Source organism: Microbulbifer sp. ARAS458-1 (genome assembly GCF_045348205.1).
In the GTDB taxonomy this organism is placed as follows: Bacteria; Pseudomonadota; Gammaproteobacteria; order Pseudomonadales; family Cellvibrionaceae; genus Microbulbifer.
This window is the reverse complement of record NZ_CP155838.1, coordinates 533,505-591,175: the sequence shown is the minus strand read 5'-3', so window position 1 is coordinate 591,175 and position 57,671 is coordinate 533,505. Positions and strand designations below refer to the sequence as shown.

The following is a 57,671-nucleotide window of genomic DNA, read 5'->3' as shown; positions in this document are numbered from 1 at the left end:
GTCGCGCCGTTGTCCGGCTGGCACAACCCGGAGAAGGATGCACCCTGTCCCACCTTCCCGCGTATGGATATCGAAAACGATATCGACCTGGCGCTCGATCGCTGGGAGCAGGAAGCGCAGCAGGCGCAACAGTTGGTGGATACCACCCCGGTGGAAGGTGAGCCCGAGTTTGAGGGTGAGAGTTTCGAGACCGAAAAATCTGGCCCGGCGGTACAGAAGCCCAAGGGCAAACTGCCAAACCACAAACGCGACAAGAGCGCCAAGGCGCGCGTGAAAGACAAATCCAGGAGAGAACGCCGATGAATGCACAGGTAAAAATCGACCAGCTGTTATTGCGCCTTACTCCGATTCTGGACCGCGAACGGTTGGGTCTATGCAATCTGGACGAGACACAGTTGCAGAAGCTGTTGCCCGAGTGCCGGTGCATTTTCCGTGAGCGAGAAGGCATCTGTGCTCTGCTGCCGCGCCATATAGCTGAAGATGCAAAACTGGCTGTGGAAGACGATTATCGCCAGATTACCCTGCACTACGCCGCCGGTGTCCAGGTGCCCGGGCTCACCGCGATTATTCTGCGAGAGTTGGCGGATGCCGGGATTCAGGTCAACGTGGTATCCGCGCGCTGTCACGAACATGTTCTGGTGCGAGATTGTGATGCGGCTCAGGCCATGCAGATTCTGTATGGCATCAGCAATCGGCTGCAATACAGCTGAGACCCGGGTACACCGCATTTCCGAAAACCACTGATGGCAGGGAGTGCCGCACAGGAGCTCCTTGCCGACCATGCATATTGCCTATCCGCCGCCACTTCCTCACGGACCTATTCGCCAGCTATTGCCGGATGTTTTTGTCGTGCGGGGGCAGGCCCGTATTGCTCCCGGAGTACTGGTCAATCGCAATATGGGCATAGTGCGCAGCGGAGATGAGTTACTGCTGGTCAACCCGGTGCGCCTCAACGCGGCGCAGGAAGAGCGGCTCACTGAGCTCGGTACGGTGCGCCAGGCCGTGCGTCTGGGCTATTTCCATGGCTGTGACGACCTCTACTACCGGGATCGTTTTAACGTGTTTTTCTGGCGCCAGTCCCACTCCGATCACTATCCGCTTCCACCCGCCGACCAGTTTCTCGTCGACGGTGGCACCTGCCCGGTCACCGGCGGCCGGGTGTTCGAATTCAGTAACAGCAGCGTACCGGAAGCCGCACTGCTGATTCCCCATGCCGGGGGCCTGCTACTGACCTGTGATGCGTTGCAATACTGGAACGGATGGACCGCGTGCAACTGGGCGGGCAAGTGGATGCTACGTCTCAGCGGCGTTCATCAGGGCATGCAGGTGGCGCCGGGCTGGTGCCGGCGCGCCACCCCGGACAGTGAAAACAATCAGCGCTGGCTGGCCGCAGACTTCCAGCGTCTGCTGCAGCTGCCTTTTCAGCATATGCTGGCAGGTCATGGGGACTTCTGCGCGGACCGGGCTCATGAACTGGCCGAGCAGGCGGTCGCCAGCAGCTTCAGCTGCCTGCAACCCGGCCACTGACCCCGATCCTGTTTGCCTTTGTCTACCTTACGCCGATGCTCCACCGGCGAGCGTGATAAGCTGGCGCCGATTCCAAGAATAGGTTTGAGTCCAGCATGCCCCGCGCCGAATTCTCCGATATCCGTATTGCCCGTAAAATCAAAACCGCGCGTTCCGCGCTGCTCACCGCGGCCCTCTGCACCGGCCTGATCAGCGCCTGCAATACGCTGTCGCGACCCGACGCGATTCCCGCCGCGAACATCGCCGCGATGCGCGTAGACGTGGATTACCTCGCCGCCGATGGCCTGCTAGGTCGCGAGACCGGCAGCCCTGGCTATCAACAGGCGGCAGAGTATGTGGCGGACCGCTTCGCCCACCTCGGCCTGGTATCGGTGACTGGCAACGACTACTTTCAGCAGGTGCCTTTCCGCAAAGCGCGCTGGCCACAACAGGGGGAACATCAGGCTACCCTGATGCTGCACAGCCGAGAGGGCGACATCACCTTTGAGCTGGGTACAGACTTTCTCGCCTCGCCGCCCACCATCAGCGAAGATACCGCCACCAGCGGCGGCCTGGTGTTTGTGGGCTACGGCATCGAGGCACCGGAGTTCGGGCTCGACGACTACGCAGGCCTGGACGTGCAGGGCAAGATCGTGGTGATACTGGACGGGCGCCCCCAGCACCTGCCGAACGAAGTGGGGGCCCACTTCGCCTCCGGTCGCACAAAGCGTGAAACCGCTGCCCGACACGGCGCCGTCGGCTATATCACGCTCAACACACCCGCGAGGGAATTTCGTCGCCCGTTTGCCCGCACCGTTGAACACCTGCAGAACCCGAGTTTTGACTGGGTGCGCGCGGACGAAATTCCCGGAAATGCGATTCCCGGTCTGCATCCAGGGGTGTTGTTGGATATGCCGGCGGCCAAGCAGCTGTTTATGGGTGCCGCGCGCAGCCTCGATACCATCTTTACCGAGATGGAAAATGGTCTGGTTCCCGCGGGGTTCCCACTGCCTTACACCGCCACCCTCACCAGTGCTGCCGAGCACCAGAAAATACTGAGCCCTAATGTGGTGGGCCTGCTTCCCGGCAGCGACCCAGACCTACGAGATGAATACGTGGTGTTCTCCGCACACCTGGATCATATCGGTGTCGATAACCAGGATGAGCACGGCGGACATGATGCACAGGAGGGCAACCACGAGCTGATAAACCGCGACCGAAACTCACTCGATCTCATCAACAACGGTGCCCAGGACAATGCCGCGGGTATAGCGGTGATGCTGGAGGTGGCGCGGCTGTTTGTGGAATCCGGCCGCGCTCCGCGCCGCTCCATCCTGTTCGTGGCGGTGACCGCCGAAGAGGAGGGGCTGCTCGGTTCCGACTACTTCGCGCAACATCCACCGGTACCTCCGGGTGCCATGGTGGCCAATATCAACCTGGATATGCCGATGTTGCTCTACCCCTTCCGGGATGTGATCGCCTTCGGCGCCGAGCATTCCAGCCTGGGCAAAACCGCCGCCCGCGCTGTCAAGCGCGCCGGCCTCAAGGTGAGCCCGGACCCTATGCCGGAGCAGGTGATTTTTGTGCGCAGCGACCACTACAGTTTTGTCCGCCAGGGCGTACCGGCGATATACCTGATCACCGGCCGCGACGCCATTGATGACGAGATCGATGGTGCCAGCGCCCAGATCGAATTCCTCAAAACCCGTTACCACCGGCCCAGCGACGAAGCCGACGATCAGATCAGCTATATCGCCGCGCAGCAGTTCGCGGAAGTGAATTACGCGATTGCGCGGGAAGTGACCGATGCCGACGAGAAGCCCCGCTGGAACCGGGGGGATTTTTTTGGGGACTTGTATACGAATTGAGCGAAGCTGGGGTGGCGCCCGAGGTGCATACCATCAAGGATGGCCATAATAACCTTATTAAACCCCGCATCGCTGCCAGGAAATTGCCGCACTTGCTCAGCTTTTCCGGACAACCACAGCGGTGCGGAGTTTCTCCCTGCCAAAACTCGACATCTGCGCAATATCTTCCCGCGCAATAGGCAAGTACTGGCTGTCTAGCGGGTTGTCCTCGTCGTCCACATCCGGGTCGTGCACGTAGAAGCAAATATCATCCATTCCGGTCAGCGTGACCCAGTGCGGTACCTTCTTTCCGTCCAGGCGATAGGTACTGATCAGCAGTAAAACCAGCGCGCCATCTTCCAGCCATTGCTGGCACTGCTCCTGAGTAAAGTCATCGGCAATCACCGGTAAACTCGCTGCCTGTGCCTGCTCCCGGTAGTCCGTATCGACCTGCTCGATCACCCGTTTTTTCTCCTCACTGCGCACACCATTGATAAACAACGGACCGGTCAGATTCAGATGAACCTCACAGGCAAAGCCGCGCTTCTGTAGCGCCAGCGCCAGGCCGATCGGGTGGCAACCACCGTGACCGGAAGTCATGAAGATGGTGGTGGCTTCCCGCCACAGGGCCAGTTCGTCACTGCCGTTGGGTTCGTAACTGGAATCCAGTCCGGCCATCGCCATCATCGCCGCCGCCGGGCCACAGGTAAATTCCGTGCGCTGCCCGTACCAGGGTACCTCTGCGGTATGCAGATTCTCCGGGCGGTAGCGGATGCGCTTCTGCATACGCAGCGCATTACCCGAGTCCTCGTAGTAGTTGGCATAACTGCCGAAGGTGCGGTAACCCAGCTGTTGGTAGAGGGCGATGGCGGCGGTATTCTGCTCGGCCACTTCCAGGCGCATATACAGGCGGCCATTTCGGCTACTCGCATCCTCCGCCGCGCTCAACAGCGCCTTGCCAATCCCCTTGCCCCGCCCAGCAGGCCCCACTGCGAGAGAATACAGCCGTGCAAGCCGGGTTCCCCTACGCAGCAATACCAGCACGTAGCCGAGCAGTGCGCCTTCCTGCTCTGCCACCAGAAATACGCGGTTTTCGGTTTTCAGCCAGTGGCGGAAACGCCGGCGGCTCAGTCGGTCGCCGTCGAAGCTGGCCTCCTCCAGTGCGCACAGCTGATCGAGATCGGCGCTGACGGCGGGACGGATTGAGGGTGTCGGCTGTGAGGATTGGGTCATTTGAGGGGAGCTGATAGGCCGGGATGGCCGGGAAGGTTGTAAAGATAGTGCGATTAAAGCGCCGGTTGCGGGTTTGGGCAATATCTGCACAGAAATATTTTGATGAATATCGGCGACCCTGACCGCCTTTGGATGGCGGTCAGGTCATATCTGCAAAGCTCAGTTGGTGACACGGATATAGCTGACGTCAGTCATGGTGATCTTGGACTTGGTGATCCCCAGATCGTCAAAACAATCGGCAAAAGAGCCGGAGTTTCCGGACTCCCCGCAGTTTTCCAAGGTGTAGGTGTCCTGGGATTGCAGGTAATTACCAAACTTGAAGTAGGATTCCGAATCATCCTCTACCGGAATACCGAAGCTTCTTCCCAGCGCGGTCACGTACACTTCGCCGTAATTATTGAGGACCTTCAGATCAAAGGAATCTCCGCTTCTGATGGTGCCCAGCGCATACTTTTCTTCATTGCCACTGGTGTTACGCAGGCGTACGTAGACGTCAAACACACCGTTGCCCGCCACACTGTCGAAGAAGCCAGACTCCCTGGAGTCGGAAACATAGACTTTCATGATGGTGCCCGTGTCGCTGGCATGGTGCTGAGCGATGATGGTCTTGCCCGCATCGGACATCTCGACTTTCACTCTCGCCGAAAACTCCTCATAGGTGTCTGTCATGGCCACCCGCAGGCTGGATTTGATCTTGTACTCGTGACGCCAGCCGTTGCCATTTGGTGAGGTGTAGCGGGCCTCCAGGGGAAGAAAGACCAGTGTATAGTCATCCACCAGAGGATTGGGGCTACTGCCTTCAAGGTCAAAAATTGTGCCCTGAGCAATACTGGCCGGCACTTTCGTTCCACCGGAACTGGGTGGTGTGGTGGTACCACCGGTTTCTACCAGTGAGAAATTATCAAATCGTACGTCGCTGCTATTGTTATTGTGCTTGGCAAACACCTGTAGCGAGTTGGTGCTGGCGGTTGTGAATGTGCGGGAAACCTTGGTCCAGCTACCGACATCAAATTTCTTGTTCTTGAATAGGCCATTCAAGTCATTGATACCGATTTGACCCTTGCCGTTCACATAAGCACTGAGGGTGTACTCGGTGTTGGGTTTTACGCTCACCACCTGGTGGACCCGACCGGGATTTCCGCCAATTTTCAGCGAGTTTGAACCGCTGTAAGCAACGCCGGAAATAGCAGCCGGATCCTTTTCAGTCCAGCCCTCCCAGCCGTTCTCAAAACCCGCGTTCTGAATCGTCGCCGCCTGGGCAAGCCCGGCCGCGCTTGTCAGTGCCATGCCGGCAAGCATTGATTTGTACATGTGCATCATTGTTTTCTCTCTGATACGGCAATCTATAAAAACCAGTGCCGAGTATTTTTATTTATTTAAGAACGCAAAAATTTCAATGCGCCCTAGAGGTTCGCCATCACACGCCGAATCGAGCGTTGTAAAAGCGGACGGAAGGCTAATGCCTGCGCTGAAAATATGTCAATTCTTGCGGAGAATTGAGAAGTTGAAACAGTGATACCATCAAGCAAAGAAGACTGCAGAATGAGCGTTGTAAGTGCATGAAAAATAAAGAAATTATTTCACATAAAATACGGTTTCTGTTTGTGCGGAATTATCAATAAAAAATACCCTCTACTGGTTCAAAATAATTGGTCTTACACGTGCAAAAATATTGTCGCCAATATCGTCAGTGATTCATAATCATCCATGTACTGAGCGCTGAAGAGAGCCGTGAAAAAGTTATGAATAAACGAGCGAATATGAAAATCTTGAAAGATTTAATGGTTATCTTTGTGTTAGTAATCGCGTCTAAAAGTCAGGCGCGAAACGCTGACTGGATCCTGATCGAAGACTTCGAAGAAAAGGGTGCCGTCACAGCCTGGAAGCTCGCAGACACCAAAAATGAAACAGAACCGCTCGTGGAAAATCCACAGATCACGGTGCGGCGTGTGGAGTCAGAGAATGGCGTAAAGAATGCATATCTGCTGAAAAAGCCTGCCGCTGAAGGCGTAGTGGGAAACCGCAAGGCACTGACTTTCAAGCGGCTGCCCCGCGCGGTGGAAGTCGGTGAAGTCTACACCTTTTACTCTCGCATAAAGGTGGAGTCATTTCCCAATAATCACGTATTCGGGATCAGCAATCTGGATGCTGAAGGTATAAAGCAGCACGACTACAACGCCTTCGAGGCCACATTGCGGGTGACCGACAAAACAGAATCCTCTGGTCTGGTAAACACCGGCGCGCTGATGGTCAAGGTCGATGGTGGATACGCAAATATTGTCGATCTCGAAAGCCGCGCCGAAGCAAAACCACTGAGCCCCGGCGAGTGGTATGAAATCTGGTATGTAGTGAACAACGCACCAGTGTCCCTCGGCGGCCAAACTTATGATGTATTTGTACGGGGTGGGGAGTTTACCCGGCAAACTCAGGTTTATCGACAGGCGGATTTCCGCATGAAGCGGGAAGCTCCGCTTACCCACTTTCTAATGAACTGTAATACCGGGCCGCTGGACGCCCCCTATGGGAATGGAGGGTTAATGTATGACGATTTGTATATGAGTGCAGGGGTTAATTTGCTTGATCCTAAATCCACTAACTGACCCAATGTGTGCCTGCAACTAAACCGCTACTTTGCGTAAACGGTTACACTGGCATCTGTATTTTGCGAATCAAAATCTAGGTCGCGCACATTAAGTATTTTTGAAGCTACAAAGTGCGAATTTCACTTTTGCTTCGCATACTGCCTATTGGCTATTTGAGAAACCAAAAATATTTCTTTCTACTCAGCTTGCGCGCAATCCATTCAGCAAAATAAAGAAATAAAACCGCACCGAAAGTCTCGAGCATCCAAAAGTATTCAGCCATACTTCGGCCTGGCTCGTCCCGGATAGCATGGATTGATGCGAAATAGAAAAGCATTACTAGAAAAATGAAGAAAAATCGTATCATAAGTGCATTCGGTACCCGCCAAAGGAATAAATATAAGCGTCAAGCACAACGCAATAAAGAGCAAGAAACCTATTGGGTAGGATATGAACTTCGACTGGCTATGTTTCAAATACCTAACAGTTGCATAATAATGTAGAAGTGTATGGGAGATAAAGCTGTATAAATTTGTACCAATAAAAAATGCAGAAAAGGCCATATAGATTTATGCCTGTATGTGACTTTGTTGAAATGTTCCAGCGCGTGACCATCTTGATGGTTCAAGGATTTTGGTCAAAGTTTTCTCGGTCAACGTTGTGCTTTCTCGGTAGCATAGCCTTCCCTATCGCACATATAGATCCAATAAATAGGTTGCCTATAAGTGCACACGTAAAAACGTATAGGGCGGTAGATAGATCTGCTTTTTCCAAAACTCTGCAATGATTGTAGGCTGGATCGTCGATGTTGAAGGAGAAACTAAAACCTAGACTCACGACGATGATGGATATGGCTGCAAACTTTTTTTGCAATGGTGTCTTAATTCGGCGAACGGAGTGCCAGCCAATGAGTATCCCGGTCGATAAGCCAAGTGTATAAATTACTATCTCAATAAAGGTACACAAGAAATCTTACTGCCTAACAAGATAAAGTAGGCCCAGATTCTACCGGGGCAGAAATTGGATAATGGTTTATTTCTTGTCCTGACGGTCAATAGGAAACAGAAATATATAAATCAGCAGGAAAGCGACGGCTTGACATATCGACAGTAGAGCTAGCTTTACTGTGACAGCGAGCGACCACTGATGCGGCAAAAAGGATGAGTCCAACAACATCGAAATAAATAACGCTACCGAGAAATATTTTGCCGGTTGAAAATTATCTGATAAATACAGATATACAAATACCAGTGACAGTGCAAGATTCACGTAGCCCCACGTAGAAATGTGTACTTGTGAGAACTCCAGTTGAATCAGTACCACACCTACTATCGGAAGCAAGCCGAAAAAAACACAAGTTAATACTTTGCGCAGCAGCACGGATCTTATTAGCCCAGGATGGCGTGAGAAGAATATTTAGTCTTCGTATTCAGTGTGGCTGTTCTCAAGTGCATAAAAAGTCGCCTGCACATAGTCGCTGTCATCCCCGCTATTATTCTGGTTATACACCCCAGCCTTGAAGTACATATATTGATCCTCGGTGTCATAGCCGCTTTCACTCATATCGACCATCTGAATCACATCGTCTTTCCCTTCGCGGAAAATAGTGACGATGAGTGTGTTGCCCTCGACCTTGATTTCATAACTGAAAATTTCATTCAGCGCGATTCCATCTTCCGGATTTGATGCGCTACTGGAGCGGCTGCCGATCATTTCGTACCAGGTGTCATCACCGCCTTTGATTTCGTGAGCGATGTAGATACTGCCCTTGCTGTTGTCTGGCAGTTTGCGGTAGTAGAGGCGCAGAGGTTCGTCGTCGTTGGCGTGGATCTGGCCGACGATGACGCGGCCTGTCTGGCCGCTGTCCCCGGTTGTGGTGACGTGGTTGACAGCGAGGGTTGCACGCAGCACGCCATCTACGCCACCGGCGGCTTCACGGGCAGCGATGGGAGCGGAGCTGAATACCCAGTTGTTCTTGTTTACTCCTTGCGTGCTGATACTGGTATCGCCACGGCGCAGCATGCCGCGCAATTCGGTGCGGGTATATGAGGTATTGGTGGAGGTTTTAAAGCCGGCGATGGGGCAGCGGAATACCATACCGCCATCTTCGCCGGTGTAGAAATAATTACTGTTTCCGTAGCCGCTGTTCAATTCAGCTTCGTAGATAGAGTCGGCGCGTCCATTGCCGTCATCGTCAGTCGGTACACTGAGATACCAGGCCGCCAGGTCAAAATTGCTGGAGGGCGGGAGCATTGGGTCCAGCCCACTACCTGAACCGCTACCAGAACCACTGGAGCTGGATGACGAACCTGAAGAAGAGCTCGAAGAAGACCCTGATGATGAGCTGGAAGACGAACTACTCGCTCCGGCGTCGGTGGGATTCGGCTCAGAGTTGTCACTGCCGCAACCGGCTAAGCCTAAACTGAAAATACTGGCGAATAAAATTCGGCAGAGAGCTGGCTTCGATACCGCGTGAAGTTTCCAGATAGACACCGGTGGGGTTCCTTGTATTGTTGATTAAAAAGTTGAACGTCTATAAACCAAAAAGCCCGGAGCGGCGGAGATGAAACGACACCGCTCCGGGAAGCTTCCGCTGAGTGACCCCTTCCTTAAAACTACCTTTTGGGGGTAAGAGCCACCCGCATCACGCGCTCGGGGAAAGTTTATTCTGGCAGTTAATCGTGCGACTGCTCCAGGGCATAGAAGGTTGCCTGGACGTAGTCACTGCCATTGCCAGTGTTGTTCTGGTTATACACGCCGGCTTTGAAGTACTGGTATTGATCGGATACGTCGTATCCGCTGTTGCTCATGTCCACAATCTGCACGACATCATCTTTACCATCGCGCATGATGGTGACGGTGAGGGTGTTGCCTACCACCTTGACTTCATAGCTCCAGATTTCATCCAGGGCGATTCCGTCAGACGGGTTGGAGGCGCTGCTGGAGCGGCTGCCAATCATTTCATACCAGCTATCGCTGCCACCGTTGGGCTCGTGTGCGATGTACACAGAACCCTTACTATTACCGGGCAACTTGCGATAGTACAGACGCAGTGGTTCGTCGTCGTTGGCGTGAATCTGGCCGACAATGACGCGCCCGACCTGACCGCTGTCGCCGGTGGTGGTAACGTGGTTGACCGCGAGGGTCGCTCGTAGCACACCATCCACACCACCTGCTGCATCGCGGGCAGATGAAGGCGCTGAGCCAAATACCCAGTTGTTTTTATTCACGCCCTGGGTGGCAATACTGGTATCGCCACGGCGCAGCATCTCGCGGAGTTCGGTTCTTGTATAAGAAGTACCGGAAGAGGTTTTGTACCCGTCAATCGGGCAGCGGAATACCATACCGCCATCATCTGCGGTATAGAAGTAACTGCTATTGGCGTAGCCGCTGTTCAGCTCGTTCTCTTTGATGGAGTCCGCCTTTCCGTCTCCATTGTTGTCGCTGGGTACGCTGAGGTACCAGGCGCTCAGGTCGAAGTTACTGGAAGGGGGCAGATCCGGGTCGAGGCTACCACCGGAGCTTGAGCCTCCAGAGCCCGAGCCACCGCTTGAACCGCCACTGGAGCTGGACGAGGAGCTGGATGACGAACCACCGGAGCTGGACCCGCTACCGCCCTCACCGCAGCCGATGACATCCATCTCCAGCATGCTGTTCCAGCTATTGGCGGAGTTACCGCTACCGGTAACGCGCACGTAACGCGCGTTGGTATCGGCAACGTCATAGCTTTCCATGTCTGCACTGTTGCCGCTGGATTGCCCGCCGGAAAGTACCATCGTCCAGTTACTGTTGTCGGTGGAGGTTTCCACAGTGAAGAAGCTGGAGCGCTGATCCCCTTTAAACCAGGCGATATCCACGCCTTCTACGGTTTTCTCGCTACCGAGGTCCAGGGTGATCCATTTGATCCCCTGGGAAGACCAGCGCGACTCGTCCGCCAGGCTACCGTCAACAACGTTTGCTGGACCGTGGCCATCATTACTGCCGTCGTCAGTGGCGGATGCCACCGGGAGATTACTGCCGGAGGCGCAGGCGCTACCGCCGGAAGATCCGCCGGACGAACTGCTCGATGAACTACCTGATGACGAACCGCCACCGAGATGTTCAAGCGCAAAGGTATCGAAGCGGCCTTCGCTGCCGTTGTAGGTGCCGAATACGGTAATGCTGCTGGCGCTGCCGGAATTGAAGTCCACTTGCAACTGATCCCAGTCGCCATTACTGATACTGCTGTCGTAGGTAGTGCCGTTTACCACGGCGCCGATGGTACCCGCACCGCTGATATGGGCTGTCAGGCGATAGTTAGTATTAGGGCTGACGGAAACCTGTTGTTCCACCTTGCCACCGCTACCGGAAATTTTTGCGGACTTGCTACCACTATGGGCAACGCCAGAAACAGCGGAAGGGTCAGAGTCACTCCAGCTGTCCCAGTCGCTTTCAAATCCGGGGTTTTGAATAGATGCGTTGGCACCGGCCATACAGACCGACAGTGCGGCGGCGCAACTGATTTTCATCGCTAAGGTTTTTTTACTGCTTTTCATTGAACCCTCTTTATTTTTTGGGTGCTCTAATGGCTTGGGGGCGCAGCGATACCGACTGCTGCTGTTTCTCTCTTTTTATATTCGTTGTAATTTTCGTCCACAGCGAAGCCGCCGTTGGTACGGTGTATTTTTGTTTAACTTGATATTTGGTAAGAGCAGGAGGGCCGGCGACGGAGCGCCGCCGGCCCTTGCACCAGATTAGAACTTGGCGCGTACACCCAATACGAAGCGGCGGTCATTTTCCATAATCTGGAATGCACTGCCGTTGGTACCGGTGTTAATGGTGGGTTCACCAGTGAGGTTCACAACATTGCCGATAACGGTGATATTGTCGTTGATGTCGTAGCTGGCAGAGAGGTCCAGTTGCGCGAGATCTTCACGGTAGTCGTTACCCAGAGTCGGGTCATCGTCCTGTGAAGCGCCGGCCAGAACCAGCTCACCCAGTGGCAGCACCCGCTTGGTCTCTTCGTTGTCGAGGAAACGGTCGCGGTAGGTGTATGCCAGACGGATTCCCAGACCTTCATACTCGTAATACAGCTGAGTGTTGAAGGTGTTCTTGGAAATATCTTCCAGCGGAGTGCCGTCGGGATTTTCGCTATCTGCGTAGGTGTAGTTGGCACTGATACCCAGTCCAGACCAACGGCCCGGCAGGAAGTCGAACGCCTGCTGGTAACCCAGTTCGAGACCTTGAATCTTGCCGTTCTCACCGTTGGTGATGAAGTCGGTCAGAATACCCATCTCGGATATCGGGGTGTTTTCGTTGGCGTACTGGATGCCGTTTGCCTGCCACAAACAGATTTTATCGTAGTCAGACACGTTGGTTTTGGTGCTGACGACATCTGGCTGGTTCTCACACTCGTAGGTGCGGGTCAGGAAGGATTCCACGTCCTTAAAGAACAGGGTGGCAGAAACCATGTTGTTGTCCCAGTAGTGCTCGGCGGCGATGTCGTACTGGGTTGCACGATACGGCTCAAGATCTGGGTTACCGCGGCTGGCAGCAATGTAGGCATCGCGGTAGGAGTATGCCGGGCTCAACTCATTGAAGTCCGCACGGCGCATTACTTTTGCGGCCGCAAAACGCAGCTGGGTATCATCCGTAAGTCCCCAGGTCACATTCAGGCTTGGTAAGAAGTCGTTGTAGCTGCTGCTATCGGAAACGATCTCACCTTCCTGGTAGGCACTTGAGCTTATCTCTGTTCCTACGTAGCGGCCACCAACAACGGCACGAACGTCACCGAAGTCCAACTCCGCTTGAACGTAGACCGCAGAGGTATCTTCGTTAACTTCGGAGTAGCCGCCTTCCTGATACTCGAGGTTGTCCGCCAGGCTGCCATTAATCGCCATATTGGTACCGGCGAGCAACTGCTTGACAATATCAAAGGTAGCCTGCTGATCTTGCAACAGCTTGGCATCGTAGGCAGTGAACTTCGCGAGATCATAGGCGCCGGCACGGCCGGAGTGCTCGAAGGCATCGCCAGTGAAGTCGTAGTCGGTCATCGCGTTGGGGAACTGGGCAACAACATCTTCCATCCAGATAATATCGGGATTGCCGTCTGCATCGGTCAGATCTTTAAAGATGTTGGTGATACGGAATTGCTCGCGGCTCTGCTCGTAGTCGCGGGTGGTTACGCGCACACCGGATTTAACTGCGCTTACCCAATCGAGTCCGAAGGGTTCCGCGTATTCCACATCAAAACGGAACGCATTTTCGTTGTTTTTGATGTAATCACGGGTGTCTTCGTAGCGGCGGAAGGCCTGATTCTGCTGATCGGTAAATACGTAGCCGTCGGCGAAGTCGACAACCGGCGCTCCGCTATCGTTACCGCGGTAGGTTACCGGGACCAGCCATTTGTTCTCACCTTCGGCCCCTTGACCTTCAAGAGAGCGATCGATACCGCGGAAACGGAACTCGGAGAACGGAATGTAGCTGTCAGATTCAGCGATAGAGAATTCACCCTTTACGCTTAATTTCTCTGTGAAGTTCCACTCGCCACCAAAGGCGTGGCTGAAGGAATCACTTTGGCGGAAGCTGGAGCCGGTGGTCATCAGCGGCTGAACTTCGTCGTACATGAAGTTTTGCAGCTGGCCGTTTCCGTCCTCGTAGGTTTCCCCGGGAATCACGGTCGGATCGTCGAGAATATGCAGCAGGGAGAAGGTTTCCTGCGCACCGTCGCGCTCAACCATGTTCAGATCCAGATAGAACTGACCCTGTTCAGAGGCGGGGGCCCACTGGAACGCGAGGTTCAGTGCGGTGCGCTCGCGATCTTCGGTACGGGGATTGTAAGTGTGCTCGCGGGCGTACACATAGTTCCCGCTCGGGGTGTTTTGGGCCGGGCCCAGGCCTTCTACGGGGCCTACTGCGAGCTGTACCAGGGATTCGTCGCGGCGCAGGGTGCGGTCCTGATAAGCCAGTGACGCGATGACACCGAAGGTACCGGCATCACCGAGATCCCAGTTGTTACCCACACCGGAGCTGATGATCGGGGCCCAGTTCTCCGCTTTGTCGGCATATTCGCCCTGCACCGAGACGGCTGCCAGCGGCGCGTTCAGGTCCAGCGGGCGCGCCATTTTCAGGCTGATGGTGCCGCCGAGAGCGCCTTCGGTCATTTCAGGTGTCGGCGACTTGACTACTTCCACTTTCTGCAGGAATGCAGCGGGGAAATCCTGGAAGTCGATGCCGCTACGGGTGTCGCCAAGTACGGAGCGACCGTTCACTTCAACACGGTTCTGGGTAAGGCCGCGAATGGATACCGCAGAACCCACACCAAACTCGCGGTTAATAGAAACCCCGGTTACCCGTTGCAGTGCTTCGGCAATGTTGTTGTCGGGGAGTTTACCGATATCTTCCGCAACCACGGCGTCGACAACACGGGCGTCGTCACGTTTCGCGTCGGCGGCGGCTTCAAGACTGGCGCGAATACCCGTAACAGAGACTTCTTCCAGTGCGGCATCGTCGGTCTGGGCAAAAGTCATGGGGGTAAATGCCATAGCGGAGGCGGATAGCATCAGCACACTGAGGTCTCTCAGGGCGGTCTGCTTATCGAACTTCTTAAACTTCTTATAGTTATCCATCGAACAGTTTCCTCTCATTGTAAGAACGATTTTATTTTTATTAGCTCGCAGCATGGCGAGTTAAACGCGTTCGAGAAAACCTGTCAATAATATTGGTTAACGATATTGGTAAGATAGGTTGTTGTAAAACCCAATTAAATAATTGTTTTATATGGGTTTTTTAGGTTTTTTCAGTGAAAAAATATTTTTAAAGGAATTTAATTGTTTCTATGAACGACTCATCAAATACCCAAGGGTAAAACCAATTGGTTTGATAGGTCGGTAATGTCTGAGGCTGGTAGTAAACAAGGTAATTAACTGACATATAAAAAAAGCGGCTGAATAGCCGCTTATGGTCACTAAAATTACCGAGAGATTTTATGCGCTCTGTATAGCTTCCGGCATGGCAGTTTGCGCAATAATGGCGCCGCGATATTGAATTACCGTACTGGCCAGTAGGTGACCTTTTTTAGCGGCTGTTTCGGCACTGTCCCCCGACAGACGACTCGCCAGATAGCCGGCATTGAATGAGTCCCCGGCCGCGGTAGTATCTACCGGTACCACTTTATTTGCTGGAATCAGCTTGGGATCGCGGTTCTGCTGAACCACGAGGCAGCCATCGCCGCCGAGTTTCAACACAATTTCACCGACACCCCATTCCCGAATACGTGCCAGCGCAGCATCGGTATCCTTGTCCGCAAACAGCAACTGTTCGTCTTCAAAGGTGGGTAGGGCAATATCGGTCAAGCGTAATATCTGCTCGTAGGCTTTACGGGTCAGTGTTTCACTGCCCCACAATCGCGGTCGGTAATTACCATCAAAAATAACCTGCCCACCGCCCTGGCGGAATTCCGCCAGAAAATCGAATAGGCACTCGCGCCCGTAGGGCGAGAGGATGGCGAGGGAAATACCGGATAGATAAACCGCGTCAAACTGTTTTAGTTGCTCGAACAACTGCCTGGCCGCTTGCGGGTTATCCAGCAGGCGTTTAGCGGGTGCGCGATCTCTCCAGTAGTGGAAAGTCCGCTCACCCGTGGCGTCGGTCTCGATCAGGTAAAGCCCGGGCGTTGCATTCGCCTCACGCTTTACCAGATCACAGCCGATACCTTCCGCCTGCCATTGGCGGATCATCCAGTCACTCAGGTGATCATCACCTAGCGCAGTCACATAATCGACGCTGGTGCCGAGCCGGGACATATACAGTGCTGTATTCAAGGTGTCACCACCGAACGAGAGCCCTGCGTTCAGGCGGCGCTCACTGTGATGACTGCGACAGTCGCTGTCCAGGTTCATTTCCAGCATACATTCGCCGATGACTGCTATGCGCTTGTGCATGGTTTCCGCCTATTTACCTCAAAAATCTGAGTATCTGTGTCTTCTCCCTTAGGAGAAGAACAGGCCACCGTTGATGTCGATGTTGGTTCCGGTGATGAAGGAAGCTTCATCAGAGGCCAGGTAAGCAACGGCGTCAGCCACTTCCGGCGCCTTACCTTCACGTTTCAGCGGGGTGGCGTTGGCCACGTTTGCGCGTACCGCATCTTTGGTGAAGGTATCGTGGAAGGTGGTGCTGATCATGCCCGGGCACAGAGAGTTGACGCGAATATTTTTCGGGCCCAGCTCTTTCGCCATGGCGCGGGTGAAAGTCATTACCGCACCTTTGGAGGTGGCGTAGGCAGAAGCACCGGGGCCACCGCCATCACGGCCAGCCTGGGAGGCCAGGTTCACAATGGCACCACCGTCCATGTGCGGAACAACGGCTTTGGTCAGCAGGAAGGTGCTGTTCAGGTTCAGGGCGATCACCTTATTGAAGAAATCTTCATCCATTTCTTCAATGGTTTTGCGCTCTACCAGACCGCCGGCAACGTTTACCAGCACGTCGATGGTTTTACCATAGGCTTCCTGTGCGGCTGCTACAACGCTTTCAACGTCGGCCTGTTTGGTCATGTCGCCTTTGGCAATGATGGCTTCGCCACCGGCCGCTTTGATTTCCGCCAGAGTTTCTTCGGCGGTTTGCGCGTTGCTGAAGTAGTTCACGACCACCTTGGCGCCTTCTGCTGCCAGTTTCAGGGAAACCGCTTTACCGATGTCCCGCGCCCCACCGCTGACGATGGCTACTTTACCTTGAAGTTTCATAGTTACTCCTAACTGTAATTTTGAATTCCGACTTTTGATCGAAGAGTTTTTCAGGTTTGTGTTAGCTCGCTGCTTCAGCGAGTTGCTTCTTTTCCTGTTTGCTACGCACCGGTGCGATACGTCCCCCAACAAACAGAACCGAGATCAACATCAGCGGTACCAAAGAAGCACCGAGAATGAAGAAGGGCGGGTAATAGGTGCCATCGTTGGTAATGATCGGTACCAACTGGATAGCAGTAATCACACTGATCACACCAACCGCGCCGCTGATGCCGGCAAGGCTGGCAACGCTCTTGCCAGAGAAGTAGTCACTGGGCAGCGTCTGGATATTGTTAATGGCGGCCTGGAAGCCGAACAGGATCACGGTAATCAGGGCCAGCGCCGCAGCGGGTGTTGCCGCGACAGTAGTGGCCAGCAGTGCCGGCAGCATACAGCAGCCACCAACCAGCACGGCAAACTTACGGGATTTGTTCACGCTCCAACCGCTGCTCATCAGCTTGCCGGACAACCAGCCACCAAACAGAGCACCGGCTGCGGCACCGCAGTAAGGAATCCATGCGGATGCGCCGATTGCTTTCACGTCAAAGCCGAACTTGTCGTTGAGGTACAGCGGTAGCCAGGCTACGAACAGCCACCAGATCGGCTCGATGAAGAATCGCGCAGAAATCACACTCCAGCTCTGACGGTGTGACAGTAATTCCCGCAGCGTAGGAACATACTCGTCTCCATCTTTTTCAGGAGCAATTTGACCAGACAGAATCAGTTCGCGTTCTTCCGGAGTGATCCAAGGGTGTGCGTCGGGGCCGCTCTTGTAGATGATCAGCCAGGGCACCAGCCAGATAAAACCGAGCAGGGCAATAACGATAAACGTTGCCTGCCAACCCATAAACGCATATAGGAAGGCGACCAGCGGGGGAGCGATGATATTGCCGGCAGAGGCACCTGCGCCGAATATACCCTGGGCAAGAGCGCGCTCTTTGGCGGGGAACCATTCGGCATTTGCCTTGGTGGCCCCGGGCCAGTTACCGGCTTCACCGAAGCCCAGCAGGGTGCGGAAAATACTGAAAGAGGTCACGGATGTGGCCAGGGCGTGCAGCGCGATGGACACAGACCAGACCACGATCGACAGCATAAAGCCGAGGCGGGTACCGATGGCATCAAACACGCGCCCAAATACCGCCTGACCGATCGCGTACGCAATCAGGAATACACTCATGATGTTGGCATAGTCATGACTGTCCATCCCAAGGTCTTCGGAAACCCCAGGCCACATAACCGAGAGTGCAGTGCGGTCGATGTAGTTAATGATGGTGGCCAGGGCCACCAGGGACACAATGGTCCAGCGTAAGTTCTTCATTATTATTGTCCTGTTTAGCTTTGCAGAAAGTCTTCCCGGTAGGGACTGAAGGTATCGAGCAGCACTCCGGCCTTTTTACACACGGCACCGTGTTCCAGATGTGGTGCAATGTAGAAGCTGTCGCCAGCTTTCAGCAGTTTTTTACGGCCATCCACCTGCACTTCAAACTCGCCACTTTCGACGTAGCTCACTTGAGTGTGCGGGTGCTTGTGTACGTAGCCGATACTGCCTTCCTCAAACCACACACGCACAACCATCAGGTTGTCGTCGTGGCCTAGAATCTGCCGCTTGATACCGCCGCCGAGATCCTCGACTTCAACATCCTGGGCCTGAACAAATGCATCAGTTGCGGGCATAGCGTTTTTGCCTTCCTCAATTTTTAATCTGAAAGAGCTTGGCACGGCCGTTGAAGTAGTATTCACTGCCGCCGAATTCAAATCGGTTTTCAACCGAATCGTCCACGTCGTTATTGCGGTTATACGCCAGTAACTGTGTAGTGCCGTTTTTACCGCCGATCGCAATCAGCTCCAGGTCACCGGTGCGTTGATGACTGAGGGCGCTTACCTGGCTTTCAGCCTTGAGGGTGAATTCCTTGGAGGGGTTATATTCACCGTGGGGCTCCAGAATGCTGATAAACGTGTGCTTATCTGTGTTATCCCGCCGCGCAATAAAGCTTTTTTCAGCACGCAGGTTAAAATTGGGATCGTTGGCACCGAGCTCGGTGAATAGAAGTTCGGTATTACCGTCTACCAGACTGGACTGAGTGTAAAAGCGGCCGTTATCGTTCAGCCAGGTGACCTGGGCCAGACCATTTGCCGGCTTTGCGTTGGCTTTCAGCCAAAGGTGTTGGTAACCATTGTCTTTACCCAGTGCTCGCAGGCTGTCGGTGAAGCCCTGAAGCTTGAAGTTGGTATCCACAAGCTGGCCGTTGTAGTGCACTGGCAGGTCCAGTTGGTGTTTTTTACGGGACTCCACATCAAACACGTCAATGGCGAAGGTGCTGCCGTTGTCCGGATTGTTGACCAGTGCGAGGGTACGCTTGAGGGTAACACCCGGGTAGGCGGAATCGATTGCCGCAGCGCTGATCTTGACCTGATCGTCCGCGTGGAAAAACAACAGCTCCGGGTGATTCTGATTGGCTACTTTCAGGTTGTTATCGAAGTGGGAGGTTTCGTCGACCACTACCGTATTATGAGCAACGGTCTGTTTGGCCCATGTCTCATTTTCTTTCAGATAGCGGCCACCATTTTTGGCTTCCACATTCAGAAAGCGGGCCGCACCGTAATCGGTGACGATTTCCGCGCCGTGATCGTAAAACTGCCAGGACAGTTTGTCGAAATGGCCGTGTCCCATTCCCTGTGCAGCGGGCTTGAATACCAACGCCTGGTCGCCATTGACCTGCTGGCGCAGAACCACCAGCGCGCCTTCGTCGCCATCTTTACCATCGCGGAAAGCAAAGGATTTGAATTCGTATGGTTGCTGCTGTCCAGCATCCAGTGCCTCGGCAACCTTGAGACCGTCACCGGTCAGCAGAATCTGATCCTGTCGCGCTGCGATATCCAGAAATTGCGGGTCGCCGGATTCGCCGTAGGCAATGGTCACACCCAATACCAATTCCGAGGTATCGATCCCCTTGCTCTTGATGGCATCGTTGATTGGGAAGAACAGATTGTTGTAGCTGAGCTGGATGGTGGTATCGATGGCTTTCATCACGATACCGTCGCGATACTCGAAAATTCCCCGCTCCGGCTCATTATTCTCGATGGCTTTTGCAAAGGTGACGAACGGCATCAGCGCATAGCGCTGATAATAGGGGCCTTCGTTATAGTAGCCATCGGGAGAAAACAGGGTGCTCAGCTGGCGAAGGAAGCCACCCTTACCGGATTTATCCAGATCCAGCAGCGCCTGCTCTACCCACTCCGGCTCATCCAGAACATAGCCGGCCATACCGACGCCGGCAGTGAGCCAGGTACCGTGGTTATGTACCTTGTTGAAGGTTTTTGGCGAATCAACTGAGAGAAATTTGACGACCGGGCGCAGAGCGCCCTGTTCAATTTTATTCGCTTCCTCTCGTGAGAGAGATGGACGAATCAGATCGTAGGCCTGAATGGTGTACACCAGCCAAACCGCTTCATTGAGGCTCTGCCAGAACAGCTTGCCGGGGTTGTCGGCCCCCGGGCGACGCTTGGGGTGTAATGGCAGCGTGGGATACATGTCTGCGTAGGCAAGCAGCATATCCCGTACGCGCTCGGCATACTTTGCCTCTTGGGTGATTTGGTACAGCACACCAGCGTTGTACATCAGCTGGTAATTTTTTTTGTGCTGCTCGTGGGTGTAACCACCGCCGGCATCGGCAGGTACTGGAACTGCAACAGGCGATTCCAGTGCGCGATCTACCGCGGACTGAGTGCTGAGAAAAGTGTTGCGAAAACGGCCGGGTTGTTCAACCGCGCCCTGCATGGCGTCTATATCGGCAGCGCTAATCACCAGGTTGGGATGATCGGCGGCAAATGCAGCCAGGGGATTCAGGGCCAAGAGGGCTGTGGACAGACCTGCCGCCAGTGTAATACCGGCGGCAAGGGATTTACGCGATTTTAAAGCTGGAGTGCCAAACATGATGTCGCTTCTTCTTTTCTTCAGTTCTTCACTTCATTGTTGGCGAGGACTGCGGTATGCGGGCCCTCCGCCACCAATTCAGTGATTTCCGGCAGCGGGGCCTTGAAGAACTGGTTGTTGGCAATATGTGTGACCGGCTCACCCACGGTGTGCTCCACCAGAATACCCGCGCTATCTTCAATGCGGTTGTCGTGGATGTTGGCGACTTGGGTCCCATGTAGCTTGATCAGTGCCTGCGCTTTGTTGCGCTTTCCTTTACCGGATTTGGTAACGGTGTTATCGCTGAAATCTATATGCGGGCCGAAGGTGCTTTCGTCGGTACCACCGCGGTACAGATCAACCAGTGCTCCCTGTACCTTGTTAAAGGTATTACCGGTAACGATCACGTACTCCGCGTTGTATACGCCAAGATCATCGGTCTCTTTATTCAGCTTGAGCAGATCACCGGTGATGTTCTCGAAGTGATTGTTGGTCAGAGTAATGGTATCGGCGAATGCACGCAGGCCAGAATCGAAGAAGTGGTAGGAGTGATTGATATCCAGGTTTTCTACCCGGCTATTGGTCATGGAAAAGCGATAGTTTTTCAGCATGCCCCAAACCGCTGTGCGAATCAGGATATTACCGGCATTATCCGGGCTGCTCGCTCCGGAAATGACCAGGCCATCCAGGGAAAGGCTGCCGCCGTCCTGAATTTCAAACATCACCGGGCGTCCGCTGGTCAGGGTAACCTTGCCGTGTTTTTTTGCCTTGATGGTCAGGGTCTTGTTGATATCCAGGCGCTTGGTTGCGTTGTAGACGCCGTTTTCCAGTACCAGTGTGTCGCCATCCGCCGCACGGGCAATGGCGTCGAACAGAGTATTCTCTCCGGGTCGCACGCTGATGGACTTGCCGCTGTCGAATGGGGTAACCGGTTCCGATTTGGGATACCAGGAGGCGCCGGTCATTTCCTTGGTGGTAACCACCAGGTCTTTGCTCGCGCCCTTATTCGCTACAGACTTATCGGTCGGGTAGAGCAGGCCGTTGTCGGCACGCTTCAGTTTGCCCACGCCTTTATCGATACCTTCGTGAATCTTCTTATCCACAAAGCCATTGGAAACGTTGTTGGCGAAGGTAATGCCGGAGATGTCGTCAAAAATGGAGAAAGGGGACTTACCGCTCTCGGTATAGAAAATATTGTCGGCAATAGTGGAGTCCTGCGGCGTCGCGCTGCGTTCCTGGTCACTGCCTGCGGCCAGGTGGATATGCTCCACATTGATAAAGCTGTTGTTCTCGATCTTCGCGTTCACTACCTGGTGGTAGCGATTGATGGGAGAGTTGGGAACACCGTTCATCACGGTGAACCCACTCCCAAACCGATAGCCTGTGAGACCCTCGAGATAATTGTTGCGAATCACCTGGTCCGCATTGATCACACGAATACCGCCGGTGTGGTCCACGCCGTTGCCCAGGAACACATTGCCTTCGATCAGGTTGCCGTTACCGTGACGCATGGTCAGGGTGCCGCGGGATTCAAAGAAGGTGTTGTTACGCAGAATATTTTTGCCGGATTTGACGGAGATGATTTCCACCTCGCCGTCGCAGCGGTCGAAGAAATTATTTTCGACCACCGTCAGTGAATCGGTCAGAGAGTAGTGGCTGGTGCCGATACGCAGGGTCTCACCGCCGTTGGAGCCCAGGACCGGACGCGGACCGAAGTAGTTGTGGTCAATGCGGTGACGATTTTCCTGGCTCGCTTCGGTGTTCAGGCGCACCGCCATGGTCACACCCTTGTTGCGCTTGCCCGACAGGTGGCTGTGATCGAAACGGTTGTTCTTGCCGTAGATACTCACCCAGTAGTCGGAGTCCATACGCTCCGGCTTGCTGAAGTCCTCGATCACCACTTCAGTCACACGGGAGTTATTGGCCAAGTGGTCTTTGTTGCGACGGAAGGAGATTACCTCGCTGCTCGGCGTGTAGCCGTCTTTGAATACCAGGCCGGAAACCACCAGATATTCGCCCGCCAGGCGTAGGTTGGACTGGCCGCTAAGGACGACTTTACCCTTTTCTTCCGCAGTCAGCGTAATAGGTTGCTCTTTTTTGCCTTCACCGGTGAATAGGATTTCAAAATCTTTCCAGGTGCCATTAGCCAGTACCACGGTGTCGCCGGCCTCGAGGTCTTTGGCAACCTTCGCGTACTCCTGCGGGTTATGGACCAGGTACTCCTCGGCGGATGCCTGGACGCAGAACAGGGAGGCCTGCCCGCAGGTAAGCAGTGCGGCAGCCAGTAATGGTTTGATTCCTGAAGTTCTCATGATCACCTGAATGTTTTATTAGATTTTTGTTTTCGCGAAAGGCCTGCCCGGTTGCACCATCTCGGGGCGTTATATGGCATCGCGGAGTTATTATGGGGCCAGACTAAATTGGTCAAAAATAATTGTCAACCAATCGGGTTAACCAGTTTTCTCCAGATTTTTGACCGGTTTTGGTGCGTCGCGCAGAATTTTCCGATAAAATGCACAAAAAACACGCAGGGGTCAGTCCAAAATGTGAAGTTTTTCTGAAAATTGGTTGACTGGCTTGTGGGCAGGTGAGAATTTGTGCAAGCCAGATCGCGGACAGCCGATCAAATAACGGTAAAAACGGTTGTCACTGGTCAAGAGGCTGATAATAAAAACCGCGATATGAGCGATGAATAAGGCGCCAGAGCACGGCGCCCTTGTTACTATCAACTAGCGCAGACTTCCTTGGGGGTAATCATGCGTGATAATAATAAAGACGCGAGAGATGTAATGGCTAACGAGAAAACGTTTAAGAAGTCGCTTCTTGTAAGTGCAATTGCTGCAGTGACCTATGTTGGTGCAGCCCAGGCCCAGGACACTGCAATCGCAGAATCCGACCAGGCGCTGGAAGAGGTTGTCGTAACCGGCACCCGCGCCACCATCCAGACCACAATCGATATCAAGCGCAACTCCACCACCATCGTAGACGGCATGTCTGCGAACGAAATTGGTGACCTGCCCGCGCTGTCCATCGGTGAAGCTCTTGAAAACGTCACCGGTGCTTCTTCCCACCGTGAAAACGGCGGTGCCACCGAGATCTCCATCCGTGGTATGGGCCCATACCTGAGCGCGACCACCATTAACGGCCGTTCCGCCTCCAATGGTAGTGGTGACCGCTCGGTAAACTTCTCCCAGTTCCCGTCTGAACTGATGAACAAAATTGCGATCTACAAGACTCAGGACGCCAGCCTGATTGAAGGTGGTGTGGCCGGTCTGATCGCTCTGGAAACCTTGAAACCGCTGGAATACGGCGAGCAGCGTATCCAGATTGATGCCAAAGCGAATATCAACCCGAATCAGTTTAACGTGGAAGATTCCATGGCGGGTGATGTGGGCTTCCGTGGCAGTGCCAGCTATGTCGACCAGTTTGAATTTGATAACGGCATGGCGTTCGGTGTGTCTTTGGGTGTGGAAAGAAGTGATATTTCCCAGCCGGAAGCTGAGATGCGTTCTTCCTCGCCAACTGGTACCTCTCTGCATGCTTGCCTAAATGACCCAAATATCGAGGCGGGTTTTAACCGTACCAGCACCGGTAACTGTGATAGCGGTGGGTCGTACAATACTTTTGTGGATCCCGAAACCGGTAAAGCCTATAGCGACGGCAGTGACTTCGCATTTGCGCCGAGCTCGAATGGCTATCGCCAAAACGATACTCGTGATGAGCGTGACGCCGTATTTGTCGCACTGCAGTTTCAACCAAACGACAAGACCGATATCAATTTCGATCTGCAGCAGTCCGAGCGCATACAGACAGAACTGCGTCATGACTTGAACTTCGCTGAGATGCGCCGTGTAACACCTGGTGTTACTGCGGAATCTCTGGTGGTTTCCGATTCTGGGGCCGTGCTGAACTGGGAAGGCGAGACTCGTATCGAGTCCAACAGCGAGACATACGAGCGTGCCGAAGATTACCTCGGCTATGGCTTGAACGTCGCTTACGCGTTTACTGAGAACCTAACAGTTTCTGCGGACTACTCTTTCTCCGAGACAACTCGTACAGAAAACCAGATTCTGCTGCGCACCCAGTCAGACAGTGACGATATTTACGGCGGTGACAACCAGGACCGCTCCATGGTGCAGTGGGATATGTACTCTGGTATTCGCCAGTACACGGTCACCGGCTTCGATGTCACTGACCACACTCTGTTCTCCGATGCTTACCGTATTCGTATCGATAATGACCTGGATCGTCGTAATTCCAACGAAGCATTCCGTGCGGACTTCGATCTGGCCCTGCACGGTAGCGTTATCACCGGCGTTAAAGGTGGCCTGCGTTTCTCCGAACTGGAATATGTTGACCTGGGTAATGCGCGTGATGAGTACAGTGTAAGCCGTGGTTCCGAAGCCGGTGCGGCTGCAATTGCGGAAATGAATGAAGCATGTGCTATTGCTTTCCCTGAAAGTGATTTCATGAATGCTGAAAGTGACGGCCCATTGGTTACCACCATAGATGGAAACGGTAATGTGGTCGGCGCCGGCAATTCATGGGCAACGTTCGACACTAAATGTGTGGCGGATATGCTACTTGAGTACGTAGGTGAAGATTTCGCTTACCCTGAGCTTGAGCAGAAAAGTGGTGGTACCACCGACGTCACCGAAACCACTACCGCTGCCTATGTAATGGCGGACTTCGATACCTCTATCTCGAGCTTGCCGGTACGCGGTAACTTCGGCGTACGTGTTGTGCAGACTGAAGTGGATTCCGTTGCCTACCGCACGCCCTATACCATTGCCACTAATAGTGATGGAACCTACTCCATTGAAGAAGTAGAAGGCGCTGAATTGGAGCGTGTTTCTGCCGGTGGGGACTACACCGAAGTGCTACCGAGCCTGAACGTGATTGCCGATATTCGTGACGATCTGATGTGGCGTGGTGCGATTTACCGTGGCTTGTCTCGCCCGGACCCATCCGACCTGGGTTACTCGCGAACCTTTGGCACCAATGGCTCCGATGACATCACCAATATTGCCGAACTGTTGCAAGATGTGAGCGGTGATGGCAACCCGAATATGCAGCCGCTGACTTCCTGGAGTTTCGATACCGCGCTGGAATGGTATCCGAACGAAGATTCCATGTTGACCTTTGGTATCTATCACAAGCGCTTCCAGGGTGGTTTCGAGACAGTACACGTAACAGAAATGCTGGAAGTTGACGGTCAGCAGATTCCTGCTTCCTTCGATATCACTCGCACCAACGAAGACACCAGTGCCTTGAGTGGTATTGAGATTACCGGTACCCATCGCTTTTCCTATCTACCGGGTTACCTGAGTGGCCTGGGCGTGAAGGCGAGCTACAACTACGCGGACTCTGACTTCGAATTTGAAGACAGTAACCTGGGTAGCTCTCTGGTACTGGATGAGAGTGGTAACGTAGTTTCCCAGAAGGCCGGTATTGTGGCCCCGGGTAACCTGCCTGGTTTCTCCGAGAACGTATTCTCCGGTCAGCTGTACTATCAGATTGGTGATCTCGACACCAGCCTGATCTACAAGTACCGCAGTGAGTACTTCCAGCCGTACACCACAAACGGTACCCGCCTGCGTTACGTTGGTGACACCGGTGTGTGGGAAATGAAAGCTTCTTACCAGTTGACCGAGGCTGTGAAGCTGAGTCTTGAAGCCATCAACCTGTTTGATGAGCCGAAGAATCAGTACTTCTATACCCGTGATCACCTGGGTGAAGTCAACAGCTACGGACCGCGTGTATTCCTTGGCCTGAAAGCCAAGTTCTAAGCGCTATCCTTAGGCCCTATGTACTGGGCATAGGAGATCTGCGGTCCAATACCCTCGGTGAGGGCTGCAGGTTTTCGGTTTTGTTTGATTGGTTGTCTCTTCTCCATCCGACAAGGTGCCGCCTGTCGGAAATGATTCGCCCGCCTTGTGCGGGCTTTTTTATGCCTGTGTTTTGGTGAGATATTTTCCCGTGCACTAAAAAGGCCATACCGCGGGTGGCGATATGGCCTGTAAATTTAGCGCTAGTTTTGGAGGGATCAGAAACCGGCGGTTTCTCCCAGGCGGTCAATGGAGAAGCGCTTGCGGCGTTCGGAGACTTCCCGGCGTACCACTTCCACTGCCCTGGCCTCCGAAGCATCATGCAGTGCATTCAGCGAACGGTTGAAGTGCAGGCGCATGGCCTTGCGCGCCGCGCAGGGGTCGTGATTTTCCAGGGCCTGCAGAATGGCTTTGTGTTCGGCCAGGCGTTTTTGCCCGTCTTTTTTGCACACGTTTTTGTGCACCGTCTGGATATCCGGGGAGTGCTCCTGAATATCCCACAGCTTGTCGATGGTGCTCATTAACACGCGGTTGTTGGTCGCGCGGGAAATGACTTCGTGAAATTTGCGGTCGGCGCGTTCGGAGGTCAGATTACCTTCCTCGTTTTCACGCACCATATCCCGGTAAGCGAGGCGCAGGTCTTCGAGCTGCTCTTCGGTAATCATGGTAGCCGCCAGGGCAGCCAGTTCACCTTCGATCAGCACTCGCGCCTCGGTCAGTTCAAACGGGCTGAAATCCTTGGTGTCGGTAAAGGAATTTACCGGCTCAATGACATAAACCCCGGAGCCGGTGCGCACGGCAACCCGGCCCATCACTTCCAGGGCGATGATTGCCTCTCGGATACTGGGGCGGCTGACGTCGAACATTTCCGACAGCTCCCGCTCGGATGGCAGGCGCACCCCGGGAGGATATTCGCCACTGTCGAGGAGGGTCAACATTTTTTCTACCACCTGCTGATAAATGCGGCGGCCATTTCCTACATAATCGCTTTTCATAGCACTAGATTCTATCGTTGTTATATAAGCCTTGCTGATGTGGCGACGTAGAGCCACAGGCTGAAAGTCACACTTGAGTCTACCACAATTGGTCTTACAGGCAATGTTTATTGGTATGATGGCTGATCGTGACAGCTTCGCCTTCCGGTGGCGTCAGCGGTCGGTTATGGCTCCGCAAGGTAGTCAGAATCGCGCTAAAAAACAGCATAAAAAGTATTAGGCAGAACCCCGCTTTTCTTCTATCTTTCGCACATCCAGCGGGCCAATTCTGACCCGCTATCCAGGCCCTCCCGAGATAGTGCATTTTCGTCTCCCGACGCCGCCCACCTTTTATTGAGGCAGACCCCCAACCGATGTCACAGATCCTGATCGTGATCGATGAGCCCGACGACTGGGCACCCTATTACCCCAGCGAGCGGGTAATCACCTTTGCCGACTACCTGGCGCTACCGCCCCGTTCCCAGCGGGTGCGGGTGATTAACCTGTGCGCGGATTACGACTACCGCAGCGAGGGCTATTACTGTTCTCTGCTGGCGGAGGCGCGCAACCACAATGTGCTGCCCAGTGTGCGCACTCTGAACGATCTGGCGCTGCCACAGCTATATAAGCTGCAGCTGTCCCAGGCGATCCCGGCGCTGGCAAAACTACCGCTGCCGGAAGCCGGTACCCTGCGGGTAGTGAAATCCTATTTCGGCCGTTGCGCGGATCCCGCCCTACAGCCGCTGGCGCGTGCGCTGTTTGATCGCTTCGCCTGCCCGGTACTGGAAATCCATTTGCAGGCGAACCCCCAGTGGGAAATCGTCGAGTTGAAGGTGTGTTCGCACCGGGATCTCAGTGAGGCGGAGGAAACCGAATTTGCCGAGGCGCTGGACAATTTCAGCAACAAGGTATGGCGCCAGCACAAGAAGCCGAGCAATAGCCGCTACGACCTGGCGATTCTGGTGAACCCGGAAGAAAAACTACCGCCGTCCGATGGTGCCGCGATCAAAAAATTTGTCAGCGCCGGGCGCGAGCTGGGCCTGTCGGTGGAGTTGATCGGCCCCGGGGACTACATGCGCCTGTCGGAATTCGACGGCCTGTTTATCCGCGAGACCACGGCGATCGATCACCACACCTACCGCTTTGCCAAAAAAGCCGAAGCGGAAGGCCTGGTAGTGCTGGACGATCCGACCAGCATCCTGCGCTGTACCAACAAGATTTATCTGGCGGACCTGTTCAACACCCACAAGGTGCCGGCACCGCGCACGCGCATCCTGCGCCGCGGTGACGAGGAGAGCCTGAAGCTGGCGATGGAAGAGTTGGGGCTGCCAATGGTGGTCAAAATCCCCGACGGTTCCTTCTCCCGCGGTGTGGTGAAGGTCAATTCGGAAGACGAGTTGCACGGCAAACTGGAAGAGCTATTTGCGGAATCCAGCCTGCTGCTGGCTCAGGAATTCCTGTATACGGAATTCGACTGGCGCATCGGTGTGCTGGATAACAAACCCCTGTATGCCTGCCGCTACTATATGGCGAAGAATCACTGGCAGATCTACAACCACGGTAACAAGAAAATCGTCAGCGGTGGCTTTACCACACTGCCGACCTTTGAAGTGCCAAAGCCGGTGCTGCAGGCCGCATTAAAAGCCACAAAACCCATCGGCCGCGGTTTCTACGGTGTGGATGTAAAGGAGTCAGCGGGCAAGGGTTTTGTAATCGAAGTGAATGACAACCCGTCCATCGACAGTGGTGTGGAAGATAAATACCTGGGCAAGGAGCTGTACCGTTTGATCCTGCAGGAATTTATCCGCCGCCTGGACGCGCGCAAGGCGGGTCAGGAATAACCCATCATTTTTGCGGTCGTTCGCTAGGGCGCTTGCCGGCAAAGTTCCAGCCAGCGCTCGATACCCGCGCTGCGGTATTTCTGCCGGTGCAGGGCGAAGTAAAACTCGCGGCTGAAATCCCGCTGCGGCACTGGTAGTTCCACCAGGGCGCCGCGACGGAAGGCATCGGTCAGGGACACCCGGGACAGGCAGCTGATGCCCAGTCCCGCTTCCACCGCGCGCTTGATTGCCTCGGTGTGCTGCAGCTCCAGTCTTATATTCAGCTCAGGTAGAAGTCCTGCCAGTGCCCGTTCGAAAGTCTGGCGGGTGCCTGAACCGGTTTCCCGCAGAATCCACGTGGCCTCGCGCAGGTCTTCATCACTTAGCTGCGCGCGCTTTGCCAGGAGGTGGTCCGGTGCGCAGAACACCACCTGCTCGTCGTCCCGCCAGGGGATCATTTCCAGATCCGGGTGGTTGAGTTCACCTTCGATCAGGCCCAGGTCCAGTTCAAAATTGAGCACGCCCTGTGCAATGGCCGCTGTATTTGCCACTTCCAGCTCCACCCGTGCCCCCGGTTGCTCTTCCATATAGCGGGCCATAATCCCTGCTGCGAGGTAATTGCCAATGGTGAGGGTAGCGCCGATCTTCAGGCGGCCCAGGTCGCTGTGTACTAATAAGGTGGCCTCCAGCTCCCGCGCCCGTTCCAGGAGCTCTTCCGCCCGCGGCCACAGCTGACGCCCCAGTTCGTTCAGGCGTAAGCGCTTGCCGGTGCGCTCAAACAGGCGCAGGTCGAACTGTTGTTCAAACTCTTTGAGTGCGGTGGATGCCGCGGATTGTGACATGTTCAGGCTCTCGGCGGCACGGCTCACGTTCTGGTAATGGGCGCAGGCCAGAAAGACTTCCAGTTGGCGTAGGGAGTAGCGCATGGCATTAATCCACAAAATAGATAACGAATATCGAAATATCCCATTTTGCCAATAGATGTGCCAGCGCTAGAATTCACCCAGCAAAAAGGTCAGGAATAAGTGGTTCTATTGTTATGTCAAATTTGAATAAGGAGACGGTGCTCGAAGTTCATCATTGGAACGACACCCTGTTCAGCTTTAAGACCAGCCGCGACCCCGGTTTCCGTTTCGAAAATGGCCACTTCACCATGATTGGCCTGGAGCAGCCCAATGGTCGCCCACTGCTGCGCGCCTATTCCATTGCCAGCGCCAATTATGAGGACGAGCTGGAGTTCTTCAGCATCAAGGTACCCGATGGCCCCCTGACTTCCCAGCTGCAAAAGATCAAACCCGGCGACGAGATCTTCGTCAGTCGCAAGCCCACTGGAACTCTGGTGGCTGATCACCTGCTGCCGGGCAAGCGCCTGTGGCTGCTGTCCACCGGCACTGGTCTGGCGCCGTTTATGAGCATCATCAAGGACCCGGACGTCTACGAGCGCTTTGACCAGGTGATCCTAACCCACGGAGTGCGCTTCAAGTCCGAACTGGCCTATCAGGACTATATCGAGAAGGAGTTGCCAGAACACGAGTATTTTGGCGAGATGGTCCGCGAAGGCCTGCTGTACTACCCCACGGTAACCCGTGAGCCTTACCGCAACAACGGCCGTCTCACCGACCTGATGCTGTCTGGCAAGATGTTCCGCGACCTGGGCGTACCCCAGCCGAATGTGGAAGAAGACCGCTTTATGCTGTGTGGTTCTCCCGCCATGCTCAAAGATCTGACCAATATTCTCGACGACTGGGGGTTCAAGGAAACCCGCGCGGGAATTCCTCACGAATACGTGATCGAGCGCGCGTTTGTCGAGAAGTAAGTTAACCAGGAGGGGCAGGGCAGCGGCGTCGGTACTTAGAAGTAGTTGCGTGAAGGATTGCGCAAGGACAGAAATGGCATTCTGTGCTTCCAAGTGTCGACCCCGGTGCCCTGCCGATGTTTCGGCCGGACCTGCCAGTGAAAGGGTTAACCCCTGTATTGATAACCACCCATCGGGTGGTTTTTTTTCGTCTTCAGAAATTCCCTACGGCAAACATTTGGTGCCACGCCGAACTTTGCATGAATCTTGGGCGCAAAATTTCACCTGTTTCCGGTTGTAAGGGAATGTAATTGACCCGCCGCGCCGCAGTGTGTACTTTTGTATACATCGCAAGTCAGGGAATGCCATGCTCAACAAAAGCCAATCCATATCGGCGCGACTTTCCGCAGAAGACTACGCCTACCTGATGTCCATCGATCGCAATGGCGCCGTCACTCAGAGTGAAAAGGTGCGCGAGCTGATCGCCATGGCAAGGGAGTCTGTGGGTGTGGAGAGTTTTGCCCGCGCCTATCTCGCCTCGAATGAAACCATGTTGCCGGTGAAAGCCCGCTGTGCCGACGAAGAACCCCGCAGCCTGCTGGTGGAAGCCTTGCTGGAGCTGGTGAGCGAAGGCGCCGCTGCGATTCAGGTGTGCGCCGACCAGAAGCCGATGGCACCGGCGCTCGAGCAGAAATCGCTGCCTGCTGTAGAGGCATTTCTGGAAAAAATATTACTTATTGCGTTACAGGATGAACCGCGCATCGCGGAGCCACAAACGGCAGAAATAATCCGAACACGGCTGAAAGCGCTGTTGGAACGCTGACCATCAACAATCTGATTAACAAGAGGAAGGAAACAACAATGAAAGAAGGACTGATGAAACGTATCTCCCGCATTATCTCCGCCTCTGCCAATGCGGTGGTGGACTCGGTAGAAAATGCCACACCGCAACTGGTGATGGAGCAGGCCATTCGCGAAATCGATGACGCCATTGCCGATGTGCGCGATCAACTGGGCAAAGCCGAAGCGGCAAAATACCTGAGCAGCAAAACCCTCAACGATGAAAACACCCGTCACACCAGTCTCGGCGAGCAGATCGAAGTAGCGGTTCAGCAGGGCCGTGACGATCTCGCGGAGGCTGCGATCGCCAAACAAATGGATATTGAGGCACAGATCCCGGTACTGGAAAAAGCCATCGCGGAAACTGACCAGGAAATCGGTGAACTGAATTCCTACATATCCGCATTGCAGGGCAAAAAACGTGAGATGCGTGAACAATTGCGGGAATTTGTTAAGGCGAGCGAGCATGTGAGTAATGGTGCCACCGGCGAGCAGTCCGGTAGCAGTCGCGCTACTGCGGATAAGGTCGACCAGGCCACTGGTGCGTTTAACCGCATTTTGGAAAGTGCCGGTGTGCCCACCGCCGAATCTACTGCCGATGCCAGCAAGCTGGCGGAGCTGGAAGAGCTGGCGCGCAGCAATCGTATCAAGGAGCGTCTGGCGAAAATCAAAACCCAGACGGAGGCCTGATGGGGTTCTTTCTGCAAGACGGCAATCAGTTGTTCACCGGTGCCCTGGTACTGATGTTGATGATTGCCGTGCTCGAAGGTGTGATGTTGATGATTGGTGTTGGCATATCGGACATGCTGGACAACCTGCTGCCGGACATGGACATCGATCTGGATGCACCGGATACCGAAGCGGGAGGTGTACTCACCAAACTGCTCGGCTGGTTGCGTTTCGGGGAGGTTCCGGCACTGATACTACTGGTGGCGTTTCTGGTGAGCTTCGGCGTAACCGGACTGCTGATCCAGATGTTCAGTGAGTCACTACTCGGGGTGTTACTCCCCGGGTGGTTGCTGGCCATCCCGGTGCTGCTTCTGGCGCTGCCGCAAGTGCGCTTCGTGGGGAATATACTGCGCCGTTTTGCGGTTGGCGATGAAACCGAAGCGGTAGGTCGCAACACTTTTATCGGCCGCGTCGCAGTCATCACCATCGGTGAAGCCAGCGCGGGATCACCGGCAGAGGCGCGCTTTAGTGATGAATTTGGGACTACCCATTACGTCATGGTGGAACCGGATACTGGTGAAATTTTTTCACAGGGAGAGCAGGTCTTGCTGGTGGAAGAACGCGGAGCCTGTTTCCGTGTGATTCGACCCACCAACGAGCATCTGCTGCATAACAATTAAATTGGAGAAAACTCAGTGATTCAGAATCTATCCAACATTGCGATCATGGCGGGGGCGGTTCTTGTCGGCCTGATCGTTATCGGCACAATTTTCGCGCGCCTTTATACGCGTGCGTCCAAAGAGCGCTCCTTTGTGCGCACCGGTATGGGCGGGCAGAAGGTGATCATGAATGGTGGTGCGCTGGTGCTGCCGGTACTGCACGAAATCATTCCAGTCAATATGAACACCCTGCGCCTCGCGGTATCGCGCAAAGAGCACCAGGCGCTGATCACCAAAGACCGCATGCGTGTAGATGTGCTCGCCGAATTTTACCTGCGGGTTAAACCGGACACCGACGCCATCGCCAACGCAGCCCAGACCCTGGGTGTACGCACCCTGGACCCGGAAGCGCTGAAAGAAATGATCGAGGGTAAATTCGTCGATGCTCTGCGCTCTGTGGCCGCGGAAATGGAAATGGCGGAACTGCATGAGCAGCGCAGCCAGTTCGTACAGAAGGTACAGCAGGTCGTGTCTGAGGATCTGTTGAAAAACGGTCTCGAACTGGAGTCCGTGTCCCTGACTGGTCTGGATCAGACCGGCAAGGAATTTTTCAACCAGGATAACGTGTTCGACGCCGAAGGTCTTGCCAGCATGACGCGCTCCATTGAGGCGCGCCGCAAAGAAGTGAATGACGTCGAGCAGGAAACCCGCGTCCAGATCGAAACCAAAAACCTGGAAGCCGAGCGCCAGCGCCTGGAGATTGAAAAAGAAAAACGCTACGCACATCTCGAGCAACAGCGCGAACTGGAAAACCGCGAAGCCGCACAAAAGGCCGACATCGCGCGTGAAACCGCTGCCCAGGAACGAGCGGCTCGCCAGGCAGAAATCGAAGCGGAGCGCGAGATTGATCAGTCCCGCATTGCCGCCGAGCAGGCCACCCGCCTGCTGGAAATCGAGAAGGAAAAGCGTCTGCAGGAGCAGGAGATCGAGCGCGAGCGTGTGCTGGATGAGCAGCGTATTTCCAAAACCAAATCGGTGGAAATTGCCGAGCAGGAGCGCGCCATCGCGGTCGCGGAAAAATCCAAAGAACAGTCCCTGGCCGATCAGCAGGCCAATGTGGCGCGTGCTGAAGCGGTGAAAGCAGAAGAGCAGGTGCGCACCGCCAAAGACGTCGAAGTGGCCGAGCGTGACAAGCGCATCGAGATTATCGAAGCGCAGAAGGAAGCCGAGCGTCAAGCAACCTCCATCAAGGTCGCCGCACAAGCGGAAAAAGCCGCGGCGGAAGACAAGGCCGAAGCCCTGCGCCTGCAGGCGAGCGCTGAAGCGGAAGCGGTGCGTATCAAGGTGGAAGCGGATCGCGAGAAATACGCGGTGGACGCAGAAGGTCAGCGCCTGATGAATGAAGCCATGAACAGCCTGAGCGAAGCGCAGATTGCTCTCAAGCGCGTACTCAGCCTGCACGAAAATCTGCCCAGCATCGTGCGTGAGAGCGTACGTCCGCTGGAGAAGATCGAGGGTATGAAGATCATCTCCGTGGAAGGCCTGAACGGCGTTGGCGGCCGCGCTGGTGGCGGTATTGTCGATGGCGATGGCGAATCCCAGAGCCAGAGCCTGCCGGAAGCTCTGGTGGGCAGTGCGCTGAAACACCGCGCCATGGCACCACTGGTAGATTCCCTGCTGAAAGAGGCCGGGGTGGGTGACCTTGCCAAGGTGACCGAGCCGGAACTCTAGTTCGCACCTGTCTCCGGGCCCTTTGTGGCCCGGAAGTCTACCGTTCTCTACGCCTTCCCTCAGTTTTTCATCGCGGCCTTTATCTGGCTATTTTGGCACTAGAATCCATTATTCAGTCACGAATTTCCCACCCAAACCCGCCCCCCGGATCTATCACTAGTTGAGCCTTCACTTCTACTCTCGAGCAGAGGTCTCCCCGGATGCTTGACATTAGTTACACGCGTAACTAAATTCGTTGCACATGAAACCAAGCGGACCACCGTGGCCACAAACCGCGTTACCGGTCTCGATAACGATTCCAATCATAAAATGGAGGATCACATGGCCGATTTATTTGAGAACCCCATGGGCCTGGACGGCTTTGAATTCGTGGAATTCACCGCGCCGGAGAAAGGCATCCTGGAAACCGTGTTCGAGGCCATGGGCTTCACCAAGGTGGCTCGCCATCGCACCAAAGACGTGGAGCTGTGGCGCCAGGGCGATATCAACTTCATCACCAACTACGAAAAAGGCAGTCACGCGGACTACTACGCGCGCGAGCACGGCCCCTCCGCCTGTGGCCTGGCGTTCCGAGTGAAAGATGCCACCTTTGCCTACAACGAAGCCATCAAGAAAGGTGCTCAGCCGGTGAACGTGGAAACTGGCCCCATGGAACTGCGCCTGCCGGCGATCAAGGGCATCGGTGGTGCCACCCTGTATCTGATCGACCGCTATAAGGAAGGCGAGAGCATCTACGATATCGACTTTCACTGGTTGGAAGGCGTGGACCGTCATCCGCAAGGCTGCGGTTTCCATACCCTGGATCACCTGACCCACAATGTATATCGCGGCCGTATGGACTACTGGGCAAAGTATTACGAAGACCTGTTCAACTTCCGCGAGATCCGCTACTTCGATATCAAGGGTGAATACACCGGTCTGCTGTCCAAGGCGATGACCGCACCGGACGGCAAGATCCGCATCCCGCTGAACGAAGAGGCCGCCGGTGGCGGCGGCCAGATCGAAGAATTTTTGATGAAATACAACGGTGAAGGTATCCAGCACATCGCCTTTGCCTGCGACGACCTGCTGGCCTGCTGGGACCGCCTCAAGGCGCAGGGCATGCAGTTTATGACTCCGCCCCCGGACACCTATTACGAAATGCTGGAAGAGCGTCTGCCGGGCCACGGTGAACCTACCGAGGAATTCCAGAAACGCGGCATCCTGCTGGACGGTACTACCGAAGGCGGCCAGCCCCGTCTGCTACTGCAGATCTTCTCCGCGAATATGCTGGGCCCAGTGTTTTTTGAGTTTATTCAGCGCAAGGAAGACGAAGGCTTCGGCGAAGGCAACTTCAAAGCTCTGTTCGAATCCATCGAGCGCGATCAGCTTCAGCGCGGTGTGATCGGTGGTGATAAAGGTAAGGAAGACGCGGCGTAATCGCAGCGTCTAACCCCGGAGGCCGTTTATGGCAATTCAACGCATTCATCACGTGGCCTACCGTTGCCGCGATGCCAAGGAGACCGTGGAGTTTTACCGCGATCTTCTCGGCATGGAATTCCAGCTGGCCATCGCCGAAGACCGGGTGCCCTCTACCGGGGCTCCGGACCCATACATGCACGTGTTTCTCGACGCGGGGCAGGGCAATGTACTGGCGTTTTTCGAGCTGCCCAATTCACCGGATATGGGCCGCGATGAAAACACCCCGCAGTGGGTGCAGCATATCGCGATGGAAGTGGAGAGCATGGACGAGCTGCTGGCGATGAAACAGAAGCTCGAAGATGCCGGTGTCGATGTACTCGGTCCCACCGACCACACCATTTTCAAATCCATCTATTTCTTCGATCCAAATGGCCACCGCATCGAGCTCGCCGCCAATACTGCCAAGCCCGGTATGCACAAAGAGCTGAAGCGAGTGGCCGAAGATATGCTGGAAGAGTGGTCGCGTACCAAGAAAGCGCCACGTCACGCCGCCTGGATGCACGGCGAAGAAGAGTTCAAGGCGGTTGATCCGTAAATTCATTTGTTCAAAGAGGAAGGCACAGTGAAGTTAGCCAGCCTGAAAAGCGGTCGCGACGGCAAACTCGTCGTGGTCAGCGATGACCTGGCCCGCATGGCGGACGCCAGTGAAATTGCCCCAACGTTGCAAAATGCCCTGGATAACTGGGCAAGCGTTTCTCCGCAACTGGAAGATCTGCAAAAACAGCTCAACAATGGCGAAACCGCAGGGACCCCATTCGACCAGACCCAATGTCACTCACCTCTGCCGCGGGCTTACCACTGGGCGGATGGCTCTGCCTATGTCAATCACGTGGAGCTGGTGCGCAAGGCGCGCAACGCGGAAATGCCGGAAAGCTTCTGGACCGACCCACTGATGTATCAGGGCGGTTCCGACACCTTCCTCGCACCCCGCGAGCCGGTCAAAATGCCGCAGTCCGAAGGCTTCGGTATCGACTTTGAAGCCGAGATCGCAGTGATTACCGACGACGTACCCATGGGTGTTTCGCCGGGCGATGCGCTGAAGCACATCAAACTGGTGATGCTGGTCAACGACGTTTCCCTGCGCGGTCTGATTCCCAACGAATTATCCAAGGGCTTCGGTTTTTATCAGTCCAAACCTTCCAGCGCTTTTTCGCCGGTGTGTGTCACCCCCGAGCAGCTGGGTGACCACTGGAAAGACGGCAAGCTCCATCTGCCGCTGATTTCTGAACTGAACGGTGAAAAATTTGGCGAGCCCAACGCGGGTATCGATATGACCTTCCATTTCGGTCAACTGATCGCCCACGCCGCCAAAACCCGCCCCCTGGGAGCCGGCACCATCATCGGTTCCGGAACCGTATCGAACAAGCTCGACGGCGGCCCGGGTAAACCGGTAAAAGAGGGTGGTGTGGGTTATAGCTGTATCGCCGAGATCCGCATGATCGAAACCATCCAGAACGGCAAACCGAGCACGGCGTTTATGCAGTTCGGTGACAGGGTTGCCATCGAAATGCTGGATGAGCGCGGCCAGTCGATTTTCGGTCGTATCGAGCAGGTTGTAGAACAGCAATAACCTGTGTAATTGGCGCAAATTAAAAAAGGCCATCCTGTGATGGCCTTTTTTTGTGCGTGCAACCCATGTTGATCTCTTTACAGCTTATTGCAACAACTGCTGAAGTACTCCCCTGAATGCGCCGACTTCTTGTGCACCACTGATTACGTGTTCGCCATTGAAGATAAAAAGAGGCACACCGCGCACACCCTTATCGACAATAGCCTGTTCCAGCTGACGCACTTCGTCTGCATAAGTCTGCTTTGCCAACACGTCGCGGGCGGCATAGGTGTTGAGTCCCACCTTGTCTGCGGCGGCAATCAGTACATCAAAACTGCTGACGTCTTTGCGCTGGCTAAAAAATGCCTCGAAAAGCTGCAGGCTTAACGCGTTCTGCTTTCCTTCGTTTGCTGCCCAGTGCAGTAATCGATGCGCATGGAATGTGTTGACCATACGCATATCGTCAAAGTAGTCGAAGGTGAAACCCACATCGGCGCCGAGGGCCGTGATCTGCTGACGGGCTGCGATGCTCTCTTCTGGTGTCGTGCCGTATTTTTCGGCGATGTGCTCCCGTAGATTCTGCCCTTCGGCGGGCATATCTGGATTCAGTTCGAAGGGTAGCCAGTTGATGGTCGGTTCTATGGTGTCCGTGAAGTCATCCAGTGCTTTCTGCAACCGGTAATAGCCGATGACACACCAGGGACAAACGACATCGGAAACAATATCGATACGCAGGGAGAGTTTTTTTTGCATGGAAGATCGCCTTTCATCGGGTGTCTTGCGCTATGGAGTGGGGCGTGACCGCAATAGCATGGCCGGTTGGTCCAACAATCGCGTTGCAAACCAGTGGCCGGTAATCTGGCCATCCGGCCTTGATTGTAGGGGCGCAGACGGGGTTTTTCATAGGCGCCGCATGGACAGCAGCGGCATATTCCGGCGTACTTTTTCAAGGAGTGTGCTACTCAGGGTAGCAGTAATGACCGCTTCCCCTTCGCCTGCTTCCGCCAGAACATCCCCCCAGGGATTGATAATTACCGAGTGGCCCCAGGTGCGACGTTTGCGTGAGTGCTGCCCTCCCTGGTTGGCCGCGATCAAGTAACAGCCGTTTTCGATAGCGCGCGCTTTTAGCAGGCTCAGCCAGTGGGCCTGCCCGGTAGTATGGGTAAAGGCGGCGGGGACCACGAGCACTTCGGCACCTCCTATGGCAAGCGCTCGATAGAGCTCGGGAAAACGAAGATCAAAGCAGATGCTGAGACCCAACTTCAGCCAAGGTGTGTCCGCAATGCAGATTTGATCTCCAGGCTCAATACTACGAGATTCCCGATAACTACCGGCGGAATCTTCAACGTCTACGTCGAACAGATGCATTTTATCGTAGCGCGCGCGCACTTGGCCGGTTCCGTCATAGACCAGACACGCAGAGCGACTGCGCTGCCCCTCTGTCGAATTTCCATCGGGTCTGTCGAGGAGCGGCGTCGCACCGGCGATCAGCCAGACCCCCAGTTCTGCGGACCAGCGCTGTAATGCGTGCTGTATAGGTTGTTTACGGGGGCAGGCGCGCCCCCTGGCAAAGGCTTCTGCCGCCGAGTAGCTACCGCTATCGGCGAGGTGGGCAAAGTTTTCCGGCAGCAGGACCATCTGCGCGCCAGCGCCTGCGGCTTTCTGTGCCAGACGGAAACCTTGAGCAAGGTTTGCCTCAACGTCTTCTCCACTGACCATTTGCAGTGCTGCAACCGTCAAATTTTTCAATGAACAATTTCCATGTCTGGTAAATAGGCACCCTGACGACACAGGCTTTCATCGAACCTGGCATGACCCTGTTTTCGGGCAAGAGTGCGCATGTTCTATGCTGTTCTGGTTCGACTTTTATAGTACAGGGTAATTTATCTTGTTGCGAAAGCTGCCATATTTACGGAAAGTCTTCATTCTGCTGTGCCTCGCGGCCGCCAATGCATACGGCCAGGGAACCGCTGAGCCCAGGTCAATCAATGTGGGTATCTATCTGAGCCCGCCTTTTGTAATGGAAGAGGGCGAAAGGCTATCCGGTATGTCGGTGGAGCTGTGGGAAAACATCGCTCAAAAGCAGAATCTTGCATCCAAATATCGTGTGTATTCGGATATTAAAAGTCTGGTAGATGGCGTGCACAGGGGTGAAGTGGAGGTGGCAGTTACCAATCTGACCATTACAGAAGCCCGCGCGCGAAAAATCGACTTTACACAACCGTGGTTTGATGCGGGGTTGCGGGTAATGGTCGGTAAAAAGCGAAGAACCAGTATTTCCGATATTGTGCAAGGGCTAAAAAAAACCGGCATGTTCGCCAGCTACCTGTGGATTCTCGCGGTTATTATTCTGGCCACGCTCGCATTCACGCTTTTTGATCGGAAGTTTGACGCGGAGTTTCCCCGGCGCTGGCGTGATGGCCTGGCCGAGAGTTTTTACTCTGTCATGTCTATCGCCACATCCGGCAATGCCCATCGCAAGAATCTGTTTGGCTGGGTTGGAAAAATCTGGGCGGGTATCTGGCTTGTGTGTGGTGTTGCGGTTGTTTCTTTTATTACCGCGTCCATCACCAGTGTGATGACTTCACTGGCACTTACCTCACAGGTAAATGGGCTGCGGGACCTTCCGGGAAAGACAGTCGGTGTGCTTTCCGGTAGTGTCGCCGAGGAGTATGCCCAGGAAAATGGTATCAGTACCCGTGCCTATGAAAGTACGGAGCAGACGGTCTCCGCACTGCGCGCAGGAGAGATTGACGCGATTGTCGGAGATAGCCCGGTGCTCGCCTACTTTGCATTTCAAAACCCTGAGCTGGGGCTGCGCTTGGTAGGGAAACTGTTCAATCCGGATAAGTATGCGTTCGCCGTACCAAAGGGTAGCCCACTTGGGCGCCCCCTAAGCGTGGAGATTATCGCCGCCCATGAACAGGGAACGATCATGGATCTCCGAGAAGAATACTTCGGTACCTTGAAATAGCCGCGCAGACGCTGGCGGAATGCGACGGGTCTACGGATCAGCCGGGTAACCTGTCGTCGTGACGCTGCGATACCGTGATATGGTTACCGCCTATCCAACTGCAAAGTATTACTGCTCGGGAGATCCTCGATGGCAAGATATTCGACCGCTATGCCTGTGCGAAACAGGCGTGGGTTAACCTTCTTTCTGATGACCTGCCTCTGGGTGCTGGTCTCGCCAGGGTGGGCGGCCGCTCCCAGCGAGCAACTACAACGGGTCATTGATGACCACTGGCAATTCTACCTGCAGGAAAATCCCACTACGGCCAGCCGTATGGGCGACAAGCGTTATAACAACCGGTTGCCCGGCGTTTCCGGGCAAGATCGCGCCCGTCGTCTGAAAGCAGAAAAACAATTTATTAAGCGGCTTGAAAATATTGATCGTGACAAATTGGATGCCGATGCCCAGGTGAATCGGGATCTGTTGTTGTGGGTGCTGAAAAACTCCGCTGAATCCAATGCGCTTTATCTGGAACGGATACCGGTCAATACGTTCTACAGTTTCTGGAATACTGCACTGAGTGCCAGTCGTGGACTGAGTATGTCACAGGTTTCGGACTACGAGGATTACATACAACGGATTGAGGATACCGGCCGCTTTTTTGACGAGAACATCGCGAATATGCGCGCAGGTATAGACGATGGTTTCGTGCTGCCTAAGATCGTTGTGAAAGGTATTGCACCCACCGTGCGCGCGCAGGTCTACGATGAACCGACCAGAAGTAGTCTGTACGAGCCGTTTGAAAAGTTTCCCGAAAGCTTTTCGGAAGCGGACAGGAAGCGGCTACAAGAGCAGGCAGCGCGGGCGATCCGCGAGCACGCAATGCCGGCGTTCGACCGAGTGGCCACCTTCTTGGAAGGCGAATATATGAATGCCGCCACCGACAGTCTCGGTGCGGAGCAGCTGCCTGGAGGTAAGGCATACTACCGCCACGCCATTCGCACTTACGTCACCATGGATATGGACCCTGGGGAGATTCATAAAATCGGCCTCGCCGAGGTCAAACGTATCCGCGGTGAAATGCAACAATTGATCGAAGACAGCGGCTTTGACGGCAGCTTTGAGGAGTTCACCGAATTCCTCCGTACCGACCCGCAGTTTTATGCCAAAACGCCGGATGAGTTGCTGAAAGAAGCGTCCTATATCGCGAAGAAAATTGATTACCGCCTGCCGGAGTTCTTCGGCAAACTTCCACGTCTTCCGTATGGTGTGGTTCCGGTACCCGATGAAATCGCGCCCAATTACACCACCGCTTCCTACAACCCCGCCGCTATTGGCGGAACCCGCGGTGGCGCCTACTGGGTAAATACCTATGCACTGGATCAGCGCCCGCTATACGAACTGGTTGCGCTGACGCTCCACGAAGCGGTGCCCGGCCATCATCTGCAGGGGGCACTTTCACTGGAACTGGAGAATGTGCCGGAGTTTCGTAAAAACCTGTACCTGAGTGCTTTTGGTGAAGGTTGGGCTCTGTACACCGAGCGCCTGGGTGTGGAGATGGGGGTATACGATACCCCCTATCAGCAGTTCGGCCGCCTGAGCTATGAAATGTGGCGCGCAGCGCGACTGGTGATCGATACCGGCATTCACTCCCAGGGCTGGACTCGCCAACAGGCGCTGGATTATCTCGCGGAAAATACATCGCTGTCGGAAGCGAATGTTCGTGCAGAAGTAGACCGCTATATCTCCTGGCCGGGGCAGGCGCTGTCTTACAAGATGGGTGAAATCAAAATCCGAGAGCTGCGCAAAAAAGCCGAGCAGCAGTTGGGCGACAGGTTTGACCTGCGTGCTTTCCACGATGCGGTACTGGCAAACGGTGCTGTGCCTATGGAAATGCTGGAGGTGCAGATGGATCGGTTTGTTGCGGAAAGTGATGCGGAAAGCAAACGATAATCCATATTCACTCTGTCGAGTGACAGATCCGATATGGAAATAATCAGCAGTAGCCCCCTGTTCTGGGGGTTGGCAATCATCGGTGTGATATTCACCGGCATTTCCAAATCCGGTTTTGCCGGTGGCGCCGGTGTGGTTGCGGTGCCGCTGCTGGCGCTGGTGGTCCCGGTGGAGACAGCGGTGGCGTTGATGCTGCCAATTCTGCTGGTGATGGATTTGCGCACCATCACCTACTACTGGCAACACCGCAGCGGGCTCGAGCTCAAAAAACTGCTGCCCGCGGCCCTGATCGGTATAGCGCTGGGCGGCTGGCTGCTGGCCTGGGTTTCGCCCTTTGCGCTGACCCTGTCCCTGGGCATTCTCAGCCTGCTGTTTGCCTTCTGGCAGAACCTTGCGCCGCTGGTGGCGCGGTTGCCGGGCAGCGCCTGGCTGTGGGGCGCGATGTCCGGTGTCACCAGTACACTGATCCACGCCGGCGGGCCACCGCTGAACATGTATCTGATCGGGCGCGGCCTGCCAAAGCTCGCCTGGCTCGCCACCGCCGGGGTGGTGTTCGGGGTAATGAACCTGATCAAACTGGTGCCCTATACCCTGGCCGGCTTCTGGAACCGGGAGTTGCTGGTGACCGCACTGATCCTGGTGCCGGCGGCTTACCTCGGTGTCTACCTCGGCTACCGACTGCAGTATTACTTCAATGAGTGGGTATTTCTGCTGAGCTGCCGATGGCTATTGGCCCTATCTGGTTTGGCCCTGCTGGGCAAAGCAGTCTCCGGCTGAGCCGGGGCTGTACTCTCCTGAAAGTTCTTTCCACCGCCGACGGAATAGCTGGCTCAGCAGTCAGAGTTGCGCGCGGCCATTTCATGTAATAATGTAAGTTACATGAAAAGAGACAGCAGATTGAGCGGAGTGCTGCACGTGCTCCTGCATATGGCGGAGTTTGACGGCCCGCTTACCTCCGATGCCCTGGCGGGCATGATGCAGACCAACCCCGTGGTGATCCGCCGCATCCTGGCAGGGCTCCGCAAGGAGGGGCTGGTGCACTCGGAAAAAGGCCACGGCGGTGGCTGGCGACTGGCCAAAGACCTGGAAAGCGTCACCCTCTACGACATCCATCTGGCGCTGGGCGCACCCGGTGTTCTGGCCCTCGGGCACCGCACCGAAGCCCCCGGTTGTCTGGTGGAGCAGGCGGTGAACAGTGCCATGGGGGAAGCGTTTGATGCGGCCGAGGCACTGCTGTTGTCGCAGTTTCAGCAAATCACCCTGGCGTCACTGAGCCGGGATTTTCACCAGCGACTGGATCAGCGCGGCATTACCCAGCAGGCACTGAGCGAGGCCGCCCATATGAGGAACTGTAGTGATGGCGACGATTGATGGGACTGAGTTTGATGTAGCGATTGTCGGCGGCAGCTACGCCGGCATGAGTGCAGCCATGCAACTGGCGCGGGGGCACCGCAAGGTACTGGTGGTGGATGGCGGTCAGCGGCGCAACCGCTTTGCCGCTCATGCGCACGGGGTACTCGGTCAGGATGGTCGTGCACCGGCGGATATCGCCGAAGATGGCCGCGCGGAATTGTGGGAGTACCCGACCGTCAGCTGGGCGGAGGCAACGGTGGAGTCTGTCGATAAAGCGGGTGATGGTTTTCATCTGGTCACCCATGCAGGCAAGCGCTACCAGGCGGCGCGCCTGATTCTCGCCACCGGAGTGCGCGATGTGTTACCCGAGGTGCCCGGTTTACAGGAGCGCTGGGGCACCTCGGTTTTTCACTGCCCTTATTGCCACGGCTATGAACTGCAACGGCAGCCCATCGGTGTGTTGGGGGTTGGCGAGGTGTCCATGCATCATGCGCTGATGTTGCCGGACTGGGGGCCAACGGTATTTTTCATCAATGAGTCATTTGAGCCGGACGCGGAACAGCTTCGTCAACTCGCCAGACGCAATGTGTGTATCGAGCGCACGCCCGTATCAAAAATTGCCGGGGAACGAGCAGTCGTACACCTCACGGATGGGCGCAAGTTTGATTTGGCCGGACTGCTTGTCGCCTCGCGACTGGAGCACCCGATGCCACTGGTGGAACAGCTCGGTTGTGCGTTTGAAGAAACCCCGGTGGGTCAGGTGATCCAGACCGACGGCATGCAGGCGACAACGGTTGCAGGTGTCTTCGCCTGTGGTGATGTCGCGCGCGGCGCGGGCAATGTGACATTCGCCATGGCGGATGGCGCTATGGCCGGTATCGCGGCACACCGTTCGCTGATGTTTGATGGCCTCTGAGAAAATCGACTGCAGCGAGTGAATAGTGGTGGGGTAGGCCGAATGCAACGGGAAAGAATACGAAAATTGTTCGAGCAACAGGCAGCGAACTACGATGCCCAGTGGCAAAGACTGGCACCGTTTAATGATGCGTTGCATCTGTTGATGCAGAATCTATTGGCAGGGCTTCCACAAGAAGCGAACTTCCTGTGTGTCGGCGCGGGCACCGGCGCGGAGCTGCGCTTTCTTGCCCGCCAGTTTCCCGGTTGGCGCTTCAGCGTGGTGGAGCCCGCAGAAACCATGATTGAAATCTGCCGGCAGCATGCCAACGTAGAGGGCTTTGCGTCACGTTGTGAGTTTCATCAGGGTTATGTGGAATCACTGCCAGAAAAGGAAAGGTTTCACGGCGCAAGTGCATTTCTGGTCTCTCAGTTTATTCTAGAACGCACCGAGCGAACCGATTTCTTTGCCGACATCGCACGGCGATTGCGCCCTGCGGGCAAGCTGGTAAGCACGGATCTGTGCGCGGAGGAAAATTCCACAGCGCAGGATCAGCTGCTCGATCTCTGGATACGGGTTATGCGGGGTGGAGAAGCACCCATTGAGGATGTGCAACGGATGCGCGAGGTCTACGACCGTGACGTTGCAGTGCTGACACCGCAGGTATTGCAGGCAATCATTCAGTCCGCCGGCTTTGAGCCTGTCGTTCCGTTTTATCAGGTGGGAATGATTCGCGGCTGGTTCTCTACACGGATTGGATAAGTGCCCGTCCCAGTGCGGAAAAATACCGGCGGAAGGCCGCGTTGATCCGCTCCCGCTGTACCCCGCTGGGGTAAAGCCCCATCTTCGCCTCTTCCGTTGCTTTGGTCCCCGCCACCAGAAAATTATTGGAGATACTCGCGTCCTGCACAAAGGCCTCGAAGGCGCGCGCGCACATTTCCGCCGGGTCCGCGTAGTAGATAGTGCCGTTGGCCCTGTCTGCGGCCTTGGATGCGCGAAACAGTTCGCTGGGGTTTTCCCCGCTTTCATCCAGCATCACCGCGCGGAAGCAGGCAAACAGCAGATCGTTGATCGGGTGGGGAATGGGCGTGGCATCGCGCAGCCAGGCTTCGGAAGCGAACATATTGCCGGGCGCGTCGCTGAAGGCCTTGTCGGCCAGGTAGTGATCCAGCGCGTGAAACCACTCGTGGGCAATGGCGCCGGGGCCCGCATTTTTAGCCAGGGCAAAGGTGCGCGAGCCGATTTCATAGTGGGCGGAAATACCCGGGCGACCACCGCTGCCGTACTGAAACGCGAGGGTGCCGCGCAGGGATACCAGCAGTTCCGGCCCCTGCAAAATGATCATCAGGTCCATCAGCGCATCGTAAAACAACCCTGCGGCACGGGTCTTTTCCGCCTCGGTTACCCAGCGCCCGATCTTGATGCCGCGAAAATCGAAACGCTTGCGCACATCGACAAAGCTCACGCGTTGCCCGCTATCCTGCTCGGTGCGCTGGTGGGGGCTGCGGCGATAAAACTTGCGGTCTAATACCATGGCGGATTAACGGGTTTCCCAGAATTGTTTGAGTGCGGCACCGAGTGTTTCGCCATTGTCGCAGATCCGGGGTTGCCAGTGTTGTGGATACAGGCTGCGATAAAACGGATCGGTAAAACGGTAGTCGGCCAGAATCACCACGCCGCGGTCACTCTCGCTGCGGATCACCCGCCCGGCCGTTTGCAGCACGCGGGTCAGGCCCGGGTAGCGGTAGGCGATATCAAAACCGTTTTCTCCGCGCGCGGCACTGGCACTGCGCAACAGTTCCTGTTCCTCGTTGACCTGGGGCAGGCCGGTGCCCACCACGATGGTCCCCACCAGCTGTTCACCCACGTAATCAATACCCTCACCAAAAATACCGCCCATAATCGCAAAGCCCAAGCTTTCTCTACCGGGTTGAAAACACTCGAGGAAACGGGCGCGCTGCTGTTCGGAACTGCCGGACTCCTGTTGTACCAGCGCAATTTCCGGAAAGCGCTCGGCGAAAGACTTGGCGACCTGCTGTAAAAAGCGATAGGAGGGAAAAAAGACCAGATAGTTGCCGGGCCGGCTGTGAAAGGTGCGCGCAATCATATCCACCAGGGCACTGGTCGCGCCCTGGCGCGCGCGGTAGCGGGTATCCACGTAGGGACACACAAACAGCCCCATTTGCTCCGGATGAAACGGCGATGGCAGTTGCAGGTACGGCGAATCCGCCTGCAGACCAAGCTGCCGGTACACAAAGTGCGCGGGGCGCAGTGTGGCGGAAAATAAAATTGCGCAGTGGAAAAGTCGGTAAGCCTGCTGCAGATATTCTGCGGCATTCAGGCACAGCAATTCGATTTCCTGTTCGTGCCAGCGGCTCTCGGGATTGCTGGAGCGCTGTGCGCGGGTGATATAGCGGTGTTCTTCACCTGCCAGTTGTTCGATCGCCTGGAAGCGGAACAGGTTTTTCAGCCAGTCGGCAATGGCGTCCGGCGGCGGTTGTGCGGCCTCCCACAGCTGGTTGGCCACGGTCAGCACTTTCTGTATCGCGGTGTTGACGGCCTGTGGCGTCTCGTCACCGGGCTGACTTATCCACAGCTCTGATTTTGCGGGCACTGGCTCGGTCGGGTGGTTTTGACTTGTCCGCGATTCCCGCAATTCCCGCAGTTCGACAACCCATTTATCCAGCGCTCGTACCAGCGACTGGATCGCGCGGCGTAGGCTCGGATGCGAACTTTTGCACTCGGCCGCCGCACGGCGGCTGTCACTGCGCGTGAGTTTTGCGCTGTACATACCGCGCGCGCGATCCCCCAGATTGTGCGCCTCGTCCACCAGCAATGCGCGCTGCCGCAGTGTGTCCCGCAGGTTGTGCATTTGCACCAGAGGGTCGAATACATAATTGAAATCACACACCACCAGATCCGCCCAGGGCAGCATCTGCAGCGAGAGTTCGAACGGACACAGCTGCAACCGGTCCGCTTCCTGCGCGATTATCTCGGGTGTGAGTAACGGTTGCGCGAGCAAAGCTTGGCGGGCCGGCGGCAGGCGATCATAGAATCCCCTGGTGCGCGGGCAGATACCGTCTTCATCGCGGCTACAGAGCCCGAGGCTGCAGGCACAGGTTTTGTCGCGGGCCTGCAGCTCCAGCACGGAAAGTCTCAGCCCCAGTTCGTGCAGGCTCGTTGTGGTTTCCCGCACCACCTGGCGGCCGGAATTTTTTGCGGTGAGATATATCACCTGATCGAGGCCGGTCTCTCCCATAGCCTTTACCGCCGGGAACAGGGTGCTAATGGTTTTGCCGATACCGGTGGGCGCCTCGGCCACCAGTTTACCGCCGTCGCGCAGGCAGCGGTAGGCCGCCACCGCAAGCTCCCGCTGGCCATCGCGATAGCGGCCGAATGGAAATTCCAGAGCCTGTGCCGATACGCGCACTGCGTGTTTATGTGCCTGCCAGCGATGATGCCACTGTACATACTGTGCAAGTGCCTCCCGGGAAAATTGTTCCAGCTCGCGCCAGGAAAATTCCTGCAACTCCGGATAGGTTTTTTTCTCTTTGAGGTTGTGCCAGAGCATTTGCAGCGCGACCGGTGTATCCGCGGAAAACTGCTGCTGCAGCCCATAGCAGAAACCGTAAATTTTCAGTTGCGCCCAGTGCAGCGCGCGGGTGGATTCCGGCAACTTGTGCGGCGGCACATAGGTGGTCTTGATTTCATCCAGTTGCACCGGCCGGTGCAGGTCACTTTGCGGGTGGAGAATATCCACACGACCGCTGAGCACTACAGACTGCGCATCCTGCTCGATTTCCACCTGTAGGTAATATTCCGCTTCACTGCCCGCGGGGCGTTTTTTCTGCAGTTTCTGGTGTGCGCGAATTCCTTCCAGGGCAGTGGGGCCGCCGGAAACATTCGAGACCAGGTCGCTGCTGCGGCAGGCGAACGCCACCAGCTCGCCCACGGAAATCTGAATCCCGTCTCGCATCTCCTCACTCAAGACTGCTTCATCACCGCTCAAGGCTGTTTTGTGTGCGCTCAAGGCTGCCACTCCACATGCAGCACCCGGTGGGGAATCTGGTGTTTAGCAAAAAAGGCCAGCCAGCGCTGCTGGTTCTGTTGCAGGCGATCTCCGGGGCCCTTGACTTCCACCAGTTCGTAACCTGCGGACGCGGGAAACAGAATCAGGTCCGGCAGGCCGCTGCGGTGGTGGGCAATATCGCCGAGCAGGCGACGAAAGATGGCCAGCCAGTGTTCCGTGGGAATCCGTTCCAACGCCTGCTCTAGCAGAGTCTCCGGCAGGGCTTCCCAGAACACCAGTGGGTTGGCGATACCGCGCTTTTCACGAAAATGTCGCCACACCCATTTATCCAGGTCGCCATTTTCAAGTTCGGCGAGCCGTTGTTCGAAGGCGGCGCAACGCTGTGGATAGAAATCCGCGGTGCGGAAATCGCTAGGGGCAATTTGAAAGGGATTGAAAAAGGCACCGGGAATCGGTGCGAACAAAATATCCCAGATGGCGAGGCCGAGCACACCGTTAAACAGGGTGTTTTCCACGTAGTGGCACTGGTCGCCGGTAGACGGCGCTGCAAGGTGGCTTGCCGCGAGCATTTCCACCCGCTCTTCGGAAGGCGCGAGCATTACTGTTTCCGTCACCGGTTTGTGTTTTTTCGGTGCTGGCCAGGCTCTAGCACTTTCGGTTTTCTTTGCGGTGCGGTGGGCAAACGCCTCCGCAAAGGTGGCCTCCGCTTCGTTGTACGGGGCAGTGAGAATTTCCGCACACAGTGCCAGGCCGCCCTGGATATCGCCACGGCTCACTGCAATCCGTGCGCGCCGCTCCCGTGCCGGTGGGCGACGGCACTGCCGGTATAGCTGCTCGGCTTCCTCCAGTGCGTTTAACCGCTCCAGCTGGCGCGCCAGCGTCAGACGCAGCCTGTCCAGGCGCCGCTGCAGGGTGCCGTCACCATCTATCCCCTGAGGTAATTCGCCTGCAATGGTAGTGATGGCCTCTGTATCTGCCGCCAGTGCGGCCTCGGCCTCCTGCAGGCACTGGTAATAGCGCAGGTGCTGTTCAACTTGCGCTCGTGTCTGGAATGGCAGTTGCTCCCGTTCCAGCGGGTAGTGTTCATAGCGGAAAAGTCCCAGGTCGCGCAACACATAGTCGGTTAGATCCTGGTTGAGGTTGCCGAAAAATAACAGCTTGAAGGTGTCAAAGTGCTCCGCCGCTTGCGCCGCCAGCAGAGGCTCACTGGTCAATCTACATTGAATTGTCGACGCGTCCTGCTTGCACAGCGCCTGCTCCACCGCCGGGCGCTTCAGAGATTTTGTAAGCGGCTCAAGACTGTGGGCGAGCAGTTCGTTTTTGGTAAACAGTGGCAGCAGTTCCCGCAACGGCAAAACCGGATTGCGCAGCAGCAGGCCGGCTTCAATCAATTCTTCGACGGCTGCGTCCAAATCACCGATCTCGCTGTAGGCAAGCTTGCGCTGCCTGAACAGCGCACCGGACGAGGAAGGCACACCCTTGCGGGACAGCAACCGCACATAGAGTCGCTGGCTATCCGGCTGCAGCCGTCGGAAAGTCTGGTAAAACCAACGCTCCTGCGCTGACAACAATTGCCCGTAGCGCGACACCACAAACTCCACCAGCGAGCGGAAATTGTCGAGGTAATAATCGGGTGTCAGTTCGGCAGGTTCGGCCATAGCGGAAGTGGGGTACTCGGCGGGGTTTTGCGTAATGCTGTATGGTTATACAGCATCGGCAGTGACGGGACAAACGTGGATGCGACCGTCTGGACATTCACCGCCTGGTGGCGCAAATACCGATTGCCCGGTAGGCTGACCGGCGGCCGAAAAGCAGGATTACACATGGCACAGACCGCTGAACAAGACATGATAAAAAGAAAGGTATGGCGCACGGATAAGGCCGGGGCCATCAGCCGCCTGACCCTGCGGGAAGAGCCGCTGGGCCCGATACAGGGTGAGCATATCCGTGTCGCGGTGCGTGCGGTGGGCCTCAATTTTGCCGATATCTTTGCCCTGACCGGTCTCTATTCCGCAACCCCGGAGGGCAGCTTTATTCCCGGGCTGGAGTTTGCCGGTGTTGTCATCGCGGTCGGCGACAGGGTGCAAACAGGGTTGCAGGTGGGAGATCGTGTTTACGGCTGTACCCGTTTTGGTGGCTACGCCACGGTGGTGGATGTCCCTCCGCAGCACTGCCGCCACATGCCAGATGAGTGGAGCTTTGCTGAGGGGGCCGCCTTTCCTGCACAGAGTCTGACCGCCTACTACGCGCTGACCAGTCTGGGCGCGGTGAAACCCGGGCAGCAGGTGCTGGTACAGAGTGCCGCCGGTGGCGTTGGTTTGCAGGCCATGCGTATGGCGGTGAGCATGGGGGCAAATCCCATTGGCACCGTGAGCTCGGAAAGTAAACGGCAGTTTCTCGCCGAACAGGGATTCAATGAAATCATCGTGCGCGGCAGTAACTTCGCCGGCCAGTTAAAGCAGCAATTAAATGATCGGCCATTGCACTGCGTGCTCGACGGCATCGGTGGGGAAATTCAGAAGCAATCGTTCGCCGCACTCGCGCCCACCGGCCGACTGGTAGTGTTCGGTGCAGCAGAATTTACCCCGGGTGACAAACCCAACTGGTTAAAAGCCGCCTGGCTGTATCTGAAGCGCCCCCGTTATGATGTCATGGATATGATCAGCAGCAACAGATCCGTATTGGCTTTCAACCTGATCTGGTTGTGGCAGGAACAGGCACTTTTTAGCGAGCTTTTAAATGGTTGTGCTGCGCTCGGATTATCTGCACCCCATATAGGTCACGAATTCGCGTTTACCCAGGCCCATGCCGCAATCGAACAGCTACGCAGTGGCCGCTCCGTGGGCAAGGTGATATTGAATGTCGGCAAATAATTCTGGCATCCGGATGCGGTTGCCATTTAATTTTTCCTTTTCTGTCATAAAGTCACGCTAGGCTGGCGGGCCAGATTTCATCACCAGGGAGCCGTCACCGTGACCAATCTCAAACGCCGCAGTTTTATCAAAGCTGCGTTAGCCACTACCGGCAGTGTCGCCGTATCCACACCGCTGCAGGCCATGAGCCGGCCGGAGTTACCCTCCAATGTCTCCTTTGATTACGGCGTGGCCAGTGGTGATCCCCTGCAGGACGCGGTGATTTTATGGACGCGGGCGACACCGCTGGACGCCAATCCCACCGGCCCGGTAAAAATTTCCTGGGAACTGGCCGAAGACGCGGGCTTTACCCGCGTACTGCGTGCCGGCACCGTGGAAACCGACCTGGCCCGGGACTATACCTCCAAGGTGGATGTGCGCGGCCTGAAGCCGAATACCCGTTATTACTATCGCTTTAGCGGTGCCAATGAGCAGAGCCCGGTCGGTCGTACCAAAACCTTGCCAGAGGATGAGGTTGACCAGATAAAACTGGCGATTTTCTCCTGCTCCAATTATCCCGCGGGCTATTTCAATGTGTATCAGCTGGCCGCCCAGGCGGATGACTGGGATGCGGTACTGCACCTTGGTGATTACATCTACGAATACGGCGATGGCGGCTACGCCACGCAGAACGCCGCAAAGATCGGCCGCGCGCTGCCGCAAGACAACAGCGGCGAGATCCTGACGCTGACGGATTACCGCAAACGCTACGCACTCTACCGCACCGATGCAGGCCTGCAGGCACTGCACGCCGCCGCGCCGTTTATTGCGGTGTGGGACGACCACGAGGTGACCAACGACACCTGGAAAGGCGGTGCCGAAAACCACAGTGCCGATGAAGGGGATTTCTATTCCCGCCGCGCCGCCGCGGTGCAGGCGTACTACGAGTGGTTGCCCATCCGCCCACCCATGGGTGAGACCAACCCCCAGATTTACCGCAGCTTCCAGTTTGGTGATCTGCTGGATCTGCATATGCTGGACACCCGGGTAATCGGTCGCGATCAGCAACTGCAGTTTGCCAACTACATGGACGAGAAAGGGAATTTTGATACCCGCGCATTCAGTCTGGATGTGGCGAGCCCAAGCCGCACCCTGTTGGGAGAGGAGCAGCGCAAATGGCTGCGCAAGACGCTGGCCCGCTCCAAGGGGCAGTGGCAGGTACTGGGCCAGCAGGTACTGATGGGCCGTATGCACTTGCCCGTGGAGCTGATGACCAGCTTCTACCGGGGCGGAGACAAAAATCTGACCTCGGAACTGATTGGCCTGAAAGCCGCAAGCCTGCGCGGTGAGCAGCTCAGCGAACAGCAGCTACAGCGTTTACAGAATGCGGTACCTTATAACCTCGATGCCTGGGACGGTTATGCGGTGGAGCGGGAAACCCTGTATCAGGAAGTGCGCGAGCAGGGTAAGAATCTGGTAGTGGTAGCGGGAGATACCCACAATGCCTGGTATAACCACCTGAAAGACAACGATGGCCGCATGGTGGGCCTCGAGTTCGGAACCCCCAGCGTGACTTCTCCGGGTATGGAAACCTACCTGAAACTGGATGAACGGTCTGCAAAAGAGCTGGCGCGGGGCATGTCGGTGCTGGTGGATGATCTGCAGTACTGCAACCTGCACCAGCGGGGTTTTATGGCGCTCACCTTCCGCCGCGATGGAATCGAAGCGGAGTGGAAGTATATCGACAATATCGACAGCACCGAGTTTGCCGAGGTCGACAGCCACCGGGTGACACACAAACTGGTGTAGTTTCCCGATCGGCAATTTATTCTGTCGCAAACAAAAAAAGCCAGCACCGGGTGCTGGCTTTTTTTGTGGTCTGGCGTCTGGACTCCGCCAGGCAGGGAATCAGAATGCGCCGAAACGCTTGTTGAATTCCACACTGACCATACGCGGTGCACCCTCGATGTAGGTGGGGAAGCCGAAGGCGCCGCCGGTATTACCCGCATCCATGATGTACTCCTCGTCCAGCAGATTGCTGGCTGCCAGGGTAAGTACCCAGTTGCGATCACTGGCGGCAATGCCCGCGCGCAGACTCAGCAGATCCACCGCATCTTCTTCGTACTGATTGGCGATATCGAAGTACACGGAAGAGCGATAACTCCAGTTGCCGCTGCTGGTGAACAGCAGTGCGCCGTTGATCGGTGTTTCATAAATGTAACCCAGTGCGGCGGTCAGTTCCGGCTGCAGGCGGAACTGGTTGCCGGCATAGCTGCCGTTGCCGGAATCGTCGTCGATACCCGCATCAATCCAGGCGGCGTTGGCCAGGATCTGCAGCTGTTCTGTGGGATACCAGCGCAGTTCCGCTTCCAGACCGGTGTTGGTAGCGGAGCCCGCATTTTCCGTGCGGCTCTGGCCGCTTTCCTGATCCACCACATTGACCTGGAAATTTTCGTAATTCTGGTAGAAAGCCGCCAGGGTGTAATCCAGTGGTGTATCGCCCAGGCGCCCCTTGATACCCAGCTCGTAGTTGTCGATCTCCTCTGAAGGCAGAATGCTCTCGCTACCGGAGGACATATCCACAACTTCAGAGCGCTCGCCGCGGGACACGGTGCCGTAAACATTTATGTTATCGCTGACGCTGTAGAGCAGGTTGAAGCGCGGCAGCACGGCGGAGTTATCGGTATCCCCCTGAATGAGGATGCCATCGGTGTTGGGCAGCAGGCCGAAGAAAAGGTCGCTGTCGATGCCCAGAGCTGCGAGCAGCATGGAATTGGGCAGGGTGCTGACATAGCCGGACTCGCGTTCTTCCTGCACCAGTCGTACGCCGGCGGTGGCCTCGAGACGTGAGCTGATCTGATAGGCGACGTCCGCGAACAGGTTGAGGTTGCTGTTGTCGGCGGTATTGGTGAACTCGCTTTCATACAGCAGCTCAGATACTGCGCCACCAGTGAGCAGGGCAGTGGTATCGACATTACAGCCGGCAATACCAGCCGCGGCGAGACCGCCGGAACAGCTCAGGAAGGTGCCTTCGTCACTGGCGTAACCCACCGATTGCTGCGCGCTTTCTGTGAAATAGCTGGCGCCGACAAAGCCGTTGATCTTGTCACCGCTGAAATTCAGGCGCAGTTCGTGGCTGGTCTGGTCACCGGTGGCGTCTTCGGAAAAGTTCAGCATCTCAAACCCGGTGCCGTCAGCGTCGAAGGCTTCCAGAGAGTCGTAATCGCGCTGTGCGCCGATATAGGTGAGCGCGAGCTGGTCGTTCAGGTCCCAGCTGAGCGTCGCATTGAAATCGCTTACGGTGCGGTCCACACCCACGTCGTTCATGCCCAGTACGTTATTGTCCGGAACACTGAGGGCGGCGTTGTCGGTGAACAGCAGTTCGCGGCTGACAAACGCCGTGCCGGGATCGGTGGCTTCATCGTGGTTGTATACCAGGTCAATGGTCAGATCGTCGCTGGGGGTGATGCGCAGGCTCGGGCGAAACGCCTGGCGTTCATAGCCGTTCAGATCCGCCTCGCCGCTGGTATTTTCCACGTAGCCGGCGCGCTCGCGACTGGTAAAGGCCACGCGCCCCTGCACTATGTCATTACCGCCGGTCACCATGCCCTCGACTTTCTGCATATCGAAGTTGCCCGCTGCCGCCGTCAGGGACGAGGCAAATTCCTGCTGGGGCTTTGCGGTGATAAAACTCATGGCGCCGATGGAGGCTGCGGTGCCGAACAGGGTGGCCTGCGGTCCTTTCACCACCTCGATACGCTCCATGTCGTACACCTCGAAATAGGAGGCGCGCGAGCGCGATACATCGGTGCCGTTCAGATAGACCGAAACCCGCGCAGCGCCCGGCGCGCTGCCATCGTCCGAGGTGAGACCGCGGATCACATAGCCGTTGTTGTTGACGCTCTGCTGCTGCACCACCAGGCCGGGCACCATATCCGACAGGGTGTCGAAGCGGTCGATACCCAGCGCTTCCAGGGTATCGCCATCCAGGCTGCTGATGGTTACCGGCACGTCCACGATGGACTGGGAGCGCTTTTGCGCGGTGACAATCACTTCCTCGATGTCTTCCGGCGCGGTCTGCGCCACTGCAGGCGCGGCAGAGGCCGCGATCAGGGTAGCGAGGATGGAAACGGGAAATTTCCCCCGGAAAAGATGATTCATGGTAACTCCAGCGTTGATGGTCTATGCAAAAAGCCGGATGTTAGAGAGCAAATGCGTCGGGGCTGTGACTGGAATATGACATTCGTTCGCAACAGCCTTTTGCCAGACGATATTGGCTGGCGTTATTTTGATCGCCGCGCCCATGGCGACGACCCCGCTGGGCTGGTGAGAGATATCCAGCAGATATTCACAGGTCTACCCCGGGAAACTGTGGGGAACTTCATTGTGGATAACCGTGTGCGCAGACGGGGATATATCCACATCGACTTTAAATAAGCCGTATCTTCAGTCTGCTTGACCGGCGTGATGGGAAAACCACTGAGCAACTTGTCGACAGTCGCTGCAGCCAGGTGGCCGTAAGCGCATTGAAAGGCTACAACGCTGTGTAGGGGAGTCGATACCCTGAGGAGGCCGAAAGAATGCAGGTTGAAACGTGTCGCATATACGAAGACGGGACTACCGGCGGCTATCGCGTGCTGGTAGACCGCTTGTGGCCGCGCGGGATCTCCAAGGACGAGGCGAATCTGGATGATCACTGGAAGAGCCTGGCGCCCAGCGATGGACTCCGACAGTGGTTCGACCATGATCCCGAGAAATGGGGAAGCTTTCGGAAAAAATATCTCTCTGAATTAAAAGAGAATAAAGACGAAGTAAAAGCGCAGCTGGAAGAAGTTTCCGGTGAACCGCTGGTACTGCTCTACGGTGCCAAGGATGAAGAGCATAATCAGGCGCGTGTTCTGAAAGAGTATATAGAGAAGCTTAAATTAGAATAAGTGAAGCTGGCGCTAGTGGAGGAGGGGTCCGTTTTGAATATTGAGCTGTCCGCGCCGGTTTTCCGCTGTAGAGAGGAGGAGGCTATTTTTTACGAGCGGCTATCGGCGCTTGCGGGCTGCGAGAAAGTGGTGGTCTGTACCCAATGTGTCTCGGTAACGATAGGGGATGCTTGTGCAGCTAGGGCACTGGATGAACTTGGGGAGATTTGTGCTATCTGGAATCTGAGTTTTGAAAGGGTCAGTGGGCGGGAGGATTAGCGCTGGCTTGGAGCGCCTGCGGGTCGAACCTGGGAATTGGGCGAAGCCCTAGGGCTTGGGGTGGCATAAACGCAATGCCCCCGAGAGGATTAGCTCCCTGCGGTCGCTGCTCTCCGGCGCTATGCGCCTCCGGGTCGAACCTGGGAATTGGGCGAAGCCCTAGGGCTTGGGACGATATAAAAGAAAGGCCACCCGTTGGGTCACTGCTGTCCCACAGTTTGACAGTCATGAGACCAGCCTCATTTGAGGCTGGTCTTTTTGATTGGGTGGCGGGCGCG

Annotated in this window: 44 protein-coding genes (1 of these 44 only partly in view); 25 read left to right on the top strand and 19 right to left on the bottom strand. The window is 55.7% G+C overall.

Annotated features, from left to right (window positions below; translation table 11 throughout):
- The 4 genes from AAFH99_RS02305 to AAFH99_RS02290 form a co-directional block, all read left to right on the top strand.
- Positions 1–303, top strand: the 3' portion of a protein-coding gene (locus AAFH99_RS02305) for a hypothetical protein (protein WP_406828552.1). Its footprint begins 711 nt before the window's first position; only the last 303 of its 1,014 coding nucleotides appear in the window; its start codon lies beyond the left edge, outside the window; it ends in the stop codon at positions 301–303.
- Positions 300–710: an ACT domain-containing protein gene (locus AAFH99_RS02300; RefSeq protein WP_043319810.1), complete on the top strand. Its 411-nt coding sequence runs from the start codon at positions 300–302 to the stop codon at positions 708–710. The genes AAFH99_RS02305 and AAFH99_RS02300 overlap by 4 nt, the downstream gene beginning before the upstream one ends.
- A gap of 70 nt (positions 711–780) precedes the next feature.
- On the top strand, positions 781–1,527 hold the full coding sequence (locus tag AAFH99_RS02295; protein ID WP_406828551.1) for a hypothetical protein: 747 nt from the start codon (positions 781–783) through the stop codon (positions 1,525–1,527).
- A gap of 95 nt (positions 1,528–1,622) precedes the next feature.
- On the top strand, positions 1,623–3,374 hold the full coding sequence (locus tag AAFH99_RS02290; protein WP_081848111.1) for a M28 family metallopeptidase: 1,752 nt from the start codon (positions 1,623–1,625) through the stop codon (positions 3,372–3,374).
- A gap of 96 nt (positions 3,375–3,470) precedes the next feature.
- Here AAFH99_RS02290 and AAFH99_RS02285 read toward each other — a convergent pair whose 3' ends face one another.
- On the bottom strand, positions 3,471–4,586 hold the full coding sequence (locus tag AAFH99_RS02285) for a peptidase C39 family protein (RefSeq protein WP_406828550.1): 1,116 nt from the start codon (positions 4,584–4,586) through the stop codon (positions 3,471–3,473).
- A gap of 159 nt (positions 4,587–4,745) precedes the next feature.
- Positions 4,746–5,906, bottom strand: coding sequence for a polysaccharide lyase family 7 protein (locus tag AAFH99_RS02280; RefSeq protein WP_406828549.1), 1,161 nt, complete (start codon positions 5,904–5,906; stop codon positions 4,746–4,748).
- Between the two features lie 440 nt (positions 5,907–6,346).
- Here AAFH99_RS02280 and AAFH99_RS02275 point away from each other — a divergent pair, with 440 nt between their 5' ends.
- Entirely contained in the window at positions 6,347–7,186 is an 840-nt protein-coding gene (locus AAFH99_RS02275; protein ID WP_406828548.1) for a hypothetical protein, read from the top strand.
- A gap of 1,398 nt (positions 7,187–8,584) precedes the next feature.
- Here AAFH99_RS02275 and AAFH99_RS02270 read toward each other — a convergent pair.
- The 9 genes from AAFH99_RS02270 to AAFH99_RS02230 form a co-directional block, all read right to left on the bottom strand.
- Complete coding sequence (locus AAFH99_RS02270) at positions 8,585–9,421, bottom strand: polysaccharide lyase family 7 protein (RefSeq protein WP_406828547.1); 837 nt, start codon at positions 9,419–9,421, stop codon at positions 8,585–8,587.
- A gap of 422 nt (positions 9,422–9,843) precedes the next feature.
- Positions 9,844–11,703, bottom strand: coding sequence for a polysaccharide lyase family 7 protein (locus AAFH99_RS02265; protein ID WP_231491910.1), 1,860 nt, complete (start codon positions 11,701–11,703; stop codon positions 9,844–9,846).
- A gap of 198 nt (positions 11,704–11,901) precedes the next feature.
- Positions 11,902–14,775 carry a TonB-dependent receptor gene (locus tag AAFH99_RS02260; RefSeq protein WP_043319805.1) on the bottom strand — a complete coding sequence of 958 codons (2,874 nt, stop codon included), beginning with the start codon at positions 14,773–14,775 and terminating at the stop codon, positions 11,902–11,904.
- Positions 14,776–15,132: 357 nt separating this feature from the next.
- Complete coding sequence (locus tag AAFH99_RS02255) at positions 15,133–16,089, bottom strand: sugar kinase (protein ID WP_043319804.1); 957 nt, start codon at positions 16,087–16,089, stop codon at positions 15,133–15,135.
- A gap of 48 nt (positions 16,090–16,137) precedes the next feature.
- The gene (locus AAFH99_RS02250) at positions 16,138–16,887 is read right to left on the bottom strand and encodes an SDR family NAD(P)-dependent oxidoreductase (RefSeq protein ID WP_043319803.1); all 750 of its coding nucleotides are present in this window, start codon (positions 16,885–16,887) and stop codon (positions 16,138–16,140) included.
- A gap of 61 nt (positions 16,888–16,948) precedes the next feature.
- Entirely contained in the window at positions 16,949–18,244 is a 1,296-nt protein-coding gene (locus AAFH99_RS02245) for an MFS transporter (RefSeq protein ID WP_043319802.1), read from the bottom strand.
- Positions 18,245–18,258: 14 nt separating this feature from the next.
- Positions 18,259–18,600 carry a cupin domain-containing protein gene (locus AAFH99_RS02240; protein WP_043319801.1) on the bottom strand — a complete coding sequence of 114 codons (342 nt, stop codon included), beginning with the start codon at positions 18,598–18,600 and terminating at the stop codon, positions 18,259–18,261.
- 16 nt (positions 18,601–18,616) lie between these two features.
- The gene (locus tag AAFH99_RS02235; protein WP_406828546.1) at positions 18,617–20,860 is read right to left on the bottom strand and encodes an alginate lyase family protein; all 2,244 of its coding nucleotides are present in this window, start codon (positions 20,858–20,860) and stop codon (positions 18,617–18,619) included.
- A 20-nt stretch (positions 20,861–20,880) separates the two neighbouring features.
- Positions 20,881–23,151: a chondroitinase-B domain-containing protein gene (locus tag AAFH99_RS02230; RefSeq protein WP_043319800.1), complete on the bottom strand. Its 2,271-nt coding sequence runs from the start codon at positions 23,149–23,151 to the stop codon at positions 20,881–20,883.
- A 444-nt stretch (positions 23,152–23,595) separates the two neighbouring features.
- Between AAFH99_RS02230 and AAFH99_RS02225 the strand changes: the two genes are divergently transcribed.
- On the top strand, positions 23,596–26,628 hold the full coding sequence (locus tag AAFH99_RS02225; RefSeq protein WP_406828545.1) for a TonB-dependent receptor: 3,033 nt from the start codon (positions 23,596–23,598) through the stop codon (positions 26,626–26,628).
- 257 nt (positions 26,629–26,885) lie between these two features.
- Here the strand turns inward: AAFH99_RS02225 and AAFH99_RS02220 are convergent, their stop codons facing one another.
- On the bottom strand, positions 26,886–27,662 hold the full coding sequence (locus tag AAFH99_RS02220; RefSeq protein ID WP_043319798.1) for a FadR/GntR family transcriptional regulator: 777 nt from the start codon (positions 27,660–27,662) through the stop codon (positions 26,886–26,888).
- Positions 27,663–28,015: 353 nt separating this feature from the next.
- Here AAFH99_RS02220 and AAFH99_RS02215 point away from each other — a divergent pair, with 353 nt between their 5' ends.
- The gene (locus AAFH99_RS02215; protein ID WP_406828544.1) at positions 28,016–29,482 is read left to right on the top strand and encodes a RimK family protein; all 1,467 of its coding nucleotides are present in this window, start codon (positions 28,016–28,018) and stop codon (positions 29,480–29,482) included.
- 23 nt (positions 29,483–29,505) lie between these two features.
- On the opposite strand, the gene AAFH99_RS02210 is transcribed toward AAFH99_RS02215, so the two are convergent.
- Entirely contained in the window at positions 29,506–30,387 is an 882-nt protein-coding gene (locus AAFH99_RS02210) for a LysR family transcriptional regulator (RefSeq protein WP_406828543.1), read from the bottom strand.
- Between the two features lie 113 nt (positions 30,388–30,500).
- Here AAFH99_RS02210 and AAFH99_RS02205 point away from each other — a divergent pair, with 113 nt between their 5' ends.
- From AAFH99_RS02205 to AAFH99_RS02170, 8 genes are all read left to right on the top strand, one after another.
- Positions 30,501–31,277, top strand: coding sequence for a ferredoxin--NADP reductase (locus AAFH99_RS02205; protein ID WP_043319795.1), 777 nt, complete (start codon positions 30,501–30,503; stop codon positions 31,275–31,277).
- Positions 31,278–31,623: 346 nt separating this feature from the next.
- Entirely contained in the window at positions 31,624–32,079 is a 456-nt protein-coding gene (locus tag AAFH99_RS02200) for a hypothetical protein (RefSeq protein WP_043319794.1), read from the top strand.
- A 38-nt stretch (positions 32,080–32,117) separates the two neighbouring features.
- Complete coding sequence (locus AAFH99_RS02195) at positions 32,118–32,786, top strand: PspA/IM30 family protein (protein ID WP_043319793.1); 669 nt, start codon at positions 32,118–32,120, stop codon at positions 32,784–32,786.
- Entirely contained in the window at positions 32,786–33,445 is a 660-nt protein-coding gene (locus AAFH99_RS02190) for a YqiJ family protein (RefSeq protein WP_043319792.1), read from the top strand. The genes AAFH99_RS02195 and AAFH99_RS02190 overlap by 1 nt, the downstream gene beginning before the upstream one ends.
- A 15-nt stretch (positions 33,446–33,460) precedes the next feature.
- On the top strand, positions 33,461–35,155 hold the full coding sequence (locus tag AAFH99_RS02185; RefSeq protein ID WP_406828542.1) for a flotillin family protein: 1,695 nt from the start codon (positions 33,461–33,463) through the stop codon (positions 35,153–35,155).
- A 321-nt stretch (positions 35,156–35,476) separates the two neighbouring features.
- Positions 35,477–36,574: a 4-hydroxyphenylpyruvate dioxygenase gene (gene hppD, locus AAFH99_RS02180; RefSeq protein ID WP_043320519.1), complete on the top strand. Its 1,098-nt coding sequence runs from the start codon at positions 35,477–35,479 to the stop codon at positions 36,572–36,574.
- Positions 36,575–36,602: 28 nt separating this feature from the next.
- Positions 36,603–37,151, top strand: a complete 549-nt coding sequence (locus AAFH99_RS02175) for a VOC family protein (protein WP_406828541.1) — start codon at positions 36,603–36,605, stop codon at positions 37,149–37,151.
- A 27-nt stretch (positions 37,152–37,178) separates the two neighbouring features.
- A complete protein-coding gene (locus AAFH99_RS02170; RefSeq protein WP_406828540.1) occupies positions 37,179–38,186 on the top strand; it encodes a fumarylacetoacetate hydrolase family protein in 1,008 nt (335 codons plus the stop codon).
- Positions 38,187–38,270: 84 nt separating this feature from the next.
- On the opposite strand, the gene AAFH99_RS02165 is transcribed toward AAFH99_RS02170, so the two are convergent.
- Both AAFH99_RS02165 and AAFH99_RS02160 read right to left on the bottom strand, forming a co-directional pair.
- On the bottom strand, positions 38,271–38,918 hold the full coding sequence (locus AAFH99_RS02165) for a DsbA family oxidoreductase (protein ID WP_043319790.1): 648 nt from the start codon (positions 38,916–38,918) through the stop codon (positions 38,271–38,273).
- Between the two features lie 147 nt (positions 38,919–39,065).
- Positions 39,066–39,914, bottom strand: a complete 849-nt coding sequence (locus AAFH99_RS02160) for a carbon-nitrogen hydrolase family protein (protein WP_406828539.1) — start codon at positions 39,912–39,914, stop codon at positions 39,066–39,068.
- 139 nt (positions 39,915–40,053) lie between these two features.
- On the opposite strand from AAFH99_RS02160, the gene AAFH99_RS02155 reads away from it, so the two are divergent.
- From AAFH99_RS02155 to AAFH99_RS02130, 6 genes are all read left to right on the top strand, one after another.
- A complete protein-coding gene (locus AAFH99_RS02155) occupies positions 40,054–41,139 on the top strand; it encodes a transporter substrate-binding domain-containing protein (RefSeq protein WP_406828537.1) in 1,086 nt (361 codons plus the stop codon).
- Positions 41,140–41,328: 189 nt separating this feature from the next.
- Positions 41,329–43,071 carry a DUF885 domain-containing protein gene (locus tag AAFH99_RS02150; protein WP_406828536.1) on the top strand — a complete coding sequence of 581 codons (1,743 nt, stop codon included), beginning with the start codon at positions 41,329–41,331 and terminating at the stop codon, positions 43,069–43,071.
- 33 nt (positions 43,072–43,104) lie between these two features.
- Entirely contained in the window at positions 43,105–43,848 is a 744-nt protein-coding gene (locus tag AAFH99_RS02145) for a sulfite exporter TauE/SafE family protein (protein ID WP_051687244.1), read from the top strand.
- Between the two features lie 102 nt (positions 43,849–43,950).
- Entirely contained in the window at positions 43,951–44,442 is a 492-nt protein-coding gene (locus AAFH99_RS02140; protein WP_043320516.1) for an Rrf2 family transcriptional regulator, read from the top strand.
- A complete protein-coding gene (locus AAFH99_RS02135) occupies positions 44,429–45,340 on the top strand; it encodes an NAD(P)/FAD-dependent oxidoreductase (RefSeq protein ID WP_406828535.1) in 912 nt (303 codons plus the stop codon). The genes AAFH99_RS02140 and AAFH99_RS02135 overlap by 14 nt, the downstream gene beginning before the upstream one ends.
- 42 nt (positions 45,341–45,382) lie before the next feature.
- Complete coding sequence (locus AAFH99_RS02130; protein WP_406828534.1) at positions 45,383–46,081, top strand: class I SAM-dependent methyltransferase; 699 nt, start codon at positions 45,383–45,385, stop codon at positions 46,079–46,081.
- On the opposite strand, the gene AAFH99_RS02125 is transcribed toward AAFH99_RS02130, so the two are convergent.
- Genes AAFH99_RS02125 through AAFH99_RS02115 form a run of 3 tightly spaced genes read right to left on the bottom strand, consistent with a single transcriptional unit; the run spans position 46,065 to position 51,007 of the window.
- The gene (locus tag AAFH99_RS02125) at positions 46,065–46,853 is read right to left on the bottom strand and encodes a CLCA_X family protein (protein WP_406828533.1); all 789 of its coding nucleotides are present in this window, start codon (positions 46,851–46,853) and stop codon (positions 46,065–46,067) included. The genes AAFH99_RS02130 and AAFH99_RS02125 overlap by 17 nt on opposite strands.
- A gap of 6 nt (positions 46,854–46,859) precedes the next feature.
- Positions 46,860–49,349 (bottom strand): ATP-dependent DNA helicase, encoded by a 2,490-nt coding sequence (locus AAFH99_RS02120; RefSeq protein ID WP_406828532.1) that lies wholly within the window; start codon positions 49,347–49,349, stop codon positions 46,860–46,862.
- The gene (locus AAFH99_RS02115) at positions 49,346–51,007 is read right to left on the bottom strand and encodes a VRR-NUC domain-containing protein (protein ID WP_406828530.1); all 1,662 of its coding nucleotides are present in this window, start codon (positions 51,005–51,007) and stop codon (positions 49,346–49,348) included. The genes AAFH99_RS02120 and AAFH99_RS02115 overlap by 4 nt, the downstream gene beginning before the upstream one ends.
- A gap of 189 nt (positions 51,008–51,196) precedes the next feature.
- Between AAFH99_RS02115 and AAFH99_RS02110 the strand changes: the two genes are divergently transcribed.
- Together AAFH99_RS02110 and AAFH99_RS02105 are read left to right on the top strand one after the other, a co-directional pair.
- A complete protein-coding gene (locus AAFH99_RS02110; protein ID WP_043320514.1) occupies positions 51,197–52,222 on the top strand; it encodes a zinc-binding dehydrogenase in 1,026 nt (341 codons plus the stop codon).
- Between the two features lie 99 nt (positions 52,223–52,321).
- Positions 52,322–54,010 carry an alkaline phosphatase D family protein gene (locus tag AAFH99_RS02105; RefSeq protein ID WP_406828529.1) on the top strand — a complete coding sequence of 563 codons (1,689 nt, stop codon included), beginning with the start codon at positions 52,322–52,324 and terminating at the stop codon, positions 54,008–54,010.
- 99 nt (positions 54,011–54,109) lie between these two features.
- On the opposite strand, the gene AAFH99_RS02100 is transcribed toward AAFH99_RS02105, so the two are convergent.
- Positions 54,110–56,362 (bottom strand): TonB-dependent receptor, encoded by a 2,253-nt coding sequence (locus AAFH99_RS02100; protein WP_406828528.1) that lies wholly within the window; start codon positions 56,360–56,362, stop codon positions 54,110–54,112.
- Positions 56,363–56,413: 51 nt separating this feature from the next.
- On the opposite strand from AAFH99_RS02100, the gene AAFH99_RS02095 reads away from it, so the two are divergent.
- Complete coding sequence (locus AAFH99_RS02095) at positions 56,414–56,638, top strand: hypothetical protein (RefSeq protein ID WP_156035312.1); 225 nt, start codon at positions 56,414–56,416, stop codon at positions 56,636–56,638.
- Between the two features lie 143 nt (positions 56,639–56,781).
- Positions 56,782–57,135 (top strand): DUF488 domain-containing protein, encoded by a 354-nt coding sequence (locus AAFH99_RS02090; protein ID WP_406828527.1) that lies wholly within the window; start codon positions 56,782–56,784, stop codon positions 57,133–57,135.
- Positions 57,136–57,671 lie beyond the last annotated feature (536 nt).

Coding starts and splice junctions, on each gene's coding strand:
- AAFH99_RS02300 (WP_043319810.1), top strand. CDS start 300: ATGAATGCACAGGTAAAAATCGACCAGCTGTTATTGCGCCTTACTCCG.
- AAFH99_RS02295 (WP_406828551.1), top strand. CDS start 781: ATGCATATTGCCTATCCGCCGCCACTTCCTCACGGACCTATTCGCCAG.
- AAFH99_RS02290 (WP_081848111.1), top strand. CDS start 1,623: ATGCCCCGCGCCGAATTCTCCGATATCCGTATTGCCCGTAAAATCAAA.
- AAFH99_RS02285 (WP_406828550.1), bottom strand. CDS start 4,586: ATGACCCAATCCTCACAGCCGACACCCTCAATCCGTCCCGCCGTCAGC.
- AAFH99_RS02280 (WP_406828549.1), bottom strand. CDS start 5,906: ATGATGCACATGTACAAATCAATGCTTGCCGGCATGGCACTGACAAGC.
- AAFH99_RS02275 (WP_406828548.1), top strand. CDS start 6,347: ATGAAAATCTTGAAAGATTTAATGGTTATCTTTGTGTTAGTAATCGCG.
- AAFH99_RS02270 (WP_406828547.1), bottom strand. CDS start 9,421: ATGCTCCCGCCCTCCAGCAATTTTGACCTGGCGGCCTGGTATCTCAGT.
- AAFH99_RS02265 (WP_231491910.1), bottom strand. CDS start 11,703: ATGAAAAGCAGTAAAAAAACCTTAGCGATGAAAATCAGTTGCGCCGCC.
- AAFH99_RS02260 (WP_043319805.1), bottom strand. CDS start 14,775: ATGGATAACTATAAGAAGTTTAAGAAGTTCGATAAGCAGACCGCCCTG.
- AAFH99_RS02255 (WP_043319804.1), bottom strand. CDS start 16,089: ATGCACAAGCGCATAGCAGTCATCGGCGAATGTATGCTGGAAATGAAC.
- AAFH99_RS02250 (WP_043319803.1), bottom strand. CDS start 16,887: ATGAAACTTCAAGGTAAAGTAGCCATCGTCAGCGGTGGGGCGCGGGAC.
- AAFH99_RS02245 (WP_043319802.1), bottom strand. CDS start 18,244: ATGAAGAACTTACGCTGGACCATTGTGTCCCTGGTGGCCCTGGCCACC.
- AAFH99_RS02240 (WP_043319801.1), bottom strand. CDS start 18,600: ATGCCCGCAACTGATGCATTTGTTCAGGCCCAGGATGTTGAAGTCGAG.
- AAFH99_RS02235 (WP_406828546.1), bottom strand. CDS start 20,860: ATGTTTGGCACTCCAGCTTTAAAATCGCGTAAATCCCTTGCCGCCGGT.
- AAFH99_RS02230 (WP_043319800.1), bottom strand. CDS start 23,151: ATGAGAACTTCAGGAATCAAACCATTACTGGCTGCCGCACTGCTTACC.
- AAFH99_RS02225 (WP_406828545.1), top strand. CDS start 23,596: ATGCGTGATAATAATAAAGACGCGAGAGATGTAATGGCTAACGAGAAA.
- AAFH99_RS02220 (WP_043319798.1), bottom strand. CDS start 27,662: ATGAAAAGCGATTATGTAGGAAATGGCCGCCGCATTTATCAGCAGGTG.
- AAFH99_RS02215 (WP_406828544.1), top strand. CDS start 28,016: ATGTCACAGATCCTGATCGTGATCGATGAGCCCGACGACTGGGCACCC.
- AAFH99_RS02210 (WP_406828543.1), bottom strand. CDS start 30,387: ATGCGCTACTCCCTACGCCAACTGGAAGTCTTTCTGGCCTGCGCCCAT.
- AAFH99_RS02205 (WP_043319795.1), top strand. CDS start 30,501: ATGTCAAATTTGAATAAGGAGACGGTGCTCGAAGTTCATCATTGGAAC.
- AAFH99_RS02200 (WP_043319794.1), top strand. CDS start 31,624: ATGCTCAACAAAAGCCAATCCATATCGGCGCGACTTTCCGCAGAAGAC.
- AAFH99_RS02195 (WP_043319793.1), top strand. CDS start 32,118: ATGAAAGAAGGACTGATGAAACGTATCTCCCGCATTATCTCCGCCTCT.
- AAFH99_RS02190 (WP_043319792.1), top strand. CDS start 32,786: ATGGGGTTCTTTCTGCAAGACGGCAATCAGTTGTTCACCGGTGCCCTG.
- hppD (WP_043320519.1), top strand. CDS start 35,477: ATGGCCGATTTATTTGAGAACCCCATGGGCCTGGACGGCTTTGAATTC.
- AAFH99_RS02175 (WP_406828541.1), top strand. CDS start 36,603: ATGGCAATTCAACGCATTCATCACGTGGCCTACCGTTGCCGCGATGCC.
- AAFH99_RS02165 (WP_043319790.1), bottom strand. CDS start 38,918: ATGCAAAAAAAACTCTCCCTGCGTATCGATATTGTTTCCGATGTCGTT.
- AAFH99_RS02150 (WP_406828536.1), top strand. CDS start 41,329: ATGACCTGCCTCTGGGTGCTGGTCTCGCCAGGGTGGGCGGCCGCTCCC.
- AAFH99_RS02145 (WP_051687244.1), top strand. CDS start 43,105: ATGGAAATAATCAGCAGTAGCCCCCTGTTCTGGGGGTTGGCAATCATC.
- AAFH99_RS02140 (WP_043320516.1), top strand. CDS start 43,951: ATGAAAAGAGACAGCAGATTGAGCGGAGTGCTGCACGTGCTCCTGCAT.
- AAFH99_RS02135 (WP_406828535.1), top strand. CDS start 44,429: ATGGCGACGATTGATGGGACTGAGTTTGATGTAGCGATTGTCGGCGGC.
- AAFH99_RS02130 (WP_406828534.1), top strand. CDS start 45,383: ATGCAACGGGAAAGAATACGAAAATTGTTCGAGCAACAGGCAGCGAAC.
- AAFH99_RS02125 (WP_406828533.1), bottom strand. CDS start 46,853: ATGGTATTAGACCGCAAGTTTTATCGCCGCAGCCCCCACCAGCGCACC.
- AAFH99_RS02115 (WP_406828530.1), bottom strand. CDS start 51,007: ATGGCCGAACCTGCCGAACTGACACCCGATTATTACCTCGACAATTTC.
- AAFH99_RS02110 (WP_043320514.1), top strand. CDS start 51,197: ATGATAAAAAGAAAGGTATGGCGCACGGATAAGGCCGGGGCCATCAGC.
- AAFH99_RS02100 (WP_406828528.1), bottom strand. CDS start 56,362: ATGAATCATCTTTTCCGGGGGAAATTTCCCGTTTCCATCCTCGCTACC.
- AAFH99_RS02095 (WP_156035312.1), top strand. CDS start 56,414: ATGCGTCGGGGCTGTGACTGGAATATGACATTCGTTCGCAACAGCCTT.
- AAFH99_RS02090 (WP_406828527.1), top strand. CDS start 56,782: ATGCAGGTTGAAACGTGTCGCATATACGAAGACGGGACTACCGGCGGC.